The sequence below is a fragment of the uncultured Aggregatibacter sp. genome (assembly GCF_901873365.1).
Taxonomy (GTDB): domain Bacteria; phylum Pseudomonadota; class Gammaproteobacteria; order Enterobacterales; family Pasteurellaceae; genus Aggregatibacter.
This window is the reverse complement of sequence record NZ_CABFLM010000071.1, coordinates 1-57,671: the sequence shown is the minus strand read 5'-3', so window position 1 is coordinate 57,671 and position 57,671 is coordinate 1. Positions and strand designations below refer to the sequence as shown.

At 43.9% G+C, this 57,671-nt stretch carries 56 protein-coding genes and 1 pseudogene; 38 read left to right on the top strand and 19 right to left on the bottom strand.

Annotated features, from left to right (window positions below):
* Positions 1-94 precede the first annotated feature (94 nt).
* The 3 genes from QZ106_RS06340 to QZ106_RS06330 all read right to left on the bottom strand — a co-directional run bounded on the left by QZ106_RS06340 (position 95) and on the right by QZ106_RS06330 (position 3,058).
* Complete coding sequence (locus QZ106_RS06340) at positions 95-2,020, bottom strand: DNA topoisomerase III (RefSeq protein ID WP_295975703.1); 1,926 nt, start codon at positions 2,018-2,020, stop codon at positions 95-97.
* A 30-nt stretch (positions 2,021-2,050) separates the two neighbouring features.
* Positions 2,051-2,653, bottom strand: coding sequence for a recombination mediator RecR (gene recR, locus QZ106_RS06335; RefSeq protein WP_021615662.1), 603 nt, complete (start codon positions 2,651-2,653; stop codon positions 2,051-2,053).
* A 75-nt stretch (positions 2,654-2,728) separates the two neighbouring features.
* Entirely contained in the window at positions 2,729-3,058 is a 330-nt protein-coding gene (locus QZ106_RS06330; RefSeq protein WP_290521825.1) for a YbaB/EbfC family nucleoid-associated protein, read from the bottom strand.
* A 181-nt stretch (positions 3,059-3,239) separates the two neighbouring features.
* On the opposite strand from QZ106_RS06330, the gene QZ106_RS06325 reads away from it, so the two are divergent.
* From QZ106_RS06325 to QZ106_RS06285, 9 genes are all read left to right on the top strand, one after another.
* On the top strand, positions 3,240-4,310 hold the full coding sequence (locus tag QZ106_RS06325) for a metallophosphoesterase (RefSeq protein WP_295975697.1): 1,071 nt from the start codon (positions 3,240-3,242) through the stop codon (positions 4,308-4,310).
* A gap of 83 nt (positions 4,311-4,393) precedes the next feature.
* Positions 4,394-5,287 (top strand): Fe(3+) dicitrate ABC transporter substrate-binding protein FecB, encoded by an 894-nt coding sequence (locus tag QZ106_RS06320; RefSeq protein ID WP_295975692.1) that lies wholly within the window; start codon positions 4,394-4,396, stop codon positions 5,285-5,287.
* Positions 5,287-6,276 (top strand): iron-dicitrate ABC transporter permease FecC, encoded by a 990-nt coding sequence (fecC, locus tag QZ106_RS06315; RefSeq protein WP_295975689.1) that lies wholly within the window; start codon positions 5,287-5,289, stop codon positions 6,274-6,276. Before QZ106_RS06320 ends, fecC begins: the two co-directional genes overlap by 1 nt.
* Positions 6,276-7,259, top strand: a complete 984-nt coding sequence (gene fecD, locus QZ106_RS06310) for a Fe(3+) dicitrate ABC transporter permease subunit FecD (protein WP_295975687.1) — start codon at positions 6,276-6,278, stop codon at positions 7,257-7,259. Before fecC ends, fecD begins: the two co-directional genes overlap by 1 nt.
* Entirely contained in the window at positions 7,259-8,026 is a 768-nt protein-coding gene (gene fecE, locus QZ106_RS06305; protein ID WP_295975684.1) for a Fe(3+) dicitrate ABC transporter ATP-binding protein FecE, read from the top strand. The genes fecD and fecE overlap by 1 nt, the downstream gene beginning before the upstream one ends.
* 185 nt (positions 8,027-8,211) lie before the next feature.
* Entirely contained in the window at positions 8,212-9,111 is a 900-nt protein-coding gene (locus tag QZ106_RS06300) for a siderophore ABC transporter substrate-binding protein (RefSeq protein WP_295975793.1), read from the top strand.
* A gap of 75 nt (positions 9,112-9,186) precedes the next feature.
* On the top strand, positions 9,187-10,152 hold the full coding sequence (locus QZ106_RS06295) for an iron chelate uptake ABC transporter family permease subunit (RefSeq protein WP_295975681.1): 966 nt from the start codon (positions 9,187-9,189) through the stop codon (positions 10,150-10,152).
* On the top strand, positions 10,142-11,083 hold the full coding sequence (locus tag QZ106_RS06290; protein WP_295975678.1) for an iron chelate uptake ABC transporter family permease subunit: 942 nt from the start codon (positions 10,142-10,144) through the stop codon (positions 11,081-11,083). Before QZ106_RS06295 ends, QZ106_RS06290 begins: the two co-directional genes overlap by 11 nt.
* Positions 11,084-11,094: 11 nt before the next feature.
* The gene (locus QZ106_RS06285; protein WP_295975674.1) at positions 11,095-11,853 is read left to right on the top strand and encodes an ABC transporter ATP-binding protein; all 759 of its coding nucleotides are present in this window, start codon (positions 11,095-11,097) and stop codon (positions 11,851-11,853) included.
* 84 nt (positions 11,854-11,937) lie between these two features.
* On the opposite strand, the gene QZ106_RS06280 is transcribed toward QZ106_RS06285, so the two are convergent.
* A complete protein-coding gene (locus QZ106_RS06280; RefSeq protein ID WP_295975671.1) occupies positions 11,938-12,345 on the bottom strand; it encodes a DUF1043 family protein in 408 nt (135 codons plus the stop codon).
* Between the two features lie 94 nt (positions 12,346-12,439).
* A complete protein-coding gene (locus tag QZ106_RS06275; protein ID WP_295975668.1) occupies positions 12,440-14,299 on the bottom strand; it encodes an ATP-binding protein in 1,860 nt (619 codons plus the stop codon).
* Between the two features lie 208 nt (positions 14,300-14,507).
* Here QZ106_RS06275 and xseB point away from each other — a divergent pair, with 208 nt between their 5' ends.
* From xseB to dxs, 3 genes are all read left to right on the top strand, one after another.
* Complete coding sequence (gene xseB / locus QZ106_RS06270; RefSeq protein WP_021615675.1) at positions 14,508-14,753, top strand: exodeoxyribonuclease VII small subunit; 246 nt, start codon at positions 14,508-14,510, stop codon at positions 14,751-14,753.
* A gap of 10 nt (positions 14,754-14,763) precedes the next feature.
* Positions 14,764-15,654: a (2E,6E)-farnesyl diphosphate synthase gene (gene ispA / locus QZ106_RS06265; protein ID WP_295975665.1), complete on the top strand. Its 891-nt coding sequence runs from the start codon at positions 14,764-14,766 to the stop codon at positions 15,652-15,654.
* 81 nt (positions 15,655-15,735) lie between these two features.
* Positions 15,736-17,592 (top strand): 1-deoxy-D-xylulose-5-phosphate synthase, encoded by a 1,857-nt coding sequence (gene dxs / locus QZ106_RS06260; protein WP_295975662.1) that lies wholly within the window; start codon positions 15,736-15,738, stop codon positions 17,590-17,592.
* A gap of 572 nt (positions 17,593-18,164) precedes the next feature.
* Here the strand turns inward: dxs and ytfE are convergent.
* On the bottom strand, positions 18,165-18,842 hold the full coding sequence (ytfE, locus tag QZ106_RS06255; RefSeq protein ID WP_209363092.1) for an iron-sulfur cluster repair protein YtfE: 678 nt from the start codon (positions 18,840-18,842) through the stop codon (positions 18,165-18,167).
* Between the two features lie 191 nt (positions 18,843-19,033).
* On the opposite strand from ytfE, the gene QZ106_RS06250 reads away from it, so the two are divergent.
* Positions 19,034-20,215, top strand: a complete 1,182-nt coding sequence (locus tag QZ106_RS06250; protein WP_295975659.1) for a cytochrome c peroxidase — start codon at positions 19,034-19,036, stop codon at positions 20,213-20,215.
* Between the two features lie 104 nt (positions 20,216-20,319).
* Here the strand turns inward: QZ106_RS06250 and rlmB are convergent, their stop codons facing one another.
* Both rlmB and rnr read right to left on the bottom strand, forming a co-directional pair.
* Positions 20,320-21,060: a 23S rRNA (guanosine(2251)-2'-O)-methyltransferase RlmB gene (rlmB, locus tag QZ106_RS06245; protein ID WP_295975656.1), complete on the bottom strand. Its 741-nt coding sequence runs from the start codon at positions 21,058-21,060 to the stop codon at positions 20,320-20,322.
* Positions 21,053-23,437, bottom strand: a complete 2,385-nt coding sequence (rnr, locus tag QZ106_RS06240) for a ribonuclease R (RefSeq protein WP_295975653.1) — start codon at positions 23,435-23,437, stop codon at positions 21,053-21,055. The genes rlmB and rnr overlap by 8 nt, the downstream gene beginning before the upstream one ends.
* 161 nt (positions 23,438-23,598) lie before the next feature.
* On the opposite strand from rnr, the gene QZ106_RS06235 reads away from it, so the two are divergent.
* From QZ106_RS06235 to rfaD, 19 genes are all read left to right on the top strand, one after another.
* Positions 23,599-25,257: a putative transporter gene (locus QZ106_RS06235; protein WP_295975651.1), complete on the top strand. Its 1,659-nt coding sequence runs from the start codon at positions 23,599-23,601 to the stop codon at positions 25,255-25,257.
* A 157-nt stretch (positions 25,258-25,414) separates the two neighbouring features.
* Entirely contained in the window at positions 25,415-26,137 is a 723-nt protein-coding gene (pyrH, locus tag QZ106_RS06230; RefSeq protein ID WP_021615685.1) for a UMP kinase, read from the top strand.
* A 38-nt stretch (positions 26,138-26,175) separates the two neighbouring features.
* Positions 26,176-26,733: a ribosome recycling factor gene (gene frr / locus QZ106_RS06225; RefSeq protein ID WP_048749974.1), complete on the top strand. Its 558-nt coding sequence runs from the start codon at positions 26,176-26,178 to the stop codon at positions 26,731-26,733.
* Between the two features lie 110 nt (positions 26,734-26,843).
* The gene (ispC, locus tag QZ106_RS06220) at positions 26,844-28,049 is read left to right on the top strand and encodes a 1-deoxy-D-xylulose-5-phosphate reductoisomerase (RefSeq protein WP_295975643.1); all 1,206 of its coding nucleotides are present in this window, start codon (positions 26,844-26,846) and stop codon (positions 28,047-28,049) included.
* A 22-nt stretch (positions 28,050-28,071) separates the two neighbouring features.
* Positions 28,072-28,791 (top strand): polyprenyl diphosphate synthase, encoded by a 720-nt coding sequence (gene uppS, locus QZ106_RS06215; protein WP_295975641.1) that lies wholly within the window; start codon positions 28,072-28,074, stop codon positions 28,789-28,791.
* Between the two features lie 14 nt (positions 28,792-28,805).
* Positions 28,806-29,675: a phosphatidate cytidylyltransferase gene (locus tag QZ106_RS06210; protein ID WP_295975638.1), complete on the top strand. Its 870-nt coding sequence runs from the start codon at positions 28,806-28,808 to the stop codon at positions 29,673-29,675.
* A 10-nt stretch (positions 29,676-29,685) separates the two neighbouring features.
* On the top strand, positions 29,686-31,017 hold the full coding sequence (gene rseP / locus QZ106_RS06205; protein WP_295975636.1) for a sigma E protease regulator RseP: 1,332 nt from the start codon (positions 29,686-29,688) through the stop codon (positions 31,015-31,017).
* A 34-nt stretch (positions 31,018-31,051) separates the two neighbouring features.
* The gene (gene bamA / locus QZ106_RS06200) at positions 31,052-33,457 is read left to right on the top strand and encodes an outer membrane protein assembly factor BamA (protein WP_295975632.1); all 2,406 of its coding nucleotides are present in this window, start codon (positions 31,052-31,054) and stop codon (positions 33,455-33,457) included.
* A gap of 104 nt (positions 33,458-33,561) precedes the next feature.
* Complete coding sequence (locus tag QZ106_RS06195; RefSeq protein ID WP_295975629.1) at positions 33,562-34,149, top strand: OmpH family outer membrane protein; 588 nt, start codon at positions 33,562-33,564, stop codon at positions 34,147-34,149.
* Complete coding sequence (gene lpxD / locus QZ106_RS06190; protein WP_295975626.1) at positions 34,149-35,180, top strand: UDP-3-O-(3-hydroxymyristoyl)glucosamine N-acyltransferase; 1,032 nt, start codon at positions 34,149-34,151, stop codon at positions 35,178-35,180. The genes QZ106_RS06195 and lpxD overlap by 1 nt, the downstream gene beginning before the upstream one ends.
* A 130-nt stretch (positions 35,181-35,310) precedes the next feature.
* A complete protein-coding gene (fabZ, locus tag QZ106_RS06185) occupies positions 35,311-35,721 on the top strand; it encodes a 3-hydroxyacyl-ACP dehydratase FabZ (RefSeq protein ID WP_048750176.1) in 411 nt (136 codons plus the stop codon).
* A gap of 19 nt (positions 35,722-35,740) precedes the next feature.
* Positions 35,741-36,529, top strand: coding sequence for an acyl-ACP--UDP-N-acetylglucosamine O-acyltransferase (gene lpxA, locus QZ106_RS06180; RefSeq protein WP_006716881.1), 789 nt, complete (start codon positions 35,741-35,743; stop codon positions 36,527-36,529).
* A 79-nt stretch (positions 36,530-36,608) separates the two neighbouring features.
* Entirely contained in the window at positions 36,609-37,793 is a 1,185-nt protein-coding gene (gene lpxB, locus QZ106_RS06175) for a lipid-A-disaccharide synthase (RefSeq protein ID WP_295975620.1), read from the top strand.
* Positions 37,786-38,373, top strand: a complete 588-nt coding sequence (gene rnhB, locus QZ106_RS06170) for a ribonuclease HII (protein WP_295975617.1) — start codon at positions 37,786-37,788, stop codon at positions 38,371-38,373. Before lpxB ends, rnhB begins: the two co-directional genes overlap by 8 nt.
* Positions 38,374-38,422: 49 nt before the next feature.
* Entirely contained in the window at positions 38,423-40,285 is a 1,863-nt protein-coding gene (locus QZ106_RS06165) for an SLC13 family permease (protein ID WP_295975614.1), read from the top strand.
* Positions 40,286-40,302: 17 nt separating this feature from the next.
* Positions 40,303-40,911, top strand: a complete 609-nt coding sequence (locus QZ106_RS06160; RefSeq protein WP_295975611.1) for a CDP-alcohol phosphatidyltransferase family protein — start codon at positions 40,303-40,305, stop codon at positions 40,909-40,911.
* A gap of 10 nt (positions 40,912-40,921) precedes the next feature.
* Positions 40,922-41,554 (top strand): lysophospholipid acyltransferase family protein, encoded by a 633-nt coding sequence (locus QZ106_RS06155; RefSeq protein WP_295975607.1) that lies wholly within the window; start codon positions 40,922-40,924, stop codon positions 41,552-41,554.
* Positions 41,554-42,483 carry a phosphatidate cytidylyltransferase gene (locus QZ106_RS06150; RefSeq protein ID WP_295975605.1) on the top strand — a complete coding sequence of 310 codons (930 nt, stop codon included), beginning with the start codon at positions 41,554-41,556 and terminating at the stop codon, positions 42,481-42,483. Before QZ106_RS06155 ends, QZ106_RS06150 begins: the two co-directional genes overlap by 1 nt.
* A 323-nt stretch (positions 42,484-42,806) precedes the next feature.
* Complete coding sequence (gene rfaD / locus QZ106_RS06145; protein WP_295975602.1) at positions 42,807-43,733, top strand: ADP-glyceromanno-heptose 6-epimerase; 927 nt, start codon at positions 42,807-42,809, stop codon at positions 43,731-43,733.
* 117 nt (positions 43,734-43,850) lie between these two features.
* Here the strand turns inward: rfaD and QZ106_RS06140 are convergent, their stop codons facing one another.
* On the bottom strand, positions 43,851-44,297 hold the full coding sequence (locus QZ106_RS06140) for a GNAT family N-acetyltransferase (protein WP_295975599.1): 447 nt from the start codon (positions 44,295-44,297) through the stop codon (positions 43,851-43,853).
* 174 nt (positions 44,298-44,471) lie between these two features.
* Between QZ106_RS06140 and tpiA the strand changes: the two genes are divergently transcribed.
* The 3 genes from tpiA to glpE all read left to right on the top strand — a co-directional run bounded on the left by tpiA (position 44,472) and on the right by glpE (position 46,361).
* Positions 44,472-45,263 (top strand): triose-phosphate isomerase, encoded by a 792-nt coding sequence (gene tpiA / locus QZ106_RS06135; RefSeq protein ID WP_295975596.1) that lies wholly within the window; start codon positions 44,472-44,474, stop codon positions 45,261-45,263.
* A 162-nt stretch (positions 45,264-45,425) separates the two neighbouring features.
* Entirely contained in the window at positions 45,426-45,986 is a 561-nt protein-coding gene (locus QZ106_RS06130; RefSeq protein WP_295975593.1) for a TIGR00645 family protein, read from the top strand.
* 24 nt (positions 45,987-46,010) lie between these two features.
* A complete protein-coding gene (gene glpE / locus QZ106_RS06125) occupies positions 46,011-46,361 on the top strand; it encodes a thiosulfate sulfurtransferase GlpE (protein ID WP_295975591.1) in 351 nt (116 codons plus the stop codon).
* On the opposite strand, the gene QZ106_RS06120 is transcribed toward glpE, so the two are convergent.
* Positions 46,331-46,648: a DUF5389 domain-containing protein gene (locus QZ106_RS06120; RefSeq protein ID WP_295975588.1), complete on the bottom strand. Its 318-nt coding sequence runs from the start codon at positions 46,646-46,648 to the stop codon at positions 46,331-46,333. The genes glpE and QZ106_RS06120 overlap by 31 nt on opposite strands.
* 41 nt (positions 46,649-46,689) lie before the next feature.
* Between QZ106_RS06120 and QZ106_RS06115 the strand changes: the two genes are divergently transcribed.
* Entirely contained in the window at positions 46,690-47,559 is an 870-nt protein-coding gene (locus QZ106_RS06115; protein WP_295975585.1) for a rhomboid family intramembrane serine protease, read from the top strand.
* A 61-nt stretch (positions 47,560-47,620) separates the two neighbouring features.
* Positions 47,621-48,376, top strand: a complete 756-nt coding sequence (locus tag QZ106_RS06110) for a DeoR/GlpR family transcriptional regulator (protein ID WP_295975582.1) — start codon at positions 47,621-47,623, stop codon at positions 48,374-48,376.
* A gap of 113 nt (positions 48,377-48,489) precedes the next feature.
* On the opposite strand, the gene ftsX is transcribed toward QZ106_RS06110, so the two are convergent.
* The 3 genes from ftsX to ftsY are packed head-to-tail and all read right to left on the bottom strand — an operon-like array spanning position 48,490 to position 51,492.
* Positions 48,490-49,425 carry a permease-like cell division protein FtsX gene (gene ftsX, locus QZ106_RS06105; protein WP_021615709.1) on the bottom strand — a complete coding sequence of 312 codons (936 nt, stop codon included), beginning with the start codon at positions 49,423-49,425 and terminating at the stop codon, positions 48,490-48,492.
* 8 nt (positions 49,426-49,433) lie between these two features.
* Complete coding sequence (gene ftsE, locus QZ106_RS06100; protein WP_021615710.1) at positions 49,434-50,084, bottom strand: cell division ATP-binding protein FtsE; 651 nt, start codon at positions 50,082-50,084, stop codon at positions 49,434-49,436.
* Between the two features lie 40 nt (positions 50,085-50,124).
* Positions 50,125-51,492: a signal recognition particle-docking protein FtsY gene (gene ftsY / locus QZ106_RS06095; protein WP_295975579.1), complete on the bottom strand. Its 1,368-nt coding sequence runs from the start codon at positions 51,490-51,492 to the stop codon at positions 50,125-50,127.
* Between the two features lie 79 nt (positions 51,493-51,571).
* On the opposite strand from ftsY, the gene rsmD reads away from it, so the two are divergent.
* Complete coding sequence (rsmD, locus tag QZ106_RS06090) at positions 51,572-52,168, top strand: 16S rRNA (guanine(966)-N(2))-methyltransferase RsmD (RefSeq protein WP_295975578.1); 597 nt, start codon at positions 51,572-51,574, stop codon at positions 52,166-52,168.
* 98 nt (positions 52,169-52,266) lie between these two features.
* On the opposite strand, the gene znuA is transcribed toward rsmD, so the two are convergent.
* The 6 genes and pseudogenes from znuA to QZ106_RS06060 form a co-directional block, all read right to left on the bottom strand.
* Positions 52,267-53,298: a zinc ABC transporter substrate-binding protein ZnuA gene (gene znuA, locus QZ106_RS06085; protein ID WP_295975576.1), complete on the bottom strand. Its 1,032-nt coding sequence runs from the start codon at positions 53,296-53,298 to the stop codon at positions 52,267-52,269.
* Positions 53,299-53,398: 100 nt separating this feature from the next.
* On the bottom strand, positions 53,399-54,169 hold the full coding sequence (tcdA, locus tag QZ106_RS06080; protein ID WP_295975575.1) for a tRNA cyclic N6-threonylcarbamoyladenosine(37) synthase TcdA: 771 nt from the start codon (positions 54,167-54,169) through the stop codon (positions 53,399-53,401).
* Complete coding sequence (gene mltA, locus QZ106_RS06075; RefSeq protein ID WP_295975573.1) at positions 54,169-55,287, bottom strand: murein transglycosylase A; 1,119 nt, start codon at positions 55,285-55,287, stop codon at positions 54,169-54,171. The genes tcdA and mltA overlap by 1 nt, the downstream gene beginning before the upstream one ends.
* Before the next feature lie 146 nt (positions 55,288-55,433).
* Entirely contained in the window at positions 55,434-56,825 is a 1,392-nt protein-coding gene (locus QZ106_RS06070) for a DASS family sodium-coupled anion symporter (RefSeq protein ID WP_295975572.1), read from the bottom strand.
* A gap of 188 nt (positions 56,826-57,013) precedes the next feature.
* The gene (gene rraA, locus QZ106_RS06065; protein ID WP_021615717.1) at positions 57,014-57,514 is read right to left on the bottom strand and encodes a ribonuclease E activity regulator RraA; all 501 of its coding nucleotides are present in this window, start codon (positions 57,512-57,514) and stop codon (positions 57,014-57,016) included.
* Between the two features lie 48 nt (positions 57,515-57,562).
* Positions 57,563-57,671, bottom strand: a pseudogene (locus tag QZ106_RS06060) (1,4-dihydroxy-2-naphthoate polyprenyltransferase); the annotation flags it as partial.

Sequence of the window (57,671 nt, the reverse complement as noted above, 5' to 3'; positions counted from 1 at the left end):
TTAGTACTTCGCAAGTTATTTTATGTATTTTTACGCTATTTGGTGCAAATTCACTCAGTAAAAACATTTTGAAAAACGACCGCACTTTTAACCCTCATTCACTTTTCTTTGTTCTCGGCGCAGCCTTTTTCACGCTTTGATTATGCCGGCTTAACTCGCGTAACGCAGAAAAATTAATGTAGTGCAATAATTCAGGCAAAAGCTGGGTGAGGTTTTGCATAAATTGCTGATAACTCGCCTGTTTACGGCTAATGCCATCAAGCTGTGACTCCCAATGTGCCGTCATGTCAGGCTGCGTTGCCACATCCGGCAATGCATTAATTAAGATTCGTCCCGCCTCGGTGCTGTGAATATTACGCCCTTTTTTATAGAGAAAACCACGTTTAAACAACAATTCAATAATGCCCGCACGCGTCGCTTCCGTGCCTAAACCATCGGTTTCCCGCAAAATTTTTTTCAATTCTTTGTCTTGCACGAAACGAGCAATGCCCGTCATGGCAGAAAGCAAGGTCGCATCCGTAAAGGGTTTTGGTGGTTGCGTTTTTTTACTGACGATTTCGCCCTTTTCACAATGCAGTATTTGCCCTTTTTTGACGACCGGCAGCAGCGTATCTTGCTGTTCATCGTCGCTGTCTTCTTTGCCCCAAAGCTGTTTCCAACCGGCAATTTGCAAATTGCGAGCATGCGCCACAAAAGTCCCACCGGCAATATTCAAAGTAATTTTACATTTACGGTATTCTGCATCCGGGCAGAACTGCATGAGGTATTGTCGGGCAATCAGAAAATAAATATGTTGTTCCGCCGGACTCAAACTCACCGGTCTGTTCTTTGCCGTCGGAATGATGGCATGGTGCGCTTCGACTTTTTTATCATTCCAACAACGATTTTTTTGTTCAGGATCGATAATTTCCGGCAAAGGTTGAAATTGAGTTAAATGGGTAGAAATAGCATTCATCACCGCCATGCGATCTGCAAAATGTTCTTTTGGTAAATAACGGCAATCGGAACGCGGGTAAGTAATCAATTTATGGGTTTCATACAAACGTTGACAGGTATCCAGCACTTCCTGTGCGGACATCCCGAACCGCTTGGCTGCATCAATTTGCAATGCGGACAAGGAATAGGGCAACGGTGCCGTTTCTTTTTCCCGTTTATCCGAATAATCCGTCACTTCCGCCGGTTGATCGGCAATACGTTTTACCACATTTTCCGCCAGCGCATGAGATAACACGCGCCCATCCTCGTCCTGATAATCTTCACAGGCTTTGCTCGGCTGCCATAACGCAGAAAAAAGTGCGGTAGCTTTCTTCGGTGTTTCTTCCCCTTTTGGGTCACGCAACCAAGCCAACACTTCAAAGAAATCCTTTGGTTGGAAATGCTCGATTTCTAAGTCACGGCGTACGATAAGGCCAAGTACGGGCGTTTGCACTCGCCCAACAGAAAGCACACCATTATAACCTGCTTGTCTGCCGCGAATGGTATAAGCACGGGTCATGTTAATACCATAGAGCCAATCGGCTCGGGCACGTGCCAACGCGGAGGTGGCAAGGGGGACAAAATCACGGTTAGGTTGCAATTTTTTGATGGCTTTTTCCACCGCACTTGGGTTCAAGTCGCTGATTAAACAGCGCTGAATCGCATTGCGTTTTTCCGGTGGTAAATTGAGATAACTGAATACTTCGTCCACCAGCAACTGCCCTTCACGATCCGGGTCACCTGCGTTAACGAGGATGTCCGCTTGTTGCACCAACTTTTCAACGGTTTTTAGCTGTTTATAGGTTTCTTTTTTCGGAATTAACTGCCACTTTTGCGGCAAAATCGGCAAATCTTCTAAGCGCCATTGTTTGAAACGCGCATCATAGGCATCGGGTTCTGCTTGTTCCAGCAAATGCCCCACGCACCACGTCACGCAGTCGTTATCACCACATTTAATAAAGCCGTCACCGCGTTGGTGCGGTTTCGGCAAAACATCCGCAATCGCGCGTCCAAGGCTCGGTTTTTCTGCTATAAAAAGTCGCATAAACAAGAAAACGCAGATGAGAGAAAGAGGTTAGCCGATTTCGCGGCGACCTAAGAAAGAATGGGTCAGTGTGGTGCCATCCACCATTTCCAATTCACCGCCTACCGGAATGCCGTGGGCAATGCGGCTGACTTTGACGTTTTGTTGCAAACACAATTCTGCAATGTAATTCGCCGTAGCATCGCCTTCGACAGTGGGATTTGTCGCCAAAATCACTTCCTTGAAGGATTCTGTTTGTAAACGTTTTTGCAATAAATCCAAGCCGATCTCCCGTGGGCCAATGCCGTCCAATGGCGACAAATGCCCCATAAGCACAAAATAACGCCCTGAAAATTGCCCGGTTTGCTCAATGGCAAGAATATCTGCCGGCATTTCCACCACACAAAGCAACCCCGAATTTTGACGACGAGGGTTGTTGCAAATATGGCAAACCTCTTCTTCCGTGAAAGTACGACAATGCTCACAATGCCCAATTTTTGACATGGCTTCCGTCAGCCCTTGTGCCAAACGCATACCGCCACTACGGTTACGTTGCAATAAATGATACGCCATACGTTGTGCGGATTTAGGGCCAACGCCCGGTAATACACGTAGGCTTTCGATCAAATTTTCTAACAAGGGACTGGTTTGCATAAGGTTCTCGGTGAATTGACTGAAAAAATAAACCGCACTTTAGTGATAAAGTGCGGTAAGTTTTACGAACGTTTTTTAGAATGGCATTTTGAAGCCCGGCGGCAATGGCATACCGGCGGTGATAGATTCCATTTTTTCTTTTTGCAAATCATCCGCACGACGTACAGCATCGTTGTACGCTGCAGCGATTAAATCCTCTAACATTTCCTTATCGTCTTCCATTAAGGAAGGGTCAATTTCCACACGGCGGCAATTATGCGCCCCGTTAATGGTAATTTTCACAAGGCCGGCACCGGCTTCACCGGTTACTTCTAGTTGTGCGATTTCTTCTCGCATTTTTTGCATTTTTTCTTGCATTTGTTGAGCTTGTTTCATTAAACCGCCCAAACCGCCTTTTCCGAACATAGATTTTCTTCCTTTAATTTACATAAAAAAGTGGTCGCATTTTAGCGAAAAATTTCTGACTTGAAAACGATCAATTTCGGATTAAATTGCGCCCCAAGATGATTCGTATTATTATCCGTTGCCTTAAAAATACACGAAAAAACAACCGCACTTTCCACTCTCAAGGAACATAAGGAACATTATGGAAGCAAGACACTACATCACCATGGCTATCGCCGTGCTGGTCTTACAATTTATGTTATTCGGTTTTAGTCGTACGCTCGGCTGGCTGTTTAATCTCAGCCCAAAAATGCGCACCAAGCTGACCATCATCCTCTTTTTGCTCTTTAATGCTCTGATTGCAACCGCCCCCTTGCGTCTGTATGCCGAAAGTTTTCGCGTCAGTGCCTTGCTTCTCACCTTGTTGCTCTTTTCCACGTTTAGCAGTGCCATCGTAGGCATACTGCATCGCTTTTTTAAACCGTGGGATAACGCGCTAAAATTACTCTATCCGATACTCTTTTTAGGGTTTATTGGACTGGGTTTATATAATGCTTATACACCGGTGATACGTCATTATCAAGTCAAGCTGGATAAACCAATGCAACCTTTACGCATTGGTATGGCAAGCGATTTGCATTTAGGGCGTTTGTTTGGTTCAACACAGTTAGATACCTTGGCTGACATCATGCGGCAGGAAAAAGTAGATATTATTTTGCTCCCCGGCGACATTATGGATGATAACGTCAACGCCTATTTAGCAGAAAAAATGCAACCGCACTTTGCCAACCTGCAAGCCCCACTTGGCGTGTATGCCACCCTGGGAAACCATGATTTCTTTGGCGATCAACAACGCATTGAAGCAGAAATGCGCAAAGCGGGGATCATTCCCGTGATGGATGAAAGTGTCGTGATTGATGGACGTTTTACCCTCATTGGGCGCAATGACGACCTCGTTAAAAACAGACCAACGGCAGCGCAATTACTAAAAGGTGTCAATACGGCATTACCGGTGATTTTAATGGATCATCGTCCAACAGAGATTGAACAACACGCCAATTTGCCGATTGATATTCAGCTTTCCGGCCACGCCCATAATGGACAAATTTTCCCGGCAAATTTTATTGTAAAACTGATTTATCGCTTAAGTTACGGCTATGAAAAAATCAATCAAGGGCATTTTTTCGTCACATCAGGTTATGGCTTTTGGGGCGTGCCGATGCGATTAGGGTCACAGTCGGAAGTGATGATTATCGATCTGGTCGGACATTAAAAAAAGAACTATTCTCAATACCGAGCCCTGTGTATAATTTAACCCATTACACTTATGTTTTTATGATGATAGAGGACTCGAAAATGAAAAAATTCGTCAACGCAACTCTTACTTCTCTTTTCCTTATGGCATCTGTGACGGCAAGTGCTGTGACCGTCACCGATGCTAAAGGTGAATTCACTATAGATAAAACCCCAAGTCGCATTGTCGCGTTAGAATATTCTTTCGTTGATGCCCTTGCTCAAGTTGGTGTTAGCCCGGTCGGCGTTGCTGATGACAACGATAAAACCCGCATTTTGCAGGAAGTGCGAGATAAAATACAACCTTGGCAATCTGTCGGTACCCGTTCACAACCAAGTCTTGAAGCCATTGCCGCATTAAAACCCGATTTAATTATCGCTGATCCTTCTCGTCACACAGCGGTATATGAAGAATTAAAAAAAATCGCCCCGACCATGATGTTTGATTCCCGCCATGAAAGCTATCAGGAGAATCTTGATACGGCACAAAAAATCGGCGATGTTGTCGGTAAAGGCAGTGAAATGAAATTGCAAATTGATAAACACAATAAAATTATCGAAAACATTGCGCAAAATATCAATGTGAAAGGCAAAAAAGCGATTTTCGGCACCTCCCGCGAAGACAAATTCAATTTACAAAATGACAGTGGTTATGTCGCCAGCTTCCTTGGTGTTCTGGGTTTTAACTCGCCAAAATTACCAAACGCCACTCAAGCCTTTGCTGAAATTAATCTTGAGCAACTAGTGATGGAAAAACCGGACTATATGTTTATAGCCCACTATCGCCAAGAAAGTATCGCCCGCAAATGGGAAGCAGAACCTTTGTGGCAAGCCATTCCTGCCGTGAAAGCCAAACATGTATTTAGCGTCAATGCCGATATGTGGGCGCGCGGACGCGGCATTACGGCCAGCGAGATCATGGCAAAACAAGTTGAACAATTCGTTAATCAAAAATAATGTTTGGCACAGCTTTTCGTTGGGGCTTGCCCCTGCTAGGACTGGCTTTCCTGTTATGGGGAAGCCTGTTTTTATACTACCCTATTGAAATTTCACCATTAGATGCGCTAAACGCCTTTTTCCCCAATGGCGATGAATTGGCCAAGATCACTGTGGTTGATTTACGCTTTCCGAGAGCTTTAGTCGCGATCGCATTAGGCGCCAATTTGGCGGTAGCCGGGGCATTATTACAAACCATCACCCGCAACCCACTAGCCTCACCAACGCTATTAAGCGTCAATTCCGGCGCAAGTTTGGCTATGGTAACGGCGAGTGCCATTAGCCCGGCCTTATTATCAGGCTATAGCATTGCCTTGGTGGCAAGTATCGGCGGTGGAATCAGCTGGTTGGTTGTAATGTTGATCAGCAACGCGTGGAAAGACAGTAGCGGCGATCGCAGTCGCGTGATTTTGGCGGGGATTGCCGTGTCGTTATTGTGTACTGCCCTCACCAAATTAGTGTTAATTATGTCAGAAGATCATGCCTTTGGCGTAATGAGTTGGCTTGCCGGCGGTATTTCTCATGCCCGTTGGAACGAATGGCACGCTATTTGGCCGTTTCTGCTATCGAGCGCTCTCTTTTGCCTCTTCTTTGCCAGCCGCTTAAATTTACTCAATTTAAGCGACGAATCCGCTCAATCCTTGGGAATTAACCTATTCCGTCTGCGTTGGTATGCCAATATCATAGCATTATTAATTGTGGGTTCAGCCGTTAGCGTAGCCGGCCCGGTCGCCTTTATCGGTTTGTTAATTCCACACTTAGCACGTTATTGGATCGGCTATGATTTACGAAAATCATTACCCATGTCCATGTTATTAGGCGCTATTTTAATGTTGGCGGCGGATACCATTGCCCGTGCTGTTGATTTCCCAAGTGAAGTGCCTGCCGGCGCCATTTTGGCCTTAATCGGTGCGCCAATCTTTGTATTATTTGCCAGAGGAAAACACTAATGCGCCGTTCTCATTCAGGATTCCGTGCAATCGGCTTTTACTTATCGGCACTCTGTACGGTCTCGCTATTATTTGTATTAAGCATTCGCTACGGCACTTACACGCTATCCTTTGATGAAATTAGCCAGGCTTTTCACCCTGACGATAAAAACTATTTCACGTTAATGGAATACCGTCTGCCACGCGCGCTACTCGCCATTATTATCGGCGGTGCATTGGCCATTTCCGGGGTGTTGGTGCAAAGTGTCGTGCGTAATCCGTTGGCCTCTCCTGATATTTTAGGAATCAATAACGCTGCCGGTTTAGTCGCCGTTACCGTATTAATTTTCCTACCGAATTTAGCCTTTTACTGGCTACCGATTTTCGCCTTTATCGGCGGTGTCCTGTCTTTCATTTTGTTATGGATGATATGTGGTTTTAACTTCCGCCCGATCAAAATGGCCATTATCGGCGTAGCGCTTTCTGCCCTATGGGCGGCAATCAGCCATTATTTAATGCTAACCAATCCGGTAGAAATCAACACGGCTATGCTTTGGCTAACCGGAAGTTTGTGGGGCAGAAGTTGGGCTTATGTCAATGTCGTTTTGCCTTGGTTGTTGGTGTTATTGCCGTTACCGTTTATTTTCTGCCGAGATTTGGACACTTTAGGTTTAGGTGAAAACAAAGCGGCCACCTTGGGAGTAAGCGTAAATAAAACGCAAATCTTGGTATTAGTGCTGGCTGTTGCGCTTTCCACCACAGCCGTCGCCATTTGCGGCCCCATCGCATTTCTCGGCTTAGTTGCACCGCACTTAGCACGCAAATTGGTCGGTGGACGTCACCGCACATTATTGCTGGCATCCATGCTAATCGGCACGTTGTTGTTACAGATTTCCGATATTTTAGCGCGGGTTATCGATCCGCCGACAGAACTGCCCGCCGGTATTCTCACCGCCATTATCGGCGCCCCTTACTTCTTCTATTTATTGATGAGAACGAAATAATGAGCATTGAGATCAATAAGTTACAATTAGGCTATCAAGATAAAACTATCGTACGGGATTTATCTCTCAGCTTTCCTAGCAACCAAATTATTGCCTTAATTGGCCCGAACGGGTGTGGCAAATCCACAACACTAAAAGCGGTGGCCCGTTTGCTCAAGCCTCGCCTAGGCAAAATTACTCACAAAGGCAAAGATATTTGGCAAAGCACGCCGAAAGAATATGCCAAACAATTAGCGTTCTTGCCACAACAACATTTGGTGCCGGAAGGCATTAAAGTACGCGAATTAATTGCTTACGGCCGTTCGCCTTATTTGAATTTGTGGGGCAAATTGAGTGATAAAGATGAGCAATTAGTGGCTTGGGCTATGGAACAAACCCACACCACGGAACTGGCAGAACATTTGGTATCGGATTTATCCGGCGGACAACAACAACGGGTTTTCCTAGCCATGACATTAGCGCAAGATGCAGAGCTTGTTCTGTTAGATGAACCCACCACTTATTTGGATCTCAACCGCCAGGCGGAACTCATGGGCATGATGCGTCAAATGCAACAAAACGGCAAAACCGTCATTACGGTACTCCATGATTTAAATCAGGCTTGTCGTTATTGTGATTATTTAATCGTTCTCAAAGACGGCAACCTTATGGCTCAAGGAACGCCTGACGAAGTGATGACAGAAGGGCTGTTAAAAGAGGTGTTTGATTTAGAAGTAGTGATTCACCGCGATCCAATTAGCCAAACACCCATGTTTATTTTGAAGTAAACAAAAGTACGGTCATAATCTGGGGGCAAGTATGATAAGTTGCCCCTATTCACACTTTCTAAAATCATATTCTGTAATCACATTCTATTATGTCATTTCGCTATAAAACCCCATTCATTTTTTGTCTCACTTCCGTTAAAATAGTTGAGAATTGTTTTCAATCACAGATACCAAGGAGACTTATGATGTTAAAAAAAGCATTGTTAACACTCACCTGTATTGCGATGGCAACGTCCGCATTGGCAAAAGAAGTTACGATTCCCACGGCGCGCGGCGATGTTACGTTAAATGCACCACCCGCCAAAATAGCGGTGTTTGATACCGGCAGTTTGGATACATTGCAAGCCTTGGGTGTGAAAGTCGATGGCGCAGCGGATGTGGCAAAACTCCTTCCGTATCTGAAACCAACCTTAGATTCGGCAAAAAATGTCGGTACCATTTTTGAGCCAAACCTTGAAGCCTTAAATGAACTTAAACCTGATTTAATTATTGTCGGCACTCGCACGGCGAAAAAATTTGATGATGTCAGCGCTATTGCAAAAACGATCGATTTAACCGATAACGGCGATAAATTAGTGGAAAGCGGCATTCAACGCATTGACAGTTTCGGCCATTTATTTGATAAACAAGCGGCAGCAGATAAGTTAAAAGGTGAATTGGAAACCTTATTAAAAGACACTAAAGCCGCCGTGAAAGACAAAGGCAACGGTTTAATTATTTTAGTCAACGGTGGCAAAATTTCCGCATTCGGTAGCGGTTATCGTTTAAGTTTTATTCATGATGAACTTGGCGTACCAATGGCGGATCCAAGCATTAAAGGTACCGGTCATGGCCAACCGGCGAGCTTTGAGTTTATTGAAAAAACCAATCCTGACTGGTTGTTTGTATTAGATCGCATTTCTGCTATTGGCGAAGAAGGTAAAACCGCCAAAGAAGTGTTGGATAATGAATTGGTTCGTCGCACTAAAGCCTGGAAAAACGGTAATGTCGTTTATCTCAGTAGCGCTTCCTACTTAGCGCCGGGCGGTGCGGAACAATTAAGAACAGACTTAAGCGCCATTAAAGCGGCTTTTGAGAAAAAATAATCACGCTTATCGTTCTCTTCATTGTGTCAAACTAAGACAATAATGAAGAGAACTTTTTATTGCCTAAAAAACGCTATGTCGAATATTTTTACCCTAAATCGGATAAATTTTTTCATTCTTGTATTACTCGCCGCATTAAGCATTACCGTGGGCGTAGCCGATTTCCATTGGTCTCAATTTTTTTCCCAACCGGAACAAATGCAAGTTCTGTTAATCAGTCGCTTGCCTCGAACCTTTGCCGTCATTTTAGTGGGTGCGACCCTTGGCGTGGCAGGCATGGTGTTACAAATTGTCTTAAAAAATCGCTTTATTGAGCCGGGCATGATCGGCGCCAGTCAAAGCGCGGCATTCGGGATTTTATTCACCAGCCTGTTATTTCCAAGCGCCGCCTTGCTTCTCAAAATGTCCGTCGCCACCGTCTCCGCACTCATTGGCATGGGCATTTTTACCTTATTGTTACAGCAATTACCGCCACATCAACGTCTCATGGTGCCGTTGGTGGGGATTGTGTTCGGCAATATTATTGAGGCGATGACCACCTTTCTTGCCTACGAAACAGACAGCTTACAAACCTTGTCCATTTGGTTTTCCGGCGATTTTTCCGGCATCTTGGCAGGACGTTATGAATTATTATGGCTCACTGCCGCCCTTGCCGTAGTGGTTTATATTATGGCCGATCGTCTGAGCATCACCGGACTGGGGAAAAATATCAGTACCGGCTTAGGGATTAATTATCGTCAAATGACGTGGTTTGCGTTAATTGTGGTGGCGATGATTACTGCGGTAGTCGTCGTCACCGTTGGGCAAATTCCCTTTATCGGCCTGGTTGTACCAAATATTATTTCCCGCTTAGCCGGTGACCGATTACGCCAAAATCTGCCTTCGGTTGTATTGCTCGGCGCCAATTTGGTCTTGGTTTGTGACATTATAGGTCGAGTCATTAACGCACCTTATGAAGTCCCGATTTCGACCATTTTCGGCATTGTCGGCACATTGATTTTCCTCTATTTGTTATTTAAGGGGAAAGCCAATGCAAAATAATCGCGTTATGTTATTACTCGGTGCCCTACTCACGTTTGCTTGCGTCTTTTTTATGACCTATCACGCCAATGGTAACTGGGATTTCATTTTGCCGTTTCGTGGAAAGAAACTGTTGTTATTGCTGATGATGGCCTACACCATTGGCATATCTACATTGCTATTCCAAACCTTAACCAATAACCCGATTCTAACCCCCAGCATTTTAGGCTTTGACTCCTTATATTTATTGGTGCAAAGCATTTTAGTGTTTCTCTTCGGCGGAATTGGATTTACACAACTCAATGTGGCCGGCAAATTTGCCTTTGAAACCTTGCTTATGTTGCTTGGTGCACTCCTGTTATTCCGTACACTCAGCAAAAACAACAGCGATCTCGCCCGCATGATTTTGGTGGGGATTATTTTCGGTGTGCTTTTCCGCAGTGTAAATAACCTGCTACAGCGCATGATCGATCCCAATGAATTCGCCGTTGCACAAGGATCTTCCTTTGCCAGTTTTAACACGGTGAACCCAACCTTATTATGGATTGGTACTGTCATTACATTGGTCAGCGCTCTGTGGATTTGGCAACAACGTTTTAAATTAGATGTACTCCTACTGGGGCGTGAACGCGCTATCGGATTAGGCTTGGAATATCATCAGTTCAGCCGCCAATTACTCATTTGCTGCGCATTTTTGGTGTCAATTTCCACCGCACTTGTCGGGCCAATTCTGTTTTTAGGCTTATTGGTGTGTGCCATTGTCAATGCCATCAGCCCGACTATGCACCACAGCATTCGCATCCCAATGACGTTTATGGTGTCAGCCATCACGTTGGTGAGCGGGCAAGCCATCTTCGAACAAGTGATGAAGATGCAAGGTGTGCTTAGCGTAGTTGTCGAATTTGTCGGTGGATTGGTGTTTATCTATTTGATGTTAAGACGGGCAAAATAAAGGAATGTATTGTGATAAAAATTGAAAATATAACCTATAAAATTAATCAGGCGACGATTTTAAATAACATTAATCTCACCATCCCAAACGGTGGTATTACCGCATTGATCGGCGCTAATGGTGCTGGTAAATCCACGCTACTCTCTTTGGTTGCGCGCTTAAATCCGATTCAACAAGGGCAAATTTGGCTAAATGATATGGATATTGGCACCACGCCATCACGCACAATTGCGCAAAACCTGGCAATTCTGACCCAAGATAACGTGATTCATAGTCGCATTACGGTAAAAGATTTGTTGATTTTCGGCCGTTATCCGCACCATCAGGGGCGTCCGACGGAAGAAGACAATGCCATTATCCGCGATGCCTTACAACGTTTTGAATTAGCACCCTTAGCTAATCGTTTTCTTAGCGAACTTTCCGGCGGTCAACGTCAACGCGCCCTGATTGCCATGACCTTCTGTCAAAAAACCGATCATGTACTGCTTGATGAACCTTTAAATAATCTTGATATGTTCCACGCCCGCGAGCTCATGCGCTTGCTACGCCAACTGACCGATGAACTGGCACTGACAACGGTAATGGTGGTGCATGACATCAATATGGCTGCCGCCTACGCCGACACCATTGTCGCCATGAAAAACGGTGAAATTGCCATGATCGGCACACCGGAAGAAATCATTACCCAAGAAAATTTAAAAACGGTATTTAATTTAGAGGCGGAAGTGTTGACCCATCAGAGGAAAAGACTGGTCGTACATCATATGTAGTAGATTATTTGAAAAGTGCGGTAGATTTTCATCCTGTTTAAAACAACTGAAAAATCCACCGCACTTTACTCTAAGGAAAAATCCTTATCTTTCGGCCTTTAATAACCCGGAAGAACCTTCCGAATAATCTTTCGGCTGATCGTCCGGCGTTGTCGGTGAAACCTCGCCGGTCACATCAAGCTGCTGCTCTTGGAATAAGGCTTTGTCATTTAATTCAGGCAATAATTGAACGGAAGCGCCGGCAAAATGCTGATATAAATGTTGATAATCCTGCGCTAGCGTTTTTAAGAGATTTGCGCTTTCCGCAAAATGCTTTTCCAGTTGCTGTTTTTGATTTTCCAGCTGTTCTTTCAACACGCGCAACTCCGTTTCGGTTTTCACCTGTTTTTTTACGGAGGCTTTGGTAAAACGCAATAAAAAATAACCCAGCGCCAATCCCACAACTAAGCCAAGTAAAGCGGCTCGCCACATCTCCGGTGTCCAAGATTGCATACATCACTCCTTCATCATTGAATAGAAAAAAACCGCTATTATCATAGCTTGAACGTTTTTATATTTCTATGGGCAAGATCACATAACGATAATATTATGCATACTGTTTTAGCCACGCTCTCAGTTTTTCCACTTCTTCTCGCCATTCTTCAGTCAGTTGTCGGCACCAAAGGGCAATATTCTCTTGCCATTGTTCTGTCTCGGCATTTTGTGACCGTGACGCGATTTCCTGCAAGCGTTTTAAACCAACAGAAGCCAACGCCCCTTTAATTTTATGCGCTAAGGCAAGCACATTGGCTTGCCGTGCCGGATCCTGCAAATAGGCTTGATAGGCCTGCTGTAATTCAATGGCGTACCCTGCCATAGTTTGTTCAAATAAGGTGAGATTATCTTGCACAAATTTTACCCCCAGCATTTCCACCAATTCGCCCAACATTTTCGTATCAAAATCGGCAGAGGCTTGGAGTTGCTTGGTGTCGGTGAGTTCAAATTGCGTGATTTCTTCGCCGAAATAATCGAACAGACACTGATTCAACTCATCCAACGACAGCGGTTTGTGAATGACATCATCCATGCCTTGCGCGAGATATTCTTCTTTTTTCTGCACGACATTTGCCGTCAAGGCAATGAGCGGTGGCAGGAAATCATAAGTGCCATTTTCATAGTTTTGGCGTAAGTGATGGGCAATATCAAAGCCTGACATATCCGGCAACTGAATATCCAAAAACACCAAATCATAATAATTTTGCTCAAATTTTTCGATGGCCTGCGCACCGGTCATCGCGACATCAATTTGGTAACCCAATTTTTCCAGCAAGGATTTCGCGACCACCACATTCACTTCAATATCTTCCACCAACAAGATATTAAGCTTTAATGGCAACTTGCTGTCGTTTTCTGACGGACGAAAAGCCTCTTCTGCCTTAAACGTTAACAAAAAGGTGGAACCCTGCCCCATTTTGCTGGTAACGGTTAAATCACCCCCCATTAATTTAGCTATGGCTTTGGACACCGATAACCCAATGCCGCTCCCCAAGGATTTATTACGGTTAGAACTCACTTGATAATATAGCTCAAAGATTTTTTCTAAATCGGCTTCACCAATGCCAATGCCCGTATCCGTCACGCGAATCGCAAATTCATTGTTAGCGATTTGCTCAACCGATAAGGTTACGCTGCCTTGTTGCGTAAATTTCACCGCATTGGTAATCAAGTTCCATAAGATCTGATTCAACCGCACGCCATCCAACATCAGCCAGTTTGGCAAGGTTGGCGGGCAATCTAAGTGAAATTCAAGACGTTTTTCTTCCGCCATTAATACAGCGAAATTGCTAATGTCATTGAGCAAGGCATAAAAATCCGTTTCTTTGCAATGCAATTCAATACGGCGGGCATCAATTTTTTCTAAATCAATAATGTCGCTGAAAATATGCGACAAAGAAATCGCACTGCTATTGATGGTTTTTAAATAATTGCGTTGGCGTTCGGTGGGGTGCTCTTCCAACAAAATGCGGCTTAATCCGATAATGCCGTTTAACGGGGTGCGCAACTCGTGGCTGATCGTTGTCATTAAGGTGGTTTTGTCTCGGCTAATTTTCTCCACTTTGTCTAACGCTGCCGACAAACGACTTTCGACTAAAAGTCGCTCTTTTACTTCGCTTTTCAGTTCTGAAACAGAATGGGAAAGTGCCTGGCGAGAATATTCCAGCTTTTCCACCAATAACGTAAAAAAATAAATCACAAAAGGTGCTGAAATCATTCCAAATACGATCGAACGGAGCAAATCCTGCCAGTAGATTTTTCCCACAAAAATCAGGCTGAGCACCATTTGGGTGCATAATGCCAAAATCGCCAAGATCATCACGCCTAACAGCGAGAAACGGATTTTTCCTAAACGAACGACCCACTCTACATAGCGATGGGCAAAACTGCCAAAATGTTTGATTTTTTTCATAAGAATCCATAACAAAAAATAATGTGCATTGTACCTGAATTGCGCCATTTACACGGAAAAGTTTTCTTACTGCACGAAAGTGCGGTCAAAAAACACCGTATATTTCGACCGCACTTTTGCGCCCACTTCACGCAATTCTTCCTAACAATAGCGATAAAAATCAAGTACAATACGACAATTCTATTTTGCTGCAAAAAAGGATAAGACCATGGCGCGCAAACCGGCTGAAAAAAACGAACCGGATTTTGAAAATACCTTAAAACAACTGGAAGAAATCGTCTCCCGTTTGGAAAATAACGACCTTTCTCTTGAAGAAGCATTAAAAGATTTTGAACAAGGCATCAAGCTGGCTCAGTTAGGTCAAGAACGCTTACAGCAAGCGGAACAGCACATCCAAATTTTGTTACAAAAAAACGAAAGTGCCAAACTCAGTGATTATCAAGCGGAAGAATAACGGGGCGGTAATGTATCAGTTCTCAGAAGATTTACAGCAAGTTCAGCAGCGAATTAATCATTTTTTAGCCGATCAATTTGCCCACCTTGATAGCGCGCCCGCGCCTTTAGCTGACGCCATGAAATATGGCTTGTTATTAGGTGGAAAACGCATTCGCCCCTTTTTAGTTTATGCCACCGGCAGAATGCTTGGTGCCGATTTAGCGCAGCTTGATTATGCGGCAGCCGCCATTGAAGCCATTCATGCTTATTCTTTGATTCATGATGATTTGCCTGCCATGGACGACGATGAATTGCGTCGCGGCCACAAAACTTGCCACATTGCATTTGACGAAGCCACCGCAATTTTAGCCGGTGATGCATTGCAAGCCTTTGCCTTTGAAATCTTAACGGATATTCCAACGCTATCAGCGGAACAAAAGCTAGCGCTCATTAAAACCTTAAGTGCCGCTTCCGGTGTCAAAGGCATGTGCTTGGGACAAAGTCTGGATTTAATATCAGAACACAAAGTCATCAGCCTGCAAGAATTAGAACATATCCACTTAAATAAAACCGGTGCCTTGCTCACGGCAGCGCTCACGATGGGCTTTATTTGCTCGCCTCATTTTGCAGACAAGGCTTTAGCACAACCGCTGGAACGCTATGCCACGGCAATTGGACTCGCCTTCCAAGTACAAGATGATATTTTAGACATTGAGGGCGACAGCGAAACCATCGGCAAAACGGTCGGCTCCGACTTGACGGCTGATAAAAGCACTTATCCGAAATTATTGGGGCTGGAAGGTGCCAAACAAAAAGCACAAGAACTTTACGAAATGGCATTAGCCGAACTGAGAGATTTACCTTTTGATACCACCGCACTTTATGCGTTGGCGGAATTTATCATTAAACGAAAAAGCTAATCTCCCCCAAAGTGCGGTGGAAATTAGACCTGTTTTTAACGTAGTGATAGATAAATTTTAACGTTGGATTGATTAACCCTTATGCAAAACTACCCCCTTTTATCATTGATTAATTCGCCTGAAGATTTACGCTTGTTAAACAAAGAACAACTCCCTCAAGTGTGTCGAGAGCTACGCGAATATTTGCTGGAATCGGTGAGCCAAAGTAGCGGACATTTAGCGTCCGGTTTAGGCACGGTGGAACTGACCGTTGCGCTGCATTATGTCTTTAAAACGCCTTTCGATCAGTTAATTTGGGATGTAGGCCATCAAGCCTATCCGCATAAAATCTTAACAGGTCGTCGTGACCAAATGTCGACTATTCGACAAAAAGGCGGGTTACACCCCTTCCCTTGGCGTGGTGAAAGCGAATTTGACGTCTTAAGCGTAGGACACTCTTCCACCTCGATCAGTGCAGGATTAGGCATTGCCATTGCCGCAGAACGGGAAAATGCCGGAAGGCAAACGGTTTGTGTCATCGGTGACGGCGCCATTACGGCAGGTATGGCATTTGAGGCATTAAATCATGCCGGTGCATTGCACACCAATATGTTGGTGATTTTAAATGATAACGAAATGTCTATTTCGGAAAATGTCGGCGCGTTAAACAACCACCTTGCCCGAATTTTCTCCGGTTCGTTCTACTCTACCGTGCGCGACGGTAGCAAAAAAATTCTCGATAAAGTGCCAACGGTAAAAAACTTTATGAAAAAAACCGAAGAGCACATGAAAGGCGTGATGTTCTCACCGGAAAGTACCTTATTCGAAGAATTGGGTTTCAACTATATTGGCCCTATCGACGGACACAATATTGATGAATTAATCGCGACATTGAGCAATATGCGCGATCTAAAAGGCCCTCAATTACTCCACATAAAAACCAAGAAGGGTAAAGGCTATACACCGGCAGAAAAAGATCCTATCGGTTTCCATGGCGTGCCAAAATTCGACCATTTAAGCGGTCAGTTACCCAAATCCAATGCCACTCCAACCTATTCCAAAATTTTCGGCGATTGGTTGTGTGAAATGGCAGAACGAGATCCAAAACTTATCGGCATCACCCCGGCAATGCGCGAAGGTTCCGGCATGGTGGAATTTTCTCAACGTTTCCCACAACAGTATTTTGATGTGGCGATTGCTGAACAACACGCGGTAACCTTTGCAGCCGGTTTGGCAATTGGTGGATACAAGCCTGTGGTTGCTATTTATTCAACTTTCTTGCAACGTGCTTATGACCAACTCATTCATGATGTCGCCATTCAAGATCTGCCGGTTCTCTTCGCCATTGACCGTGCAGGCATTGTCGGTGCCGATGGTCAAACTCACCAAGGTGCATTTGATATCAGTTTCATGCGCTGTATTCCAAACCTGATCATCATGACACCAAGCGATGAAAATGAATGCCGCCAAATGCTTTATACCGGCTATCATTGTGGCAAACCTGCTGCCGTGCGTTATCCACGCGGAAATGCCATGGGTGTCACCTTAGAACCTTTACAACCATTGGAATTGGGGAAATCAAAACTTGTTCGTGAAGGTAAAAAAATCGCCATTTTAAATTTTGGTGCGCTTTTACCAAATGCCTTGATTGCCGCGGAAAAACTGGATGCAACCGTAATTGATATGCGGTTTGTAAAACCATTAGATGCAACTCGTATTAACGAGATTGCCAACAGCCATGAACTCCTTGTGACATTAGAAGAAAATGCGATTCAAGGCGGTGCCGGAAGTGCCGTGGCGGAAGTATTGAATCAGCAGCAACACCAAGTGAAATTGTTGCAATTAGGTCTACCGGATTTCTTTATCCCTCAAGGATCGCAAGCAGAAACGCTCACTGATTTAAAATTGGATGCTGCAGGCATTGAACACCAAATCGTGGATTTTCTGGCTGAGAAATAGCACTCTCAATCAAAAACGACAGAGGATTCAACCTCTGTCGTTTTTCTTTTTGGTCGCTATTAAAAAAAGCAAAGAAATTTTCACTTTTCGTTGAACTATTTTTCAGATGTTCAGTCTTAACAAATGCTAGTGCGCTGCAAATGCAGTCGTCTTTTAACGTTTTCTTATATTTAAGACCTCCCCGCTATTCAGAAATTGGATAGCGGTTTTTTCTTTTTTGGGAAAAGGGAAACAAGGAAAAGGAAAAAGTGCGGTCGATTTCTGACGTATTTTACGCCAAGTCAAGGAACAATAACAATCCGCACGTAAAACGTGCGGTTTTTAGGCTCCCCTATAAGGGTCTATACTTCACAAGCCTCTCAAGGGGCTTGTGAAAACTGACAGCCGTGTTTATTTTCATATCACTATTTTAGTGAATCGTAGCGTGCAACTTGTTGCACGAAATCGTGAATTACGCATCGAGGTTAATGTTTTAATCATTCGTGCAACAAGTTGCACGCTACGAGGGGTAAATAAAAAAGCCATTAATACTGTATTAATGGCTTATTAATGTTGAATTTTGGAGTTTGCGCTTATCGGCTGCCTTCTTCAATCACACGAGGAAATAGAATATTATTTTCCGTATGAATGTGCATCATTAAATCATCCATAAATTCTTTAATGCCGCTATAGAGTGCGCGCCAAGTATTGCAAGCATCTGCCGGTGGCGTTAAGTTATTGGTCAAGGCTTTTAGCACCTCTAAATGTTCTCCATGTTCGGCATGTTCATGTTCCATTACTTGAATCGGCATTCTTGCCATGGCGTAATTGCCCATTTTGATCATTGGAAATAAAATTTGCTCTTCTTTCATCATATGGCTGCTTAAATCGGCATAAACATTGTGTAATTCAGCTGCCACACCGACCGGGCAATCATCACGATCGCCATGTACAGATTCTACGCGTTCAGCCAGTACAATAAGCTCTTGCAGCTGAGCACGATGACGCTCATGATAACGATGAATAATATGATCGATGATCTCGGCATAAGGTGCAGTCAACCAACGTTGCTCATCATCTTGCTGTTTACTCTCTTGTAGTTCGGTTAAACGTGCTTCGATTTCCGCTAAATTTAAATTTTTCTCGGCAACCGCAGCACCCAAGGTATCCGCACCACCACAACAAAAATCTAAATCATATTCACGTAAAAGTGCGGTTGATCCCGGAATTGAAATCGCAATTTCACTTAATTTCTTATCGGCAAAAGACATTCTAATTTCCCCCATAATGTGTTAATAATAAAAAACCTAGCAAAATAGTAAACTATTCTCTAAAAAGATAAAGGGCTTTTTTAAAAAAATTTGTTTTATATGATTCAGGTCAAAGGTCATACCTTAAAATGGGAAGACGGAAAAAGTCGAAAAGCGGTATCCTAAATAGCATCACTTTACAAGGAAACACCATGAACCGTTTATTGACCACGCTATTTGCCGTCTGGCTACCTCTTTCAACCCTTGCCTTAGAAAAAGAAGCTCGTGAAATGCCGAAAGGCGGAATTGATAAAGCTCTATTGGGACAAATTTTATTTTTTGACAATAACCTTTCTTTTCATGGCAATCAAAGCTGCTCCAGTTGCCACAGCCCGGATACCGCCTTTGTTGACTTACGGGAAAACAGTGCAGACAAAATGGTCTCCCAAGGCGATGATCCCAAACTGTTCGGCACACGCAATGCACCAACCATGCTTTATGCCAGCTACGCGCCCGAATTTCATTATGATGAAAAAATTCAAGATTATGTAGGCGGTCAATTCTGGGATGGGCGTGCCAAGAACGTTGCCGAACAAGCCGGTGGCCCCCCTATCAATCCGGTGGAAATGGGGATGCCGGACAAACTTTCTGTGGCTAAACGGATCTACAATACGCCGATGTATTTCATGCTCTTAACCCAACATTATGGCGAAGCCACATGGGACAGCGTAGATAGCGTTTATGCCGCGATGGAAGATGCCCTTGCCGTATTCCAAAAAGAAAAACGCTTATTACATCCTTTTGATAGCAAATACGATAAATCTTTGCAGGGCAAATACGCGATGACTGCGCAAGAAAAGCGCGGTCAGCAGTTATTCTTTGATAACACCAAAACCAACTGCAGCAACTGCCACCAAGCGCAACCAGCTGAACATAAAGAAGAAACTTTCACGAATTATCGCTATTACAACATGGGTGTGCCGAAAAATCAGCGGTTAATCGCGCATAATCAGCTCAGCGAAGATTTTATCGATAACGGCTTGTTGGATAACCCAATGGTCAAAGGCGATCAACGCCAAAAAGGCAAATTCAAAGTACCAACCCTGCGCAACATTGCCGTCACCGCACCTTATATGCATAACGGCGTGTTTAAACATTTACGTACTGTGTTGGAATATTTCGATCATTTCAACAACCCGGCACGTAAACTCAACCCTGAAACCCAACAACCTTGGGACGCATCGGAATATGCCACCACAATGAATCAGGAAGATCTTAAGGCGCCAGCATTAAGCGATGAACAACTGGACGACCTTGAAGCCTTTTTGAAAACCTTAACAGATGAACGCTACGAAACGTTGCTGAGACAATCTGAAAAACGCCCGTCAAAATGACCGCACTTTTCGCGCCTCACCTTGACAGGCACTTAGTCGGCATGAAACGCCTCGATACTGGGAAGACTAACCCAAAATTGAGGCAATTAATCTCTTCCGCTTGTTCACACTACTAACCGTTGGCGGACGATTTCAAACAAACAAACACCGGTTGCCACGGAGACATTGAGGGAAGAAACCGAACCTGCCATTGGAATGCTGATGAGTTGATCACAATGCTCTCGAGTTAAGCGGCGCATGCCTTCGCCTTCTGCTCCCATGACCAACGCCAACGCCCCTGTGAGCTTGGTTTGATAGAGAGTTTCGGTGGCTTCACCGGCGGTGCCAACAACCCATACATTGTGTCGCTCTTGTAGATCACGCAGGGTACGGACAAGGTTAGTCACTCGAATAAGCGGGATATTTTCTGCTGCGCCACACGCCACTTTTCGCGCGGTCGAATTGAGTTGGGCAGATTTATCTTTTGGCACAATCACTGCAGTTACGCCTGCTGCATCTGCCGTTCGCAAACAAGCGCCAAGGTTATGTGGATCGGTGACGCCATCTAAAACCAATAATAAAGGCGCGTTGCGTATTTCGAGTAAACGATCCAAATCATGCTCATTTAATTCCGGTAACGGGTGCACTCGCGCAATAATGCCTTGGTGCACTTCGCCTTCCGCTTTTTTATCCAAGGTTTGGCGATTTAAAAATTGAACGGAAATGCCAAGTCGTTGAATTTCATTAATCAAAGGTTGTAAGCGTTGATCATCTCGGCCTTTTAACGCCAAAACTTCAATTAAACGTTCCGGATGGTTAGAGACAAATGCTTTTACTGCGTGGATGCCATAAATTGTTTCACTCATGTTTTTTCTTTACCTTTTTCGTTTTGGATGCGGCATTGGATTTCATATTAGAAACATTACCTTTTTTGACCGCACTTTTGTTTATTTTTGCCTTTTTGTTTGTCGTTGTTTTCTTAGGCGCTTTGACTTCCGCTTTTTTCGCCTTTGTTCGCGCTGTTTTACCACTACGTTTAGGCTTGCGTTCACTTGAAATTAAAGAAAAATCAATTTGTTTTTGCTCTAAACTCACGGCTTCTACACGCACTTTCACCGCATCACCGAGACGGAAAATCATGCCACTGTTTTCACCGATCAGACGTTGTTTCGGCATATCGAATAAGTAGTAGTCATTCGCCAAACCGGAAATATGCACTAAGCCATCGATAAACAGATCATTCAAGCGGACAAAGAAGCCGAAACCTGTCACGGAAGAAATGACACCGTCAAATTCTTCGCCCACATGATCCTGCATATATTCACATTTCAGCCAATCGGCGACTTCACGGGTGGCATCGTCGGCGCGGCGTTCTGTGGAGGAACAATGCGCGCCAAAGAGATCCATTTCTTCAAGTGGATAATGATATCCACCGGTGTCGGTCGTTTTACGTTTAGAGCCCTTTTGTTTCGCCAATAAGTATTTGATGCCACGATGTAACGTCAAATCCGGATAACGACGAATCGGCGAGGTGAAATGGGCATATTCTTCTAATGCCAAACCGAAGTGACCGATGTTGTCGGCGCTATAAACCGCTTGGCTCATAGAACGTAGCAACATGGTTTGGATCAATTCGTGATCCGGGCGTGGTTTAATCTGTTCAAGTAGCTGCGCATAATCGGTCGGTGTCGGTTTATTCCCACCGGATAGACTCAAGCCACATTCCGCCAAGAAACTACGAAATGCCGTGAGTTTTTCTTCACTTGGTACGGCATGAATGCGGTAAAGCGCCGGTTCTTGATGTTTTTCCATGAAGTTGGCAGACGCAATATTCGCTAAAATCATGCATTCTTCAATGATTTTATGGGCATCGTTACGCACGACTGGCTCAATCCGCTCAATACGTCCCAACGCATTGAAAATAAATTTGCTTTCAATGGTTTCAAATTCGATGGCGCCGCGCTGTTGGCGAGCTTTTACCAACGCCTGATACATTTCATGCAGGTCTTGTAAGTGAGGTACTAAGGATGCATAACGTTCACAAAGTGCGGTGTCTTTTTCCAGTATTTTTGCCACTTTGTTATAGGTTAAACGGGCGTGGGAGTTCATCACTGCTTCGTAAAATTGATAGTCTGTCATTTTGCCTTTGGCAGAGATCGTAATTTCACACACCATACACAGGCGATCCACTTGCGGATTTAACGAACATAAACCATTGGAGAGTTTTTCCGGCAACATTGGCACGACGCGATTTGGGAAATAGACGGAATTGCCTCGATTATAGGCTTCCGTGTCCAATGCGCTTTTCGGTCGAACATAATAGCTCACATCGGCAATGGCTACCCAAAGCTTCCAGCCTTTGCCTTGTTTTTGGCAAAATACCGCATCGTCAAAATCACGCGCATCTTCACCATCGATGGTCACTAACGGCAAGTTACGCAAATCTACACGACCACGTTTAGCCTCTTCAGGCACGTCTTCAGACCATTTTTTAAGTTGTTTTTCCACCGCACTTGGAAAACTGTGGGGAATATCATGTTTACGAATGGCAATTTCCACTTCCATGCCCTTCGCCATATTGTCACCCAGTACCTCGGTAATTTTGCCGATAGGCTGGAAGAACGGCGCTGTGCGCGGATGGAGTTCCACCACAACAACTTGCCCCATACGTGCACCAAGACGGGCGTTATCGGGGATTAAAATATCGCGGGTAATACGGCTGTCGTCCGGCATCACATAGCCAATGCCTTGTTCGATAAAAAAACGACCGACAATTTGTTTTTTATTCGCTTCCAACACCCGCACGATGCGCACTTCCGGACGACCTTTTCGGTCAAATCCGTTAGGTTGCGCCAACACATAATCGCCGTGCATGACTTTTTGCATTTGTACGTTGGGAATGAAAAAGTCGTCTTTTTTCCCTTCCACTTGTAAAAAACCGAAGCCTTCTCGATGCCCAATCACCATACCTTTAAGCAAATCCAGTTTTTCCGGTAAGGCATAGCATTTACGTTTGGTAAAGACTAGCTGACCGTCATTTTCCATGGCGCGTAAACGACGGCGCATAGCGTCTTGTTGCGTTTCATCCGTGATGCCCAACGCAATAAAAACTTCCTCTTTGGTCATGGGCGCATTATGCGTACGGATTGTCTGCAAAATAAATTCCCGACTGGGAATGGGGTTGTCGTATTTGGCTAATTCTTTTGCATAATTCGGATCTTGAGGAGGGGATTTTTTGGCCATGATATTTAAATTTATCGAAATGAAAGTGCGGTTCATTTTAAAAAGATTTTCTTATTAGGCAAGGAAAAATGTGATTGAGGCGACATTTTTTAGCTTTTTCTCAGCAACCCGAAAACTGACTTGCTATAATCCTTTTTAGTTAATATTACATTGAGGTCGTTATGAGCGATATTGCGATTACCATTAGCCTACTCGCCTTGGTTGCCGTGATCGGTTTATGGATAGGCCATTGGAAGATCAGAGGCGTCGGTTTCGGGGTCGGCGGCGTGTTATTCGGCGGCATTATTGTGGCGCATTTTACCCAACAATACGGCTTAGCGTTGGATACGCACACATTGCATTTCGTGCAAGAATTCGGCTTAATCCTGTTCGTTTACACCATCGGGATTCAAGTCGGCCCCGGATTTTTTTCCTCGTTGCGCCGTTCAGGGTTAAAACTGAACGGTTTTGCCTTTTTGATTGTCTTGCTGGGTGGGCTAACCGTGGTCTGTATCCACAAATTCGCCAATGTGCCGTTAGACATTATTTTGGGGATTTATTCCGGTGCGGTAACTAACACGCCTTCTCTGGGTGCAGGGCAGCAAATTTTGTCGGAACTTGGAGGCAACAGCACCACGGCAAGCATGGGGATGGCCTATGCCATGGCGTACCCTTTCGGAATTTGCGGCATTTTGCTGACCATGTGGTTAGTGCGTTTGTGTTTCCATGTGAAAATTGATGAAGAAGAACAACATTTTCAGCGTGAAAGCGGGCAAGACAAAGAAACCTTGACCACGATGGACATTAAAGTCACAAATAAAAATTTGGATGGCTTGCGTTTAATTGCCGTGCCGGGATTTGGCGCCGGCGATGTGGTTTGTTCCCGTTTAAAACGTGGGGACAGCATGTGTGTCCCGAAAGCGGATACGGAAATTCATTTAGATGACGTATTGCATTTGGTAGGGGAAAATGAAGCCTTACAAAAAATGCGATTAATTATTGGCGATGAGCTTTCCGTTAAAATGACGACCGCCGGTGGCGATATTCGTTCCGAGCGGGTGGTAGTGACCAGCGAGAAAGTCTTAGGGAAAAAAATCAAATCCCTTGGTATTCACCAAAAATACGGTGTCGTGATTTCCCGTTTAAACCGTGCCGGTGTGGAATTGGTGCCGACCGCCAATACGACTTTGCAGTTCGGTGACGTATTACACATGGTCGGGCGCACCGATGTGATGAACAATGCCATTTCGGTGATCGGCAATGCGGCACAAAAATTACAACAAGTCCAAATGCTACCGGTATTTATCGGCATTGGCTTGGGTGTGCTTTTCGGCTCTATTCCTTTTTATATTCCCGGTTTTCCGGTGGCGTTAAAATTGGGTTTAGCCGGCGGACCATTAGTGATTGCCCTGATTTTGGCGCGTATCGGGACGATTGGTAAGCTATATTGGTTTATGCCACCAAGTGCTAACTTGGCATTACGCGAGTTGGGGATTGTCTTGTTCTTGGCCGTGGTTGGGTTGAAATCCGGCGGCAGTTTTATGGACACCTTATTAAACGGTAGCGGGTTGGAATGGATGGGTTACGGCATCATTATTACGTTGGTGCCATTACTCATTACTGCGGTTATCGCCCGTTTATACAGCAAATTGAATTACCTTTCTTTGTGCGGCGTGCTTGCCGGCTCCATGACTGATCCTCCGGCATTAGCGTTCGCGAATGCGATTAAAGAAGACAGCGGTGCCGCAGCGTTATCTTATGCCACCGTGTATCCGCTGGCGATGTTCTTGCGGATCATTTCGCCGCAGTTATTGGCCTTGTTACTGTGGAGTTTTACATAACGAGAAACGCGCATTTTTATGACCGCACTTTATTTCACAAGATTTTAGGGGGGCAAAAGTACGGTTGTTTTTTAGGTGATTTTGGGTCGTTCACTTCACAGAACAGGGAAGATCCAGTAAAATGGGCCGATTTTTTGCTAATACAAAAGGAAAAAAGATGAGCCTACCTATTTATAAAAGAATTTTGTTAAAACTCAGCGGAGAAGCCTTGCAAGGTGATGAAGGTTTCGGCATTGATGCGTCTATTCTTGATAGAGTTGCATTAGAAATCAAGGAACTGGTTGAAATGGGTGTTGAAGTGGGTGTCGTCTTAGGTGGTGGCAACTTATTCCGCGGTGCTAAATTGGCTAAAGCAGGGATGAACCGTGTGGTCGGCGACCATATGGGGATGTTAGCTACGGTCATGAACGGTTTGGCAATGCGTGATTCGCTTTTCCGTGCGGATGTGAATGCCAAATTAATGTCGGCCTTTCAATTAAACGGCATTTGTGACACTTACAATTGGTCTGAAGCGATCAAAATGTTGCGCGAAAAACGCGTTGTCATTTTCTCCGGCGGTACAGGCAGCCCGTTTTTTACCACGGATTCCGCCGCATGCTTACGTGGTATCGAAATTGAGGCGGATGTCGTGTTAAAAGCAACCAAAGTCGATGGTGTATATGATTGCGATCCGGCAAAAAATCCAAATGCCATGCTTTATCCGCACCTTACTTATGCCGAAGTGATTGATAAAGAATTACAAGTCATGGACTTAGCAGCCTTTACCCTAGCTCGCGATCACGGTATGCCGATTCGCGTGTTCAATATGGGTAAACCGGGCGCGCTACGTCGCGTGATTACCGGCGAGCAAGAAGGCACACTCATTTGTGCAAAAGACTAGTTTAACGGTTTGATTTATTTAATAGAGAAGGAATTATCGTGATTAACGAAATTAAAAAAGATGCGCAAGACCGCATGGAAAAAAGTCTTGAAGCGTTAAAAGGCCATATTGCAAAAATTCGTACCGGCCGTGCGCAACCAAGTTTGTTGGATGCCATTCAAGTGGATTATTACGGCTCTGCGACACCATTACGTCAATTAGCCAACGTGGTGGCAGAAGATGCCCGTACTTTAGCGGTAACTGTGTTTGATCGTTCATTGATTCAAGCGGTAGAAAAAGCCATTTTAACCTCTGACTTAGGCTTGAACCCATCTTCTGCCGGTACAACGATTCGCGTGCCACTTCCACCATTAACAGAAGAACGTCGCCGTGATTTGATTAAAATTGTGAAATCAGAAGGCGAGCAAGGCAAAGTCGCGATTCGTAACGTTCGCCGTGATGCTAATGATAAAATCAAGGCCTTGTTAAAAGATAAAGAAATCAGTGAAAACGATCAGCATAAAGCTGAAACGGAAATTCAACAAATTACCGATAAATTCATCAAAAAAGTCGATGAAGTGTTAGCGGAAAAAGAAAAAGAATTACTCGATTTCTAATCATAAGAACAGGTTAACATCAGACGCAGTGCCTTACTGCGTCTTTTCTTATATGGGCGCGTGAGGCTTTCATCCCGTCCGAAAAATTGACAAAGTGCGGTCGAAATTTTATGCAAAACAAACAAAAGGTCGTGATTCTTGGCGCGACAGGTTCCATCGGTAATAGCACCCTTTCGGTGATTGAACACAATCCGGAAAAGTATGAAGCGTTTGCTTTAGTTGGGGGTTCCAATGTGGATGCCATGTTTGAAAAATGCGTGAAATTTCGACCGCACTTTGTTGCCTTGGCGGATGAACGTGCAGCAAAACATTTACATGAGAAAGTGGCTGCGCATCAGCTCCCGACGCAAGTATTTGCCGGTCAACAAGCGATTTGCGAATTAAGCGCACATCCTGATGCGGATATGGTCATGGCGGCGATTGTTGGTGCGGCAGGTTTATTGCCAACGTTGTCAGCAGTGAAAGCCGGCAAAAAAGTGCTACTGGCAAATAAAGAAGCATTGGTCACTTGCGGTCAGATTTTTATTGATGCGGTGAAACGCTATAGCGCGCAATTATTGCCGGTAGACAGTGAACATAATGCGATTTTCCAATCTTTGCCTCCGCAGGCTCAACAACACATCGGATTTTGCCCGTTGGCAGATTTGGGTATCAGTAAAATCGTGCTGACCGGTTCGGGTGGGCCTTTCCGTTATACGGAGTTAAGCGAATTTGACAGTATTACACCGGAACAGGCGGTGGCACATCCTAACTGGTCTATGGGCAAGAAGATCTCTGTGGATTCCGCAACGATGATGAACAAGGGGTTGGAGTATATTGAGGCCCGTTGGTTGTTTAATGCAACAGCCGATGAAATGGAAGTCATTATTCACCCGCAATCCATTATTCACTCTATGGTACGCTACATTGATGGCAGCGTTATTGCGCAAATGGGGAATCCTGATATGCGCACACCGATTGCCGAAACTATGGCGTATCCGCACCGCACTTTTTCCGGCGTAGCGCCGTTAGATTTTTACCAATTAAATGGGCTGACTTTTTTAGCGCCGGATTATCAACGTTATCCTTGTTTGAAATTGGCGATAGAAGCTTTTGCGGCAGGACAGTATGCGACCACTGCCATGAATGCGGCGAATGAAGTGGCCGTGCAAGCCTTTTTAGATCGCCAAATTAAATTTACGGATATTGCCAAACTGAATCAGGCTGTCGTGGAACAAATGCCGTCGCAACAAATCAAACAGATTGATGATGTGTTGGAGGTGGATCGTGCTGCTCGTGAATATGCACGACAACAATTGGCTCATTGGTCACACTGATATTTTGCATTGAGAAGGGATAATGACAGAATTAGATCGGAATAATATTCCGCAACACGTTGCGATTATCATGGACGGCAACGGGCGCTGGGCGAAGCAACAAGGGAAAATGCGCGTTTTTGGACATAAAAACGGCGTGGCGGCAGTACGTGAAGCTGTGTCTTATGCTCGCAAAATTGGGGTGAAATATTTAACCTTATATGCGTTTAGCAGCGAAAACTGGAACCGCCCCGAGCAGGAAGTGAGCGCATTGATGAGTTTATTTATGCAAGCGCTTGATTTCGAAGTGAAAAAACTGCATAAAAATGACATTCGTTTGAAAATTTTAGGCGACATTTCCCGCTTTAGTGCAGGTTTGCAGGAAAAAATCAAAAAAGCGGAAAAATTAACGGAAAATAACACCGCACTTACGTTAAATATTGCCGCAAATTATGGCGGGCGCTGGGATATCGTTCAGGCGGCACAGCAGTTGGCAGAACAGGTTCAAGCGCAACAGCTTAACGTCGCAGACATTAATGAAGCTTTATTGCAACAACATTTGGTGACGAAAGACGAGCCTGAAGTGGATTTATTGATTCGTACCAGTGGTGAACAACGCATTAGCAATTTCTTATTGTGGCAAACAGCCTACGCGGAATTGTATTTTTCTGATGTACTGTGGCCAGATTTTAATGAAGCCGAGTTTCATCAGGCGATTTTATCTTATCAACAACGTCATCGCCGTTTTGGCGGGACCGAATAATTGAGGAATATATTGTGCTTAAACAACGAGTTATTTCGGCAATTGTGTTAATTGCCCTTGTCTTTACCGCATTATTTTTATTTTCACCTTATTATTTTGCTCTCGCCTTAGGGGTGGTTGTGGTGTTAGGCGTTTGGGAATGGACGCAGTTTTTTAATTTCAAGCAACCCACGTTTTGGCGCTATGCCATCACAGGTTTAAGTGCTGCCTTTTTATTCCTCTGGATCTATGGGGAAGGCAATTATTTAGATGCCGGACGTGTATTTGAACTGTATGCTCAGCCGATTTTATTGGGTGCGGTTATTTGGTGGCTGGTGGCCTTATTTTTTGTGGTGACTTACCCGAAAAGTAGTGCCATTTGGGGCAAACATTCCGTTTTACAATTCTTTTTCTGTTTCTTTACCCTTATCCCATTTTTAATCGGCGTATTATTGTTACGTTTAGATCATTATGTGGCAGCGCCTTATCACGGCATTATGCTGTTGTTGTATGTGTTTATTTTGGTTTGGGTAGCGGATTCCGGCGCTTATTTTGTCGGTCGTAAATTTGGTAAACACAAATTGGCACCGAAAGTTTCTCCGGGAAAATCTTGGCAAGGGGCGATTGGTGGTTTGGTGATGGCAGGCATTGTTGCAGCCATTTTTGTGAATGTGGCGCAACAAAGTTTGACCGCGAATGTCTCATCCGGAGCCTTTATTGGTTTGTCTGTGGCAACGGTTGCCATCTCTATTTTAGGCGATTTAACGGAAAGTATGTTTAAACGCCAAAGCGGTATTAAAGATAGCAGTCATTTAATTCCGGGACATGGTGGTATTTTGGATCGCATTGACAGCTTAACCGCGGCGGTTCCATTCTTTGCCTACTTCTATTTCTTTGTACTATAGGATTGGCGATATGTCATTTTTGTGGTCAACCGTTTCATTTCTGATTGTGATTGCCGTTTTAGTGACGGTACATGAATATGGTCATTTCTGGGCGGCACGAAAGTGCGGTGTGAAAGTCCATCGTTTTTCTATTGGTTTTGGCAAAGTCATTTGGTCGCGTACCGATAAACAAGGCACGGAATTTGCCGTGTCGGCCATTCCGCTTGGGGGCTATGTCAAAATGCTGGACGGACGCAATGAAGAGGTGCCTGATACCTTAAAATCGCAGGCCTTTGATCATACAACGGTCGCTCAGCGCGCATTTATTATTGCCGCAGGTCCGCTTGCGAATTTCTTATTTGCCATTTTTGCTTATTTTCTCGTTTATTCCATTGGCATTCCGAGTATTAAGCCGGTAATCGATGAAGTTCGTCCCCAATCGATTGCTGCAATGGCACAAATACAGCCGAACACCCAAATTACGGAAATTGATGGCGTTTCAACCGCTGATTGGGAAACCATTAATATGTTGTTAGCCACCAAGTTAGGGGAAAGCAAAGTTGATCTGACATTAGTGGAATTTGGTTCTAACATTGAACAGCATAAAACTTTAGATTTATCCAACTGGACGTTTGATCCTGAGAAACAAAGTGCATTCGGATCCCTCGGTATTGTACCGGTGAGAAGTAAAGTGGATATGATACTCTCTAAGATTACTGAAAATTCACCGGCAGAAAAAGAAGGATTACGAAAAGGCGATAAACTCTACTGGTCGGATAACAGTAAAATTGAGTGGCATACGTTTCTAGAAAAGGTTCAAGAAGGCAAGCCATTAACTCTAAAAGTAGAACGTGATGGTGTGTGGTTTGATAAAACACTTACACCAGAACTGAATGAAAAAAAACGCTGGTTTGTGGGAATTTCCCCGACTTTTTACCCCTTGGCTAATGAATATCGTACTGAATTAAAGTATGATATGCTTGAAGCCTTACAAAAAGGGGTAGAAAAGACCTTTCAACTCTCTTGGTTAACGATTAAAGTCATCGGGAAATTAATCACCGGCAATTTGTCTTTGAATAACTTAGGCGGTCCAATTTCCATTGCCAAAGGGGCAGGTGCCTCTTCTGAAATTGGCCTGATTTATTACCTGAGTTTTATGGCATTAATTAGTGTTAATTTGGGCGTTATGAATTTATTTCCATTACCAGTACTGGATGGGGGACATCTTGTCTTTTTGGTGATGGAAGCGTTGAAAGGAAAACCAGTTTCCGAGCATGTGCAGAATGTGAGTTATCGAATTGGTGCTGTCTTGTTATTGATGTTAATGGGACTTGGACTGATTAATGATTTTTTACGTTTATAACTAATTACGTATCTTATACAGGATAAAATTTACGATGAAAAAACTCTTAATTGCAAGCCTCTTATTTGGTTCGACGAGTGTTTTAGCCGGCACCTTTGTCGTACAAGATATTCGTGTTGATGGCGTTCAGTCCACTACTGAAAACAGTATTATCGCCAGTTTACCGGTACAGGTTGGGCAAAAAATCAACGACGCCAATATTGCCGATGTCGTACGTACGCTTTTCTTAAGTGGTCAATATGATGATGTTCGAGCTTCTCAACAAGGCAATACGCTTGTCATTTCAGTTACACCGAAATCCATTATTTCCGATGTAATTTTAGAAGGAAATAAAACCATTCCGGATGAAGCACTAAAACAAAATTTAGATGCTAACGGCTTCCAAAAAGGGGAGATATTAAATCGTGAAAAATTAGAAACATTTCGTGCAACATTAGAAGATCACTATCACAGTGTTGGTCGTTATAATGCGCAAGTAAATACGATTGTCAATCCGCTACCGAATCATCGTTCCGAAATTAAATTGCAAATTAAAGAAAACGATGTGGCGTTGCTTAAAGAGCTCAATTTTGTCGGCAACCACGTTTTTAGTAAAAGCAAACTGCAAGATCAAATGGAATTACAACCGGATGCGTGGTGGAAACTTTTCGGTAATAAATTTGATCCGAGCCAATTCAACAAAGATCTCGAAGCCATTCAAAACTATTATTTTGACCATGGCTATGCCAAAGCGAAAGTAACCGGCACCGACGTGCAGTTAAATGATAAGAAAACAGAAGCCCGCGTCACCATTAATATTTCTGAAGGTGATAAATACACGGTGAAAAACGCACGTATTCTCGGTGATTTAGGCGGTATGAAAGATCAGTTGGCACCAACATTAAATCAAATTCACCTTGATCAATATTTCCGTGGCAGTGATGTACACGCTGTTGAAGACAGCATTAAATCTATTTTAGGTGAAAAAGGCTATGGTAGTGCCCAAGTGAGTGTACAGCCGGATTTTGACGATCAAGATAAAAGCGTTAATTTAAGTTTCGTTGTTGATGCCGGCAAACGTTATTCTGTGCGCCAAATCCGTTTTGAAGGAAATACTGTCACTGCCGATAGCACATTACGCCAAGAAATGCGTCAACAAGAAGGCAGTTGGTTATCCACCGACTTAATCGAACTCGGTAAAGTGCGGTTAGATCGTACCGGATTTTTTGAAACCGTAGAAAGCCGTACCGAACCGGTTGAAGGTAGCAGTGATGAAGTGGACGTGGTGTACAAAGTCAAAGAGCGTAACACCGGTAGCATTAACTTCGGGGTTGGTTATGGTACGGAAAGCGGTTTAAGCTATCAAGCTAGCATCAAACAAGAGAACTTCCTTGGTATGGGATCATCCTTAAGTCTTGCCGGTTCCCGCAATGACTACGGAACCAGTGTTAACTTAGGTTATACCGAACCGTATTTCACGAAAGACGGTGTGAGCTTGGGTGGAAATATCTTCTTTGAAAACTATGACAACTCAAAAAATAGTAATTCCGCTGCTTATACAAGAACAACTTACGGTGGCAATGTTACTTTAGGTTTCCCAGTGAATGAAAATAACTCCTATTATGTGGGTTTAGGCTATGTTTATAATAAATTGAAAAACATTACGCCGGAATATAGTCGCGCGCTCTACCTAGCCTCAATGAATTATGATAACTGGGCATTCCGCTCCCATGACTATGATTTTTCTTTCGGTTGGAACTACAACAGCTTAAATCGTGGTTTCTTACCGACCGAAGGGGTCAAAGCCACCTTTGGTGGAAGAGTGACCATTCCTGGTGCTGACAATAAATACTATAAACTCAATGCAGATGTTCAAGGATTCTATCCGCTAAATCGCGATCAAACTTGGGTATTATCCGGTCGTTTAGGGGCATCCTATGCTAATGGCTTAAGCGGTAAACGTTTACCGTTCTATCAAACCTATACTGCCGGTGGTATCGGTAGTTTACGTGGTTTTGCTTACGGTGCAGTAGGTCCACAAGCGATTTATATCAATCCGCGCGCTTGTAACCCGGCTAGCGTAACTACAAAATCCGAGTGTTATAGCCTACTTAACGGCGATATCGTTGGAGGTAATGCAATGACATCTGCCAGTGTAGAATTGATCATGCCAACACCTTTTGTTTCGGAAAAAAGCCAAAACTCCGTGCGCACATCATTATTTATTGATGCCGCAAGTGTATGGGATACGCATTGGAAAGCTGAGAAAAATCAATTTGCTCACTTAAGCACCAAGCTACCTGATTATGGCGATCCGTCACGTATTCGTTCTTCTGCCGGTATTGCCTTCCAATGGCAATCACCAATCGGTCCGCTAATCTTCTCTTATGCTAAACCGATTAAGAAATACGAAAATGATGACATTGAACAATTCCAATTTAATGTCGGTGGTTCATTCTAATTTAATGAACTTAAGTTAATTAATAAACTCTAATCACTTGTTTGTGCCAATGTTGCATTGGCACAAATTAATTTTTTTAATCTATAAAAAAGGAAATTTTACTCATGAAAAAAGTCATCAAACTTGTTCTTATTTCAGCCATTTTAATTTTCACTTCTCGTTTAGCCATGACAGAAGAAAATATTGCATTTGTGAGTGCAGATTATCTCTTCCAAAATCACCCTGAACGTAAAGCAATCGCAGCAAAATTAGAAACAGAATTCAAAGCGACTGTGGAAAAATTGACAGAAAACAAGAAAAAGGTCGATGCAAGAATTGCGGATGTACAGAAAAAAGTAGAAGCAAAAGTCGCTGCATTACAAAAAGATGCACCGAAATTGCGCGCTGCCGACATCAAAAAACGTGAAGATGAAATTAATAAATTCGCCAGCACCGAACAAGCGACAATCAATAAGTTAGTGGCAGAACACGATCAACAAGTTCGTATCTATCAAGATAACTATGCAAAACGCGAAAACCAAGAAACCTCTAAATTGGTTGAAAGCATTCAAGCCGCAACTAACGCCGTAGCAAAAGAAAAACACTACACCATCGTATTAGATGATCGTTCCGTTGTCTTTGCGGCAGACGGTAAAAATATCAGTGATGATGTTCTAAAAGCGATTTCCGCAGCAGCTGCGAAGGCTAAATAATGAGATCCTATTCTCTTTCAGAATTAGCACAACAAATCGGCGCTACCATTCGTGGTAACGCCGATGTTGTTGTGAGTAATATCGCTCCCTTAGATAAAGCAGAAAAACATCAACTAACATTCATTTCTAATGCCAAATTCCGTGAAAAACTGGCACACTCAAAGGCGGGTATTTTAGTCGTATCTGAAGCGGATGTGGAATTTTGTTCACCAGAAAGTAATTTGCTTATCGTGAAAGATCCTTATGTTGCCTATGCAAAATTGGCGCAATATATGGATACCACACCAAAAGCGGCAAGTGGAATTGCAAAAAGTGCGGTCATTTCTGACGACGTTTTGTTAGGTGAAAATGTCTCTATTGGTGCAAACAGTGTCGTTGAATCCGGCGTTGTGCTTGGTGACAACGTGGTGATTGGCGCAAATTGTTTTATTGGTAAGAACACCAAAATTGGCGCGCACACCCAACTTTGGGCGAATGTGTCTGTATATCATGATGTCGAAATTGGCCAACATTGCTTAATTCAATCCGGTGCAGTTATCGGTAGCGATGGCTTTGGTTATGCCAATGAGCGCGGTAAATGGATTAAAATTCCGCAAGTAGGACAAGTGATTATCGGCAATCACGTGGAAATTGGTGCTTGTACCTGTATTGACCGAGGCGCATTAGATGCAACCGTGATTGAAGATAACGTGATTATCGACAACCTTTGTCAGATTGCTCATAACGTGCATATCGGCACGGGTACTGCGGTTGCCGGCGGGGTGATTATGGCAGGCAGTTTAACCGTGGGACGTTATTGTTTAATTGGCGGCGCAAGCGTGATTAACGGGCATATGGAAATCTGTGATCAAGTGACCGTCACCGGCATGGGGATGGTCATGCGTCCGATTACCGAACCGGGTGTGTATTCTTCCGGTATTCCGCTCCAAACCAATAAAGAGTGGCGCAAAACGGCGGCATTGACACTTGGCATTGATGGTTTAAATAAACGCATTAAAGCCCTTGAGAAAAAATTGAAATCAGATGAGTGATGTTTCGTTCATTTTGTGTTGATGCGTTAAATAACGTATAATTTAATGCGTATTTTTTGTTTCTTATTTAATATTGAAAGGTAATCCCGTGACTGAACAAACCTCAAGAATTATCGAATCTCACGAAATTATGCAATTATTGCCACATCGTTATCCATTTTTGTTAGTGGATCGCGTGATCAATTTTGAAGAAGGCAAATGGTTGACTGCGATTAAAAATATCAGTGTGAATGAGCCTTGTTTTACCGGCCATTTCCCGGGAAATCCCATTTTACCAGGCGTGTTAATTCTTGAAGCCATGGCGCAGGCTATGGGTATCTTAGCTTTCAAAACCCATGAGTTAGCCGGTGGTGAGATTTTCTATTTCGCCGGTGTTGATGAAGCCCGCTTTAAGCGTCCGATTGTTCCTGGCGATCAAATGGTATTACACGTTGAAGTGATTAAAGAACGCCGTGGTATTACTGCCTTTACCGCTACAGCAACCGTTGATGGTGAAGTGGCCTGTGAAGCGAAACTAATGTGTGCTCGTCGCGCAGCATAATTCAGTCAAGGGGATAAATATGATTCACCCAACAGCCAAAGTTCATCCGCAGGCGATTGTTGAAGAAGGTGCAAAAATTGGTGAAAACGTGGTTATCGGCCCGTTTACCATCATCGGCAAAGATGTTGAGATCGGCAAAGGCACCGTAGTCCACTCCCATGTTGTGATTAATGGGCATACACGAATCGGTGAAGATAATGAAATTTATCAATTTGCCAGCATCGGTGAGGTGAACCAAGATCTTAAATATCAAGGTGAGCCGACACGTGTTGTGATCGGTAACCGTAACCGCATTCGTGAAAGTGTGACTATTCACCGTGGCACTGTACAAGGTGGTGGTGTGACGAAAATCGGTGATGATAACTTATTCATGATTAACGTCCATATTGCACATGACTGCGTGATTAAAAACCGCTGTATTTTAGCCAATAACGCTACCCTTGCCGGACACGTGGAATTGGACGATTTCGTCATTGTCGGCGGAATGTCTGCGATTCACCAATTCGTTGTTGTAGGCGCTCATGTGATGTTGGGTGGCGGCTCCATGGTCAGCCAAGACGTGCCTCCTTATGTTATGGCGCAAGGCAACCATGCTCAACCGTTCGGCGTGAACATTGAAGGGTTAAAACGTCGCGGTTTTGATAAACCGACGATGCATGCGATTCGTAACGTTTATAAAATGATTTATCGTAGCGGTAAAACATTAGATGAAGTGATGCCGGAAATTGAACAAATTGCCGCAACTGAATCGGCGATCAGTTTCTTCTTGGATTTCTTTAAGCGTTCCACCCGCGGCATTATCCGTTAATTCTTTTAATAAATTCATTTATTGCCGACCGCTCTTTTCTATGACTAAAAGAGCGGTCGTTTTTTTCAGAGTTTTGACTATGCCAAATTCAATATCCCTCAATCATTCTCCAACCATTGCAATCATCGCGGGCGAAGTCTCCGGTGACATTCTCGGTGCGGGTTTAATTCACGCCCTGAAAGCGCGTTACCCGAATGCTAAATTTATCGGTATTGGCGGTGAACGCATGATTGCCGAAGGATTTGAAACTCTGTTTGATATGGAAGAGTTATCCGTGATGGGATTGGTGGAAGTGCTGAAACATCTACCACGCTTACTCAAAATTCGCCGCAGTATCATTGAGCAATTATCGGCATTAAAACCGGATATTTTCATTGGCATTGATGCGCCGGATTTTAACTTGAACGTAGAACTGAAACTCAAACAACAAGGCATTAAAACCATCCATTATGTAAGCCCATCGGTATGGGCTTGGCGTCAGAGACGGGTATATAAAATTGCCGCGGCCACCAATTTGGTGCTTGCCTTTTTGCCTTTTGAAAAAGCCTTTTATGATCGCTTCAATGTGCCTTGTCGTTTTATTGGGCACACTATGGCGGATGCTATTCCGTTGAAACCCAATCGTGATGACGCCTGCCAATTACTGAATTTAGATCCTGCGCAGCGTTATGTGGCGATACTGGTGGGGAGTCGTGGTTCAGAGGTGGAATTTCTGAGTGAACCTTTCTTACAAACTGCGCAACTGCTACATCAACGCTATCCGGATGTTAAATTTCTTGTGCCGTTAATTAATCAGAAACGTCGTCAGCAATTTGAACAAATCAAACAATGCGTTGCGCCGGAATTGGATATGATTTTATTGGACGGCAATGCTCGCGCCGCCATGATCACAGCCGAGGCAACCTTGCTCGCATCCGGTACGGCTGCGTTAGAGGCCATGTTATGTAAATCCCCGATGGTAGTGGGGTATCGCATGAAACCGTTCACTTATTTCTTAGCCAAACGCTTGGTAAAAACTAAGTATGTTTCTTTGCCAAATTTGCTGGCAGACGAAATGTTAGTGCCGGAATTAATTCAAGAAGACTGCAATCCAACGAATTTGGCAGAAAAATTGTCCCACTATTTAAGTGAGGACAAAAGTGCGGTGCAAAATCGCCACGTTTTATTACAGCGTTTTGCTGAATTGCACCAAATGATCCAATGCAATGCCGATCAACAAGCTGCTCAGGCGGTGATTGATTTATTGGAGCCATCTCATGGATAAGTTTGTGTACCCACAGGGCTATGAACTCATTGCCGGTGTAGATGAAGTAGGACGCGGGCCGTTAGTCGGTGCCGTGGTGACGGCAGCGGTGATTTTGGATCCGAATAAGCCTATTGAGGGACTTGCCGACTCTAAAAAACTGTCGGAAAAAAAACGTGTATTGTTGGCGGAAGAAATTAAGCAAAAAGCCTTTGCGTGGGCGCTTGGGCGAGCGGAACCACATGAGATCGACGAGTTGAATATTTTGCATGCTTCCATGCTTGCCATGGAACGGGCGGTAAAACACTTGAAAATTCAACCGCACTTTGTGTTGGTAGACGGCAATCGGATTCCGCCGAATTTGTCGATACCTGCTCAAGCCGTTGTTAAAGGGGATGCTTTAGTGGCGGAAATTAGCGCAGCGTCTATTTTAGCAAAAGTCGCACGGGATCAGGAAATGTTGGAATTGGATCAACAATATCCGCAATATGCCTTTGCGCAACACAAAGGCTACCCAACGAAATTGCATTTGGAAAAAATTGCTGAGTTTGGCCTTTTACCGCAGTACCGTCGCAGTTTTGCGCCTGTTAAAAATTATTAGAATCGCTATAATTTAATTTGTATTTGCACACTTGAGCACGGAGGGCACCATGAATCAATTCACCAGCTTACTTGATTCTTTCCGTCCGGAACCTTGGGTATGGGTGCTATTGTTGCTCATTGCTTCCGTGATTCTCTTCATTCATAACCGCATTCGCATGGACGTCGTCGCTATTTTGGTGATGTTGGCGTTCAGCCTCAGTGGCATTTTAACCGTACAAGAAGTGTTTGCCGGTTTTAGTGACCCCAATATTATTCTGATTGCCTTATTGTTCATCGTCGGGGAAGGCTTGGTTCGCACCGGTGTGGCGTATCAAGTGAGTGAATGGCTGTTAAAAGCCTCTCATAACAGTGAAGCACGTGTATTAGTTTTCATGATGTTAGCCGTGGCAGGTCTGGGGGCTTTCATGAGTTCCACGGGGGTCGTGGCCATTTTCATTCCTGTGGTGCTGATGATTTGCCGCCAAATGAATATCTCTCCGAAACGTTTGATGATGCCACTGAGCGTTGCCGGGCTTATCAGCGGTATGCTGACGTTGATTGCGACAGCGCCCAACCTCGTGGTGAATGCAGAGTTGGTACGCAAAACGGATATGCGTTTGAAATTCTTCGATTTTACGCCTATTGGTTTAGTGATTTTGTTTATAGGGATCGGCTATATGCTGGTTGCCCGTCATTGGTTAAAGTCCGATAAAGAAAATGAAACAAACAGCATGGATAAACGTTCCATGACTGATTTGATTCATGAATATGGTTTGCAACAACGCACACAGCGTTTTGTGGTGAGAAAAGGCTCCCCGCTTATTGGTAAAAATCTGGATGAATTACATTTACGTTCTAAATTTGGTTTGAACGTGTTGGCGATTGAACGTTGGAAGCGTTTTCGCCCGATATTTATTTCGGCACTTGGTTCCTCAGAAGTGCGTGAAAAAGACATTTTATTGATGGATAGCAGCGATCCTGAACTCAATTTGAAAGCATTTTGTCAGGAATATAATCTAGAACGGGCGGAAATTCGTGCACAGTCTTTTTCTGAACAAGCCAGTTCTATTGGCATGGCGGAATTGATTTTAGTGCCGGATTCCGACTGTATCGGAAAATCGACTGAGGAACTTGCTTTTCGCTCCAAATACGGTTTGAACGTGGTGGGCATTAAGCGTGACGGAGAAGTGCTTGGTGGGCATTTTGTCGAAACTCCCTATAAAGCCGGGGATTTATTGCTGGTGATTGGTGATTGGAAACTCATCCAGCAAATGCGTAGCCACAGCAAAGATTTCTTTGTGTTGAATTACCCGACTGAAATCACCCGTGCCGTGCCGGCGCAAAGCCAAGCCCCTTATGCCTTGTTGAGTATTTTAGTGATGGTGCTGTTAATGGTGACCCGCCTCGTGCCAAATGTGGTTGCTGCGCTCATTGCTTGCTTGATGCTAGGCTACTTCCGTTGCGTAGATAGCAAAAGTGCCTATGAGTCCATTCACTGGTCAAGCCTTGTACTAATTGTCGGGATGATGCCATTTTCGTTAGCTTTACAGAAAACCGGCGGGGTGTCGGTGATTGTCGAGTTAATGCTGAACTTAGTAGGCGGCATGGGCAAACATTGGATTTTAATTAGCCTATTTATTCTCACTGCCGTTGTCGGTTTATTCATTTCTAACACAGCGACTGCAATTTTGATTGCGCCAATCGCCATTACAATGGCACATCAACTCAATTTATCCCCGATGCCATTTGCGATGGTGGTGGCCATCGCTGCTTCTGCCGCGTTTATGACGCCGGTGTCATCGCCGGTGAATACCATGGTTTTCGGCCCCGGCGGTTATAAATTTGCTGATTTTATCAAAGTCGGTGTGCCGTTCACTCTTTTAGTGATGTTAGTGAGCGTGTTTCTTATTCCTTTACTCTTTCCTTTTTAAGGTTTAAGGAGAATGTAATGAGTATTTATGATCTGAAACCTAAGTTCCAAAATTTGTTACGTCCACTCGTGATAAAGCTGGAACAACGTGGTGTAACTGCCAATCAAGTCACCTTAACCGCGTGTGCCATTTCTGTTATTTTAGGGCTAATTTTGACCGCACTTTCCGGGTATCACTGGCTTTTTATTTTGATTCCTATTTGGTTGTTCGTGCGCATGGCACTGAATGCCATTGATGGTATGTTAGCGCGTGAATTTAACCAAAAATCCCGTTTGGGCGGATACCTGAATGAAATCACTGATGTCGTGTCTGACGCCGCATTATATTTGCCTTTTGCTTTTATTTCTCCTTTTGATACGTTACAAATCGGCTTGATCATTTGGTTGTCGGCATTGACGGAATTTTGTGGTGTGCTCGGACAAGTGCAAGGAAAAACGCGTCGTTATGATGGCCCGTTAGGCAAAAGCGATCGGGCGTTTTTGTTCGGTGTGTTGGGCTTAGTTTATGTTTTCGTCCCGGTTTTACCGGATTTTCTCTATTGGCTGGTTTGGATTGCCATCATTCTGTTAATTGCCACTTGTGTCAAACGTGTGAAGTCTGGCTTGGCCGAAGTGGGTAATGAATAGGAGCATCATTATGTTAGCCAAATTGATCGATTTTCTCTTGTGTCGCTTCACCTCCTTTATCACCGGTGTGCGCCCGCAAAAAAATGTGGAACAGCAATCCGCGGATAAACATCGTTTGTATTTTGCCAACCATAACAGCCACGGTGATTTTATTTTGTTGTGGGTCTCTTTGCCGTATCAAGTGCGCAAAAACACCCGCCCGGTTGCCGGTGCGGATTATTGGACGAAAGGGCCGATTCGGCGTTTCTTGGCGCACAACGTGTTCAATATGTTGCTAATTGAACGGGGCGGCGATAACCCGCAAGCCATTACCGAACAAATTAGTGATGCCTTGCAACATCATTCTCTAATTATTTTCCCTGAAGGCACCCGTAAAATGGACGACGATGTGGCGCTACAACCTTTCAAAAGCGGTTTGTATTACGTCGCAAAGCAAAACCCGCAATTAGAACTTGTGCCGGTATGGATTAGTAATATGCATAATGTTTTGCCGAAGGGCTTTGTGGTGCCGATTCCGCTGTTGTGCGATTTATATATGGGAACGCCGCTCTTCTACCGTGAAGAGGAAAATAAGGCCGATTTCTTAATCCGTGCTGAACAGGCATTATTAAGTTTAAATTTAACCGAAAAAGGGAAAGCATAATGGAAATATGGCAACTGTTTGGTGGGTTAATCATCACCTTAATTATTGCGTCATCAATCGGTTATGGATTGAAATTCAAAGTCGGCTTTTCCATCCCTCATGCGGTAATTGATAATCTTAACGCACGAATTAATGCCTGGTGGGTAATGATCTTAATTATCTTTGCCGCCGCGGCATTGGGTTTTTATGGCGTGATCGGATTATTTTTTGTCATTTCTTTCATGGCATTGCGTGAATTTTTATCATTGCTTTATATTCGTCGTGGCGATCATCTCGCACTTGCCGCTTGTTTTTACGTCATTCTGCCTCTTCAATATTTTTTAGTGGCAATTGACTGGTTCAGTATGTTCACCATCTTCATTCCGGTGTATGGCTTCCTGTTTTTGCCAATCCTTTCCGCCTTGTTGGGCGACACAGCGCATTTCTTAGATCGTTCCACCAAAGTGCAATGGGCATTGATGATCAGCGTCTTCTGCATTTCCCATATCCCGGCAATCCTGACATTAGACATTGAAGGTTTTGAAGAGAAAAAACTGCTATTGATGATTTTCTTGATTTTAGTGGTGCAATCCAGTGATGTGTTGCAATACGTATGGGGCAAGTTGTTCGGCAAACACAAAATTGCGCCAAAACTCTCACCATCCAAAACCGTAGAAGGTTTTGTGGGAGGTGTCGTCAGCGCCAGTGTGCTGGGTGGATTGCTCTATTGGCTTACTCCGTTTGACCCGGTACAAGCGGTGTTAATGAGCTTATTAATCTGCCTCATGGGCTTTTTAGGCGGCTTAGTGATGTCTGCGATGAAACGAAGCATGGGCGTAAAAGACTGGGGGAATATGATTAGTGGCCATGGCGGTATGTTGGATCGCATGGATTCCCTTTGCTTTGCTGCGCCGATTTTCTTCCATGTGGTGAGATATTATTGGGCTTAGCACGTTAAACCTCATGCTTTAGACTTTTGTTGCGTATGCTGAGGGGCGGGCTATCGGTGACTTTTGTCGGCACATTGAGCGCCTTTCTCTTTTTCGTTACAATAGGTTAGGTTACCGTTTTATGTACATCAGCGTATGAGGCATGAACACGCGAAGACATAGTGAGCAGCGTATTGCCATTGATATCGCAAGTCGGCTAAATCGCTTCTATATTTAATTTAAAAGTGCGGTTAAAAAATACGGTAAATTTTTACCGCACTTTCATTTCAGTGGGCGGAATGATTCCCTTTCGTTCCATGTTTATCTCGTAAAAGGACACAACTATGATTATCGTAACCGGCGGCGCAGGCTTTATCGGCAGCAATATCGTCAAAGCATTAAATGACATGGGTCGTAAAGACATTTTAGTGGTAGATAACTTAAAAGACGGCACAAAGTTCATTAATTTAGTGGATTTAGACATCGCCGATTATTGCGACAAAGAAGACTTCATCGCCTCCATTATCGCCGGCGATGATTTAGGTGACATCGATGCCGTTTTCCATGAAGGTGCGTGTTCCGCCACCACCGAATGGGACGGTAAATACATCATGCATAACAACTACGAATATTCCAAAGAGTTGTTGCATTACTGCTTAGATCGCCAAATTCCGTTCCTCTACGCGTCCAGTGCCGCCACTTACGGCGACAAAACCGAATTCCGCGAAGAACGCGAATTTGAAGGCCCATTAAATGTGTACGGCTATTCCAAATTCTTATTCGACCAATATGTGCGCGCTATTTTACCTGAAGCCCAATCACCGGTGTGCGGCTTCCGTTATTTCAACGTGTACGGCCCACGTGAAGGCCACAAAGGCTCTATGGCAAGCGTCGCGTTCCACTTAAATAATCAAATTCTCAAAGGTGAAAACCCGAAACTCTTCGCCGGTAGTGAACATTTCCGCCGTGATTTCGTATATGTAGGCGATGTCGCCGCAGTGAACATTTGGTGCTGGCAAAACGGCATTTCCGGTATTTTCAACTGTGGTACCGGAAACGCAGAATCTTTTGCTGAAGTGGCAAAAGCGGTGATTAAATTCCACGGCAAAGGCGAAGTGGAAACCATTCCATTCCCTGAACATTTAAAATCCCGCTACCAAGAATACACCCAAGCGGATTTAACCAAACTCCGTGCTACCGGCTACGACAAACCGTTTAAAACCGTCGCAGAAGGGGTGGCGGAGTATATGGCGTGGTTAAATCGCCGATAATAGATAAAAAAATCGTGCTACGTTTGTTGAACGTAGCACGAGAATCATTTTTCTTCTAAAGTGCACGATGTGCATCCTTTCAATATCGCGTTACTGCGTTGAATATCAATGAATGCTTTATGCTAACGCGACTTCCAGTTCAAACACCATTTTATGTGGGATTGCCCTGAACCCTTCATCTTCCAACAAATGATGCTGTTGAATATCTTGTTCTACGACCAAGCGCGTGGATTGCGTGTAGCTGACGAATTCTTTGGCTTTGGCGATAAGTGCGGTGTAAATTTCATTCGTTTTCTCGCTCTGACGAACAAAAATATCCGTTAATTGCCAATAACGTTGTAATTGCAGCGAGGAAAGGCGAGGATAAAGCTGAATAAAACCGAGTGCTTGTTGAGATTGATCGAGGGCGAGAAAAAAAATACTTTCGCCAAAACGAATACGATTGGAAAGAAAGGTGAGTGTGCGCTCCGGGTTCTCCGCCATGCCCCGAGAAAGACGATATTCTTCAAATAGTGGCAGCAGAATTTCTAGGTTCCATTGTTCAGCTTTAAAAATTTTAATCATGAGAAAATCGGTCATTTTTTGTTAAATTTATACAGTAGATTGTATCTTTTTAGTGCAAAAGAATCATCTGTTACCAAGAAAATTTTTTAGAACGACGCTCTTTTTTACCGAAAAAGAGGGATTTTTTGCTATAGTAACCACAGTTTTTATTCAATCAGATTAAGGAGAAACAAAATGGCTCGTCGTCCTCTCGTTATGGGTAACTGGAAATTAAACGGTAGCAAAGCCTTCACTCGTGAATTGATCACCGGCTTAAAAGAAGCATTACACGATGTGACCGGCTGTGATGTGGCAATTGCCCCACCGGTCATGTATTTAGCGGAAGCAGAAAAATTATTATCTAACTGTGGCTGCAGTTGCGGTGGTCAAAATATCATCCAATTGGGCGCACAAAACGTGGATGTGAATGTGAAAGGTGCTTTCACCGGTGATATTTCCACAGAAATGCTAAAAGACTTTGGTGCAAAATACATCATTATCGGTCACTCCGAGCGTCGTACTTATCACAAAGAAAGCGATGAATTTGTGGCGAAAAAATTCGGTGCGTTAAAAGAAGCCGGCTTAGTGCCGGTATTATGTATCGGGGAATCTGAAGCGGAAAATGAAGCGGGCAAAACCGAAGAAGTCTGTGCGCGTCAAATTGATGCCGTCATCAATCTCTTGGGTGTAGAAGCTTTCAACGGTGCGGTGATTGCGTATGAGCCAATTTGGGCTATCGGTACCGGCAAATCTGCCACTCCGGCACAGGCGCAAGCCGTGCATGCCTTCATTCGTGGTCACATTGCGAAAAAATCCCAAGCCGTTGCTGATCAAGTGATCATTCAATACGGCGGATCTGTAAACGATGCGAATGCGGCAGAATTGTTTACCCAACCGGATATTGACGGCGCATTAGTGGGTGGCGCATCCTTAAAAGCCCCTGCCTTTGCCGCAATCGTAAAAGCTGCAGCAAACGCGAAGAATTAATTTATTCTCGTTAACTAAAAGAAAATCGCGAAAGAACCGCCCGTTAATTGAATTTAAAGTGCGGTTCTTTTTTATTTTAAAACGCAAAAAATATTGAAAACTTAACAAAAAACGGTTAATTTTGCGCCCTTTTGAATTTATTTCTATTTTAGGGGAAAAATTATGCAACAAACCACGATAAAACAAACAGATACACAACAAACCAAACCACATTATGAGCCAACCGCAATCAGCAAAATTATTTTTGCCAGCCGTTGGTTACAACTACCAATTTACCTCGGCTTAATTATCGTGCAGGGGATTTATGCGTATAAATTCATGAAATCGTTATGGGAGTTGATTGTCAACCTGAACGAAATGGATTCCAATACCATCATGCTGGCGGTGTTAAACCTGATTGATGTGGTGATGATTGCGAATTTGTTAGTCATGGTGATTATCGGCGGTTATGAAATCTTTGTCTCCAAACTCCGCACACGTGGACACCCAGATCAGCCGGAATGGTTGAGCCATGTCAACGCCTCCGTGTTGAAAGTTAAATTAGCCATGTCGATTATTAGTATTTCATCTATTCATATGTTACAAACCTTCGTTAACGCAACGAATATGCCGGAAAAAACGATGATGTGGCAGTTATTGTTGCATTTAGGTTTCTTGGCGTCAGCGATTGCCATGGCATATACGGATAAAATTCTTTATAGTACAAGCCACAAATCACATTAATAAATCAAAAAAATGGTAAGACGAATGACGGAATGTATTGAAATTACGCCGCAACAAGCTTGGGAAATGCTTCAACATGACGATGCGGCTGTATTAGCCGATGTGCGTGATGCGCAAACCTTTAGCTATGCCCATCCCAAAGGCGCTTTTAATTTAACGGAAGCCACTTGGCCACACTTTGAGGCGTTGTATGATTACGATCAGCCGATCATTCTCAGTTGCTATCATGGTATTAGTAGCCGTAACGTGGCAGCCTTTTTGCTGCGTAACGGCTATGAAAAGGTGTATAGTCTGCAGGGCGGTTTCGCCGCGTGGGAAAAGGCGAACCTACCGTTAGAGACTGGTTATGCGTTAAACCCAACAGAGGTGATGTAATAGAAAATGCCGTAAAAAATGACCGCACTTAACGCCAAACCTCTGCGGGCAAAAGCCGGGTGGCGTTGATGGAGTTTATAGAAAACACGCGCCACGATGCCAAGGAGAAAAGGATAGACCCAAAGAAAAACGGACATGGCAGTGATTTGGTTGTCGCTGAGATGCGTATTATTCAATAAGTGCGGTGAAATTAGCATCGCTAACGGCCACAAGAATATCGGGAAACAAAAGGCCGCAATTGCCCACGTAAAGGGGCTGAACCCTGATGGCAAATTTTGATTTCTCATTTTTTCTCCATACGTAAAATTTTGGAACAGGAATATAGCAAATGCAGCATTTGTTTGGTAGTGAAATCCCGTCGTTAGCACAGCATTTCCGTGATGAAATTGCAAAAAAATATCACGTTGAACTCGTCATTCAAGAAATTCAAGATGCACAAGGCAATGTGGTTTATGATGTATTTCTCCCACAAAATTCACCGCACTTTGACGCCATCATTGCGGAAAGCGAAAGCTTCTTACAGGCATGGTTGGCGCAACAAAACGCCCGTGCGTGGCAACAAAGCAACGACAACACTCACGTTCATGCAGCATCCCTCCCCTCCTCTCACTTAAATAAGGCTTCTATTTTCTCTTATCTTCAACAACAAAAAATCACTGTGATCATCACCGCACTTTGTGTCGTCATTTATCTTTTTATGCTTTTCGGTTTTGCCGAACCCATTTTATTGGCAACGCATTTCCCCGAAGAGACGACCCAAGAAAGTGAAGTTTGGCGTTATTTCACGCACACCTTAGTGCATTTATCCAATATGCACATTTTGTTTAATCTTACTTGGTGGTGGATTTTTGGTGGTGCCATTGAGCGTCAATTAGGTTCTTTAAAACTGCTGCAAATTTACTTCTTTGCCGGCGTGATAAGTGGCATAGCGCAAAATCTTGTCAGCGGTCCGGCATTTTTCGGCTTATCGGGTGTTGTCTATGCGGTGTTAGGCTATGTGTTTGTGTTGGATAAAATCCATAAACAAACCGTTTTTGCATTGCCGGACGGCTTTTTCAATATGTTACTCATCGGGATTTTACTGGGCTTTGCCGGCCCGTTGATCGACATTCAAATCGGCAATACGGCACATATTTCAGGATTATTGGTGGGCATGGGACTCGCTTGGATGGATCGAAAAATTCGCATTAAGTCGTGATTTCCCTCATTAAATACGCTACATTGGCACGCAAAATCTTGCGAAAGAAGGAAAAGTGATTATGAAACAATCTCTTCGTCATCAGAAAATTGTTGAGCTGGTCAAACAAAAAGGCTATTTAAGCACAGAGGAATTGGTGGCTTTATTTGGTGTGAGTCCGCAAACCATTCGGCGAGATTTAAACGAACTGGCGGAAACCAACTTTATCCGCCGTCATCACGGTGGTGCAGCCTCGCCTTCTACGGCGGAAAATAGCGATTATCACGATCGCAAACACTTTTTTTCTCAAGAAAAAAACCGTATCGCAAGACAGGTTGTGCAGCTCATCCCAAACGGTGCATCGTTATTCATTGACATCGGCACCACCTCCGAAGCCGTTTCCTTTGCATTATTAGGGCATCAACGATTACGCATTGTGACCAACAATCTTAATGCCGCACACATTCTGATGCAAAATGATTCCTTTGATATTACCATCGCCAGTGGCTCCCTACGCCAAGACGGAGGCATTATCGGAGAATCCACCGTGGAATTTTTATCACAATTTCGCTTAGATTTTGGTGTGTTAGGCATTAGCGCCATTGATTTAGACGGTACCTTATTGGACTATGATTATCACGAAGTGCAAGTGAAACGTGCCATTATTGATAATTCACGCAACACCTTATTAGTCACCGATCACTCTAAATTTAGTCGCCGCGCGATGGTGAAACTGGGTTCGATTACGGATGTCGAATACGTGTTCACCGACGCAGATGTGCCAACAGGCATTGATGAATTATTAAAAAATAAAAACGTCAATCTTGTGATTTGTTAATGCGATATCCTCCCCTAGAAATTCGGCGAGACACGCAGAGAAAATAACCATAAAAAAGACCGCACTTTACAGCCTTAAAGTGCGGTCTTTTTTCTGAATGTTTTGACGATCCTTTAACCTTTCTTATCTAACAAGCGAATATAACGTGTTGCTGATAGCCATGCGCCGATATAGCCCATCATCATGCAAACAATTAGCAAGAAAAGAAATTCGGCAAAACTGAGGCCGTTTAAATGAAAACTCACGGCGAAAATGTCAGTCACATATTTCACCGCACCGGTGAAATAGCCAATCACCAAGCTACTGAAAATCGCCGCCAAAATGCCACCTAACACCGCATAAATCATGCCGGTATAAAGAAATGGACGGAGGATAAATTGATCGGTCGCACCGAGCAATTTCATCACTTCAATGTTTGCTTGATTGCTGTAAACATCTGCGCGAATACTGTTGCCGATCACCAAGAAAACGGCAACTGCCATCAGCAGCGTACAGAAAATCGCCACATGCGCCACTAACCACGTCAGTGCGGTCAGTTTTTCTAACCAATCGTTATCTAAACGCACTTCTTGAACACCTTTGATTTTATCCAAGTTTTCCCGTAATTCATTGCGTTTTTGCGATTCGTTAAAGGCTTTAGTTGGTTTAATCATCACCACCGCCGGCAATGGATTGTCATCTAACACATCCAGTTCTTCGTTAAAACCCGACCATTGACGAAATTCGCTTAAGCTTTCCTTGCGAGAAATGTAATTGAGCGACTCTACGCCCTCTTGCTGACGGATTTTTTCCACCACCAAATTGGCATCGTCTTCTGACAAGTTTTTATGTAAATACACGGTCAGTTCACTTTCCGGATAAAACTGAGTGGTGGCGTCATGAATATTTTTCCAAAGCAGGTAGCTTACAGTTGGAATCGTTAATGACACAGCGATCACTAACACGGTGATGAGCGTGGCAAATTTACGTTGATATAAATCGGCAAACACGGCACGCAGGGAATACAGGGCTTGGGCGCCAAAAGGCAAACTAAAACGACGAGAATTCATGTTACCTCCTAACGCAAATAACCTTGCTCAAGCACAAGGCAAGGCTTAGGTTTTTGTTGAACAATGCTAATGTCGTGCGTGGCAATTAAGACGGTCATGCCAAGACGATTAAACTCTTCAAATAAATTGAAAATCTCAAAAGACAGTGCGCTGTCTAAATTGCCGGTGGGTTCATCGGCTAACAATAATTGCGGTTTATGCACGATAGCGCGGGCAATATCCACCCGTTGTTGCTCGCCGCCCGACAAATGCGCCGTGGAATGATGCGCGCGATCACGCAATCCCACACGATCTAACGCCGCCAACGCACGACTATTGGCATCTTTCGGATGTTGTCCGGCAATAATTAACGGCAGCGCCACGTTATCCAACACGGAACGATCGGACAATAAGCGATAATCTTGATGCACCATGCCGATTTGACGGCGCAAAAACGGCACTTCATGGCGGGATAAGCGGGTAATATCATGCCCGTTAAACCAAATTTGCCCGCCATTGGCGCGTTCCATGCCCATAATTAATTTCAGCAGGGTACTTTTCCCCGCACCGGAATGCCCCACCAAGTAGGTCATACTGCCTACCGGTAAATGAAAGCTTAACCCTTGTAGCGCCGGTTTTCCGCCCAAATACGCTTTACTCACATTTGCAAATCGAATCATTTTTCTTCTCTAAAAAAACACGTCATTTTTGAACCGCACTTTATGCCTCTTCATGAGCAAATAAAGCGTCAATAAATTCTTCTGCGTTAAATTCGCGTAAATCTTCAATTTTTTCGCCTACGCCGATATAGCGGATCGGCAAATTAAACTGGTCGGCAATGGCAAAAATTACGCCGCCTTTGGCGGTGCCATCCAATTTGGTTAAGCTGATGCCGGTAAGCCCAACGGCTTCGTTAAATAACTTGGCTTGGCTAATGGCATTTTGACCGGTGCCTGCATCCAACGTCAGCATAATTTCATGTGGTGCACTTTCATCGTATTTTTTCATCACGCGCACGATTTTCTTCAGCTCGTCCATCAAGTTATTTTTATTTTGTAAACGACCGGCAGTGTCGGCAATGAGTACATCAATATTGCGCGCAGCCGCCGATTGCATCGCATCAAAAATCACCGATGCAGAATCGGAACCGGTGCTTTGCGCCACCACCGGAATGTGATTACGCTCGCCCCATACTTGCAACTGCTCTACTGCGGCGGCTCGGAAAGTATCGCCCGCTGCCAACATGACAGATTTGCCTTCCATTTGGAATTTACGCGCCAGTTTGCCGATAGTGGTGGTTTTACCTACGCCATTCACCCCTACCATTAAAATCACATAAGGCTTTTTGCTGCCATCAATTCGTAATGGTTGTGCCACCGGTTTTAAGATCTCGCCCATTTCCAGTTTAAGTTGTTGGTATAAGGTATCGGCGTTTTGTAACTGCTGACGGGTCGCATGTTGCGTTAAATTGTTGATAATTTTTGTGGTTGTTGGCACACCGATATCGGCAATAAGAAGTTGTTCTTCCAATTCTTCAAACAATTCATCATCGATTTTTTTACCAAGAAAGAAACTGCGGAAGCCTGCCCCGATGTTTTGTTTGGTTTTCACCAAACCTTTGAGTAATCGGCTAAAAAAGCCACCTTCGCTTGGTTTTTCCTGTGTTTCTACGATGTCGGCAACGGCGCTTTCTTTTTCGTGTTCTTCCGTTTCAACAACAGATTCATCTTCAATGTCCACCGCACTTTCGATGCTTTCTTTGTCTTCCTCAGAGGATGGCGCAAGCGTCCACGCTTGTGCCGCTAGGTTTTCCTCTTGAGAGGTCTCTACTTGAACGTCATGGCTTTCAGGCACAAGCGTGGACGCTTGCGCTATCAATGTCTCTTCTGTTGGTGGATTTTCGCGCGCAGTTTCATCTAAAAGTGCGGTTGTTTTTTCCGCCGTTTCTTGTGCTGCGTCTTGTATTTCGGGTTCATGAGAAAGCTGTTTTTGTGATTCCGGTTCTTTCGGTTCCGTTGATGCTTCCTGTTTATTTTTGCCTAATCCGAACCAAGACCAAAATCCGCCTTTTTTCTTTTCATCTGACATAAATTGCCCACTCTTGTTTAAACTTGATAAAATGCCGCTCATTCTAGCAAAAAAACACATCATTTTCCTGCCGATTTATATGAAAAAAGCAACAACACAACACAGCACGAAAGGCGAAGTGCGCATTATCGCCGGTTTATGGCGCGGACGAAAATTACCGGTGCTGCCATCCCAAGGCTTGCGCCCTACCGGAGATCGTGTAAAAGAAACGCTATTTAACTGGCTAATGCCTTACATTGTGGACAGTGAATGCTTAGACTGTTTCGCCGGTAGCGGTTCGCTTGGCTTTGAAGCGCTTTCGCGCCAAGCGGCAAAAGTCACTTTTTTGGAATTAGAAAAAGTCGTGGCGCAACAATTAAACAAAAACATTCAAACCTTGAAATGTACCGATCGTGCGCAAGTCGTGAATCAAAATAGCCTGCACTTTTTAAATCAGCCGCAAAATCAACCGCACTTTGATGTGGTCTTTCTCGATCCGCCCTTTCATTTTAATTTAGCCGAACAAGCCATTGCTCTATTAGCGCAAAACAACTGGCTGCGCCTACAAGCCTTGGTTTATGTGGAAACGGAAAAAGGCAAGGAACCGAACGTACCGGAAAACTGGATGGTGTTAAAACAAAAAGACAGCGGGCAAGTGAGTTATCGACTCTATCAAATTGAAAATACGGTAGCCTGATTAAACGCCGTTATTCAGAACGTGCCTAAACAAAAATGCCACCCTCAATCTGGTTTGCCATGTGAGGGCGGCATCTGTTTAGTTAAGAAAAGTGCGCATTATTTTGCTAAGCATTGTGCATAGCTATCTGCGGTAAATTGAAGGAAAGCGGCATAAGAATTAACGCCCAGTTTAACGGCATCGCCCATCGGGTCAAGACGACCGACATTCACTTGCGTACCTTTGCTTAAACTTTCAATCACTTTTGGCGTGAACTGCGGTTCGGCAAATAAGCAGTTGACTTTGTGTTCGGCAATTTCTTCTTTAATTTTTGCTAAGGTTTTTGCGCCCGGTGCCACCAATGGATTAATGGTGAAATAACCGGTTTGGTTCAACCCATAGGCTTGGTTGAAATAACCGTAAGCATCGTGGAACACATAGAAACCTTTATCTTTTACGCTTTCCAATTGTGTTTTGATTTTCGCGCTTTGCTCATCTAAAGTGCGGTTAAATTCCGCCACGTTTTTTTCAATCTGTTCTTTTTTCTCCGGATATTGTTTGATCAGTTTTGCCGCAATGCGTTGCGCAACGGATTTACTGATGTCCGGAGAGTACCAAACGTGCCAATTTACGCCTAAGTCTTCATGATCGTGATCATGATGATGTCCGGCATGTTCATGTTTGTGATCCTGTTCTTCGTGTTTATGCTCATGTTTCTCGTGATCGTGGTGATGACCTTCGTGGGCATGATCATGATCCCCATGCGCTTCGCCTTCGCCATGATGATGGTGATGATGTTCGCCTTTTAATAAAAACGGTTCAATGGCAGCAATGTCTTTGATGGTTAAGACTTTTTTATAGTCAAGATCATCAATGGATTTATCTAAAAAGGCATCCACATCTTCGCCGATCCAAACGACCATTTCGGCAGATTTGAGTTTTTGCACATCAGAGGGTTTTAAGCTGTAATCATGTGGTGACGCACCGGCTGGGACTAACACTTCCGTGTCGGTGATACCATCGGCAATAGAGGAGGCGATAAAACCTAAGGGTTTAACAGAAGTTACGATGGTTGCAGAAGCCACCGCGGAGAAAGAAAGAATCGCTGTGGCAATCGCCGTTTTTTTCAAACCTTGTACGAATTGAGTCATTGTATTTCCTTTTATAATGGGACAGATAAGTTGAATAAAACGCGATTAGGTTACTCTTTTTTTATTTGGATGACTATCTTTTTTTATGAAAAAAAATAAGTCAGTCTTTTTTCTGTAATAACTTATCAATGACACGAGAAACCGCAAAAAATCCAAAGGTCGCTGTGATCATCGTTGCCGCGCCAAAACCATTGGTGCAATTCATGGTGGCAGACGTAGAGCAGTTTTCCCCCATTTGAGGAAAAATCAATGGTTGGGTAGAAAAAACCGCCTCGATGGCAAACTTACGTTTTGGGTTTTGTGTGAAATGGTAATCCTTGCGTAAAACCGACCGCACTTTTGCCAACAGCGGATCTTGAATGGTGCGGCTTAAATCAGCAATTTGAATCTGGCTTGGATCCGTTTGCCCGCCGGCGCCCCCCACAGTGATAATCTTGATTTTATGGCGTTTACAGTAGGCAATTAACGCCGCTTTTGTTTTGACATTATCAATAGCATCAATGACATAATCATACTCAGCACGAAGGTATTGGGATAAATTCTCCGCAGAAATAAAATCATCAATGACATTGACATCGCATTCGGGGTTAATCAATTTCACCCGTTGTTGCATGACCTCTGTTTTGAGCTGACCGATATTGCCTGTCAAGGCATGAATTTGGCGATTGATATTCGTGACACAAATATCATCCATATCAATCATCGTGATTTTTCCCACGCCTGACCGAGCAAGTGCTTCCACCGCCCAAGAGCCCACGCCACCGATGCCGATAACACAAATATGCGCTTGGCGTAAACGGGTTAAGGCATCAGTGCCATATAAACGACCGATACCGCCGAAACGTTGTTCGTAATTATCCACGCGGGCCATTAACGTAATACCCAAACGCGACCATAATGTTTTGACAAACCGGCAATATGACCAGCCTGATCACCGATACCACGATATAAATCGAAATGGTGTCCGTTTACCGCACCGCCCACATCTAATGCCACCATCAAATGCAGTTTATGTTCTCCCGTCCAGTTCCCACTATTGTCAATTTGTGGCACTTCGACGAGCAATACACTGCCTAACGGAATCACACCACGGTCAGAAGCCACCGAGGCCATTGGCACTAATGGCACACCTGCCGCGCCTTTCACTTTGCCATTCGGATCATTTTTAAAGAAGACATAAGACGGATTGCGTTCAAGCAAACCTTGAACCCGTGACGGATTTGCATTCGCCCAATCACGAATCGCCTGAATAGACATTTTTTCTTTCGGAATCTCACCGTCTTCCACCAACAAACGTCCCACGGCAGAGTACGGGTAACCATTTTGGCCGGCATACGCAAAATAATTTAAATTGCCTTCACCAAAATCGACGTAACCACTGCCTTGTACGCCAAGCAAGAAGTTATCGATCATGGAATCACTATACGCCAGTTCTAATCCTTTGCCTTTCAATGCGCCGGCATAAATTTCAGCACGAGAAAAACGCTTTTGTGACGGAAGCGCATAAATCGGTTGGTTATATTTGCCTTGCGGTGTGCGGCGAGCGTGAATCACCGGGGAATAATAGCCCGTCATTAACACGTTTTGATAGCCGTCAAAGCCTTTCATCACTTGCGGATTAATGCCGAAATCAGTAAGTTTACTCACATTGGCACCGGCCAATACCCACGCGGTGATTTTTTCATAGGTCGGCGCAAAATTGCGGCTGAGTTTGCCGGAGTACGTATTGACATTAGAAAGTTGTGTCAAAAAATCGCCTTGATTTATGACCGCACTTTGGTTTTCAACATGGGATACCGGACTGAAAATGGCTTGTTGATAGGTCCGTCCTTTGTATATCGCGCCGAATTTTTGCGGATCAATATCCGTGCTCGTTGATTGAGCGCTGCGTTTTGAAGTATTTTGATGTTCCGTTGGTGAACACCCGGCTAATATCACCGCAACGGAAAGCGCTAGAAGTTTATAAAGAGAAGATTGATTCAATCGCATACACAACATCCTAGAATAAACGAAAAATAAAGGCCGAATTCTACCCTAATTTCGCTTGGATGAACACGGGGAACATCCAAGCGCATAAAGTGCGGTCGTTTTTTCCGACAAAATAGGCGTGCGTATGCGATAAAGTGTCCTTTTGACTATTGCAACCAGAAGAGATAACCGAAGGTCGCGATAACAAAGATACATACGATATTTAAAAGAATACCGGCTCTTACCATTTCACTTTGTTTCACTTCACCGGTACCGAACACAATGGCATTCGGCGGTGTTGCCACCGGCAACATGAAGGCACAGGAAGCCCCTAATCCGATGATTAAGGCTAAACCGATTTCCGGCATACCAAGAGATTGTGCGATAGAAATGAAGATCGGTACTAACAACGCAGCACTGGCAGTATTGGAGGTGAATTCTGTTAAGAAAATAATGAACGCAGCAACCAATAAACCGATGAGATAGAAGTGACCACCTTCAATCAGGAATACGATGCCGTCAGCCAAGATTTTGCTTGCACCGGAATTTTTTAATACCGCACTTAAGGTTAAGCCGCCACCGAAGAGCATTAATACGCCCCAATCGGTGTTGTCTTGAATTTGCTTCCAGTTTGTTACGCCGGCAACACAAAGGATAACGGCGGCAGATAAAGCAATAACGCTATCAAAACTGGCAATTTTACCTTCCAATCCTAATGCACCCGCAAGAATCGGGTTGATTTGGCTACTGAAAACCCAGCTCAATGCAATAAAGACGAAAATCGCTAAGGTAACCCAACGTTGTTTATTCATTGGAATGGCTTCAAATTGTTGGTCAAAACGAATATTGAGTTTTGGTTTGAAGACGATATAAAGCGTGCCAATCATCAGTGGCATAAGAATTAACATAATCGGCAAGCCATACCATAACCAATCAGCGAAGGTGAGGTGCAATTGCGTTGCAACGATGTTGTTTGGCGGGCTTCCCACTAGGGTTCCCATACCGCCGATGCTGGCGCTATAGGCAATCCCTAACAGTACGAACACATAGGTGTTATGTTCTGCATTACGATCTAAACGGCTGAGTACGCCCATGGCAAGGGGTAACATCATTGCCGCTGTTGCTGTGTTACTGACCCACATAGACAAAAATGCGGTAACGGAGAATAAATACATGACCGCGACAAATAAATTGCCTTTTGCCAACGCCATAATTTTGTTAGCGATCATTTTATCTAACTGTTGAATGTGAAGTGCGGTGGCTAAAGCAAAGCCTCCGAAGAATAGAAAAATATTTGGATCAGCAAAGGTCGCCAGTGCCGTACTGGTTTTGACTAATCCTAAGAAAATGGCAAGGAGCGGAACAATTAACGCCGTGATCGTAACGTGTAAGGCTTCCGTTAACCACAAAATGGCCACTAAAGCTAATAATGCCAACCCACCATTGGCATTTTTATCAAAAGGCAGTGTATTGAGTAAGACAAAAAAGAGAATAACTGCAGAAATCAAGATAATCACGCGCTTATTGATCCCATTTTTATTTAGTGTTGTGTTGCTCATGGTTTCATCCTTTTAAATAAAATAGAAGATCGACATATTGCCTAATAATGTAAACAATATGTTAGAAAACTATCATTGTATAAATAAAAAGCAACGCCTTTTTTGTGGATTTGTGAAGTAGCGCAAAAAAAAGTGCGGTTGAAATAATAAAAATTTCAACCGCACTGAGGAGAATTTAATGCTTCTGTCTATTCTTGTTCCGGATCGTCTAAATCTAACGGCTCTTGCGACAGAATAATGCCGGTTAAATCGGCATAAATATAATCTTCCGGAAAGAAGGTTACCCCACCAAAGTTGACCGGAACATCGGTTTCGCCATGATTACTTTCATCCGCGCCCACCGGAATTGGGGCTAACGCATGGATGCCAATATCGATATTTTCCAGCTGCTGGATTTGACGAACTGCACCATAAACAATGATGCCTTCCCAATGGTTGTCTGCGGCTAATTGTGCGAGTTCCGCATCAATTAATGCACGACGTACTGCACCGCCGCCATCAACGACTAACACGCGTCCTTCACCGTTTTCTTCTAAAATTTCAGCAATTAACCCGTTATTTTCAAAGCATTTTACGGTGGTGACTTTGCCATAAAAAGAACTTAATCCGCCGAAACTTGAGAAAACAGGTTCGACAACATCGACTTGATCGAGATAAATATCGCAAAGTTCAGAAGTATCAATGTACATAAAAGACCCTATTTTTAAGATAAATACTGCGAGCTAGTATAGTCCGTTTCAGCCTAGAAGCAAGCCCAAACTAAATAGCCCATTGATCAGTAACGCAATCAGCGACATTTGCGCTAACATCGGGCGTAAGGCTACCGGCTCTTTATGAGAGAAAACA

What these genes read in the sequence shown, in the direction of transcription:
- lpxB (WP_295975620.1), top strand. Translation starts at nt 36,609, where the DNA reads ATGCCAAATTCAATATCCCTCAATCATTCTCCAACCATTGCAATCATC.
- ftsX (WP_021615709.1), bottom strand. Translation starts at nt 49,425, where the DNA reads ATGAATTCTCGTCGTTTTAGTTTGCCTTTTGGCGCCCAAGCCCTGTAT.
- fecD (WP_295975687.1), top strand. Translation starts at nt 6,276, where the DNA reads ATGCGCCGTTCTCATTCAGGATTCCGTGCAATCGGCTTTTACTTATCG.
- QZ106_RS06120 (WP_295975588.1), bottom strand. Translation starts at nt 46,648, where the DNA reads ATGAGAAATCAAAATTTGCCATCAGGGTTCAGCCCCTTTACGTGGGCA.
- znuA (WP_295975576.1), bottom strand. Translation starts at nt 53,298, where the DNA reads ATGACTCAATTCGTACAAGGTTTGAAAAAAACGGCGATTGCCACAGCG.
- lpxD (WP_295975626.1), top strand. Translation starts at nt 34,149, where the DNA reads ATGAGATCCTATTCTCTTTCAGAATTAGCACAACAAATCGGCGCTACC.
- QZ106_RS06340 (WP_295975703.1), bottom strand. Translation starts at nt 2,020, where the DNA reads ATGCGACTTTTTATAGCAGAAAAACCGAGCCTTGGACGCGCGATTGCG.
- dxs (WP_295975662.1), top strand. Translation starts at nt 15,736, where the DNA reads ATGCAAAACTACCCCCTTTTATCATTGATTAATTCGCCTGAAGATTTA.
- ftsY (WP_295975579.1), bottom strand. Translation starts at nt 51,492, where the DNA reads ATGTCAGATGAAAAGAAAAAAGGCGGATTTTGGTCTTGGTTCGGATTA.
- QZ106_RS06165 (WP_295975614.1), top strand. Translation starts at nt 38,423, where the DNA reads ATGAATCAATTCACCAGCTTACTTGATTCTTTCCGTCCGGAACCTTGG.
- QZ106_RS06290 (WP_295975678.1), top strand. Translation starts at nt 10,142, where the DNA reads ATGCAAAATAATCGCGTTATGTTATTACTCGGTGCCCTACTCACGTTT.
- fecE (WP_295975684.1), top strand. Translation starts at nt 7,259, where the DNA reads ATGAGCATTGAGATCAATAAGTTACAATTAGGCTATCAAGATAAAACT.
- QZ106_RS06250 (WP_295975659.1), top strand. Translation starts at nt 19,034, where the DNA reads ATGAACCGTTTATTGACCACGCTATTTGCCGTCTGGCTACCTCTTTCA.
- QZ106_RS06195 (WP_295975629.1), top strand. Translation starts at nt 33,562, where the DNA reads ATGAAAAAAGTCATCAAACTTGTTCTTATTTCAGCCATTTTAATTTTC.
- pyrH (WP_021615685.1), top strand. Translation starts at nt 25,415, where the DNA reads ATGAGCCTACCTATTTATAAAAGAATTTTGTTAAAACTCAGCGGAGAA.
- QZ106_RS06295 (WP_295975681.1), top strand. Translation starts at nt 9,187, where the DNA reads ATGTCGAATATTTTTACCCTAAATCGGATAAATTTTTTCATTCTTGTA.
- QZ106_RS06110 (WP_295975582.1), top strand. Translation starts at nt 47,621, where the DNA reads ATGAAACAATCTCTTCGTCATCAGAAAATTGTTGAGCTGGTCAAACAA.
- recR (WP_021615662.1), bottom strand. Translation starts at nt 2,653, where the DNA reads ATGCAAACCAGTCCCTTGTTAGAAAATTTGATCGAAAGCCTACGTGTA.
- rlmB (WP_295975656.1), bottom strand. Translation starts at nt 21,060, where the DNA reads ATGAGTGAAACAATTTATGGCATCCACGCAGTAAAAGCATTTGTCTCT.
- QZ106_RS06320 (WP_295975692.1), top strand. Translation starts at nt 4,394, where the DNA reads ATGAAAAAATTCGTCAACGCAACTCTTACTTCTCTTTTCCTTATGGCA.
- uppS (WP_295975641.1), top strand. Translation starts at nt 28,072, where the DNA reads ATGACAGAATTAGATCGGAATAATATTCCGCAACACGTTGCGATTATC.
- QZ106_RS06130 (WP_295975593.1), top strand. Translation starts at nt 45,426, where the DNA reads ATGCAACAAACCACGATAAAACAAACAGATACACAACAAACCAAACCA.
- tcdA (WP_295975575.1), bottom strand. Translation starts at nt 54,169, where the DNA reads ATGGCCCGCGTGGATAATTACGAACAACGTTTCGGCGGTATCGGTCGT.
- glpE (WP_295975591.1), top strand. Translation starts at nt 46,011, where the DNA reads ATGACGGAATGTATTGAAATTACGCCGCAACAAGCTTGGGAAATGCTT.
- bamA (WP_295975632.1), top strand. Translation starts at nt 31,052, where the DNA reads ATGAAAAAACTCTTAATTGCAAGCCTCTTATTTGGTTCGACGAGTGTT.
- QZ106_RS06155 (WP_295975607.1), top strand. Translation starts at nt 40,922, where the DNA reads ATGTTAGCCAAATTGATCGATTTTCTCTTGTGTCGCTTCACCTCCTTT.
- rsmD (WP_295975578.1), top strand. Translation starts at nt 51,572, where the DNA reads ATGAAAAAAGCAACAACACAACACAGCACGAAAGGCGAAGTGCGCATT.
- tpiA (WP_295975596.1), top strand. Translation starts at nt 44,472, where the DNA reads ATGGCTCGTCGTCCTCTCGTTATGGGTAACTGGAAATTAAACGGTAGC.
- QZ106_RS06140 (WP_295975599.1), bottom strand. Translation starts at nt 44,297, where the DNA reads ATGATTAAAATTTTTAAAGCTGAACAATGGAACCTAGAAATTCTGCTG.
- QZ106_RS06235 (WP_295975651.1), top strand. Translation starts at nt 23,599, where the DNA reads ATGAGCGATATTGCGATTACCATTAGCCTACTCGCCTTGGTTGCCGTG.
- rraA (WP_021615717.1), bottom strand. Translation starts at nt 57,514, where the DNA reads ATGTACATTGATACTTCTGAACTTTGCGATATTTATCTCGATCAAGTC.
- QZ106_RS06325 (WP_295975697.1), top strand. Translation starts at nt 3,240, where the DNA reads ATGGAAGCAAGACACTACATCACCATGGCTATCGCCGTGCTGGTCTTA.
- QZ106_RS06300 (WP_295975793.1), top strand. Translation starts at nt 8,212, where the DNA reads ATGTTAAAAAAAGCATTGTTAACACTCACCTGTATTGCGATGGCAACG.
- fabZ (WP_048750176.1), top strand. Translation starts at nt 35,311, where the DNA reads ATGCAATTATTGCCACATCGTTATCCATTTTTGTTAGTGGATCGCGTG.
- QZ106_RS06115 (WP_295975585.1), top strand. Translation starts at nt 46,690, where the DNA reads ATGCAGCATTTGTTTGGTAGTGAAATCCCGTCGTTAGCACAGCATTTC.
- QZ106_RS06160 (WP_295975611.1), top strand. Translation starts at nt 40,303, where the DNA reads ATGAGTATTTATGATCTGAAACCTAAGTTCCAAAATTTGTTACGTCCA.
- QZ106_RS06070 (WP_295975572.1), bottom strand. Translation starts at nt 56,825, where the DNA reads ATGAGCAACACAACACTAAATAAAAATGGGATCAATAAGCGCGTGATT.
- rfaD (WP_295975602.1), top strand. Translation starts at nt 42,807, where the DNA reads ATGATTATCGTAACCGGCGGCGCAGGCTTTATCGGCAGCAATATCGTC.
- ftsE (WP_021615710.1), bottom strand. Translation starts at nt 50,084, where the DNA reads ATGATTCGATTTGCAAATGTGAGTAAAGCGTATTTGGGCGGAAAACCG.
- lpxA (WP_006716881.1), top strand. Translation starts at nt 35,741, where the DNA reads ATGATTCACCCAACAGCCAAAGTTCATCCGCAGGCGATTGTTGAAGAA.
- ispC (WP_295975643.1), top strand. Translation starts at nt 26,844, where the DNA reads ATGCAAAACAAACAAAAGGTCGTGATTCTTGGCGCGACAGGTTCCATC.
- rseP (WP_295975636.1), top strand. Translation starts at nt 29,686, where the DNA reads ATGTCATTTTTGTGGTCAACCGTTTCATTTCTGATTGTGATTGCCGTT.
- ispA (WP_295975665.1), top strand. Translation starts at nt 14,764, where the DNA reads ATGTATCAGTTCTCAGAAGATTTACAGCAAGTTCAGCAGCGAATTAAT.
- mltA (WP_295975573.1), bottom strand. Translation starts at nt 55,287, where the DNA reads ATGCGATTGAATCAATCTTCTCTTTATAAACTTCTAGCGCTTTCCGTT.
- xseB (WP_021615675.1), top strand. Translation starts at nt 14,508, where the DNA reads ATGGCGCGCAAACCGGCTGAAAAAAACGAACCGGATTTTGAAAATACC.
- rnhB (WP_295975617.1), top strand. Translation starts at nt 37,786, where the DNA reads ATGGATAAGTTTGTGTACCCACAGGGCTATGAACTCATTGCCGGTGTA.
- rnr (WP_295975653.1), bottom strand. Translation starts at nt 23,437, where the DNA reads ATGGCCAAAAAATCCCCTCCTCAAGATCCGAATTATGCAAAAGAATTA.
- fecC (WP_295975689.1), top strand. Translation starts at nt 5,287, where the DNA reads ATGTTTGGCACAGCTTTTCGTTGGGGCTTGCCCCTGCTAGGACTGGCT.
- QZ106_RS06280 (WP_295975671.1), bottom strand. Translation starts at nt 12,345, where the DNA reads ATGCAATCTTGGACACCGGAGATGTGGCGAGCCGCTTTACTTGGCTTA.
- QZ106_RS06275 (WP_295975668.1), bottom strand. Translation starts at nt 14,299, where the DNA reads ATGAAAAAAATCAAACATTTTGGCAGTTTTGCCCATCGCTATGTAGAG.
- QZ106_RS06330 (WP_290521825.1), bottom strand. Translation starts at nt 3,058, where the DNA reads ATGTTCGGAAAAGGCGGTTTGGGCGGTTTAATGAAACAAGCTCAACAA.
- ytfE (WP_209363092.1), bottom strand. Translation starts at nt 18,842, where the DNA reads ATGTCTTTTGCCGATAAGAAATTAAGTGAAATTGCGATTTCAATTCCG.
- QZ106_RS06150 (WP_295975605.1), top strand. Translation starts at nt 41,554, where the DNA reads ATGGAAATATGGCAACTGTTTGGTGGGTTAATCATCACCTTAATTATT.